This is a genomic window from Streptomyces sp. NPDC051286 (assembly GCF_044455345.1).
In the GTDB taxonomy this organism is placed as follows: Bacteria; Actinomycetota; Actinomycetes; order Streptomycetales; family Streptomycetaceae; genus Streptomyces.
Genome location: NZ_JBITER010000031.1, coordinates 1 through 56,853, shown reverse-complemented (window position 1 = coordinate 56,853; position 56,853 = coordinate 1). Strand labels below are relative to the sequence as shown.

At 69.5% G+C, this 56,853-nt stretch carries 48 protein-coding genes and 5 pseudogenes (1 of these 53 only partly in view); 36 read left to right on the top strand and 17 right to left on the bottom strand.

Features of this window, described 5'->3' with window-relative positions:
* Positions 1–28, bottom strand: partial view of a polyphosphate kinase 2 gene (gene ppk2, locus ACIBB8_RS26705; protein ID WP_398956238.1) — the 5' end (the start) only. It extends 794 nt beyond the left edge of the window; 28 of the gene's 822 nt are visible here — the first part of the coding sequence; the start codon lies at positions 26–28; its stop codon lies beyond the left edge, outside the window.
* 412 nt (positions 29–440) lie between these two features.
* Between ppk2 and ACIBB8_RS26700 the strand changes: the two genes are divergently transcribed.
* From ACIBB8_RS26700 to ACIBB8_RS26675, 6 genes and pseudogenes are all read left to right on the top strand, one after another.
* Positions 441–1,316 (top strand): universal stress protein, encoded by an 876-nt coding sequence (locus ACIBB8_RS26700; RefSeq protein ID WP_398956236.1) that lies wholly within the window; start codon positions 441–443, stop codon positions 1,314–1,316.
* A 258-nt stretch (positions 1,317–1,574) separates the two neighbouring features.
* Complete coding sequence (locus tag ACIBB8_RS26695; RefSeq protein ID WP_398956234.1) at positions 1,575–1,847, top strand: SHOCT domain-containing protein; 273 nt, start codon at positions 1,575–1,577, stop codon at positions 1,845–1,847.
* Between the two features lie 380 nt (positions 1,848–2,227).
* Positions 2,228–3,115, top strand: a complete 888-nt coding sequence (locus ACIBB8_RS26690; RefSeq protein ID WP_398956232.1) for an oxygenase MpaB family protein — start codon at positions 2,228–2,230, stop codon at positions 3,113–3,115.
* 27 nt (positions 3,116–3,142) lie between these two features.
* Positions 3,143–5,431, top strand: a complete 2,289-nt coding sequence (locus ACIBB8_RS26685) for a tetratricopeptide repeat protein (RefSeq protein ID WP_398956230.1) — start codon at positions 3,143–3,145, stop codon at positions 5,429–5,431.
* Between the two features lie 237 nt (positions 5,432–5,668).
* Complete coding sequence (locus tag ACIBB8_RS26680; RefSeq protein ID WP_398956228.1) at positions 5,669–7,213, top strand: phytoene desaturase family protein; 1,545 nt, start codon at positions 5,669–5,671, stop codon at positions 7,211–7,213.
* Positions 7,214–7,413: 200 nt separating this feature from the next.
* A pseudogene (locus ACIBB8_RS26675) lies at positions 7,414–7,728 on the top strand (lysine transporter LysE); the annotation flags it as partial.
* 61 nt (positions 7,729–7,789) lie between these two features.
* On the opposite strand, the gene ACIBB8_RS26670 reads toward ACIBB8_RS26675, so the two are convergent.
* Positions 7,790–9,640, bottom strand: coding sequence for a serine hydrolase (locus ACIBB8_RS26670; RefSeq protein ID WP_398956226.1), 1,851 nt, complete (start codon positions 9,638–9,640; stop codon positions 7,790–7,792).
* Between the two features lie 182 nt (positions 9,641–9,822).
* On the opposite strand from ACIBB8_RS26670, the gene ACIBB8_RS26665 reads away from it, so the two are divergent.
* The 3 genes from ACIBB8_RS26665 (at position 9,823) to ACIBB8_RS26655 (ending at position 13,648) form a co-directional block, all read left to right on the top strand.
* Positions 9,823–10,932, top strand: a complete 1,110-nt coding sequence (locus ACIBB8_RS26665; RefSeq protein ID WP_398956224.1) for an NAD(P)H-dependent flavin oxidoreductase — start codon at positions 9,823–9,825, stop codon at positions 10,930–10,932.
* Positions 10,929–12,479, top strand: coding sequence for an acyl-CoA synthetase (locus ACIBB8_RS26660; protein ID WP_398956222.1), 1,551 nt, complete (start codon positions 10,929–10,931; stop codon positions 12,477–12,479). The genes ACIBB8_RS26665 and ACIBB8_RS26660 overlap by 4 nt, the downstream gene beginning before the upstream one ends.
* Before the next feature lie 62 nt (positions 12,480–12,541).
* Positions 12,542–13,648, top strand: coding sequence for a calcium:proton antiporter (locus ACIBB8_RS26655; RefSeq protein WP_398956220.1), 1,107 nt, complete (start codon positions 12,542–12,544; stop codon positions 13,646–13,648).
* Positions 13,649–13,737: 89 nt separating this feature from the next.
* Here ACIBB8_RS26655 and ACIBB8_RS26650 read toward each other — a convergent pair whose 3' ends face one another.
* Both ACIBB8_RS26650 and ACIBB8_RS26645 read right to left on the bottom strand, forming a co-directional pair.
* Positions 13,738–14,073, bottom strand: a complete 336-nt coding sequence (locus ACIBB8_RS26650; protein WP_398956276.1) for a penicillin acylase family protein — start codon at positions 14,071–14,073, stop codon at positions 13,738–13,740.
* A pseudogene (locus ACIBB8_RS26645) lies at positions 13,967–14,981 on the bottom strand (penicillin acylase family protein); the annotation flags it as partial. The gene ACIBB8_RS26650 and the pseudogene ACIBB8_RS26645, both read right to left, overlap by 107 nt.
* Before the next feature lie 150 nt (positions 14,982–15,131).
* Between ACIBB8_RS26645 and ACIBB8_RS26640 the strand changes: the two are divergent.
* Both ACIBB8_RS26640 and ACIBB8_RS26635 read left to right on the top strand, forming a co-directional pair.
* Entirely contained in the window at positions 15,132–16,637 is a 1,506-nt protein-coding gene (locus ACIBB8_RS26640) for an acyl-CoA synthetase (protein ID WP_398956218.1), read from the top strand.
* 397 nt (positions 16,638–17,034) lie between these two features.
* A complete protein-coding gene (locus ACIBB8_RS26635; RefSeq protein ID WP_398956216.1) occupies positions 17,035–17,190 on the top strand; it encodes a hypothetical protein in 156 nt (51 codons plus the stop codon).
* Here ACIBB8_RS26635 and ACIBB8_RS26630 read toward each other — a convergent pair.
* Positions 17,177–18,805 (bottom strand): FAD-dependent oxidoreductase, encoded by a 1,629-nt coding sequence (locus ACIBB8_RS26630; protein ID WP_398956215.1) that lies wholly within the window; start codon positions 18,803–18,805, stop codon positions 17,177–17,179. The two genes, ACIBB8_RS26635 and ACIBB8_RS26630, sit on opposite strands and share 14 nt — an antisense overlap.
* A 268-nt stretch (positions 18,806–19,073) precedes the next feature.
* Between ACIBB8_RS26630 and ACIBB8_RS26625 the strand changes: the two genes are divergently transcribed.
* The 7 genes from ACIBB8_RS26625 (at position 19,074) to ACIBB8_RS26595 (ending at position 24,387) form a co-directional block, all read left to right on the top strand.
* Positions 19,074–20,192 (top strand): SchA/CurD-like domain-containing protein, encoded by a 1,119-nt coding sequence (locus tag ACIBB8_RS26625; RefSeq protein WP_398956213.1) that lies wholly within the window; start codon positions 19,074–19,076, stop codon positions 20,190–20,192.
* Positions 20,193–20,268: 76 nt separating this feature from the next.
* Positions 20,269–20,712: a cupin domain-containing protein gene (locus tag ACIBB8_RS26620; protein WP_398956211.1), complete on the top strand. Its 444-nt coding sequence runs from the start codon at positions 20,269–20,271 to the stop codon at positions 20,710–20,712.
* A complete protein-coding gene (locus ACIBB8_RS26615) occupies positions 20,709–21,977 on the top strand; it encodes a beta-ketoacyl-[acyl-carrier-protein] synthase family protein (RefSeq protein WP_398956209.1) in 1,269 nt (422 codons plus the stop codon). Before ACIBB8_RS26620 ends, ACIBB8_RS26615 begins: the two co-directional genes overlap by 4 nt.
* Positions 21,974–23,224 (top strand): beta-ketoacyl synthase N-terminal-like domain-containing protein, encoded by a 1,251-nt coding sequence (locus ACIBB8_RS26610; RefSeq protein WP_398956207.1) that lies wholly within the window; start codon positions 21,974–21,976, stop codon positions 23,222–23,224. Before ACIBB8_RS26615 ends, ACIBB8_RS26610 begins: the two co-directional genes overlap by 4 nt.
* Positions 23,225–23,239: 15 nt before the next feature.
* Positions 23,240–23,497 carry an acyl carrier protein gene (locus ACIBB8_RS26605; protein WP_358862486.1) on the top strand — a complete coding sequence of 86 codons (258 nt, stop codon included), beginning with the start codon at positions 23,240–23,242 and terminating at the stop codon, positions 23,495–23,497.
* A 1-nt stretch (position 23,498) separates the two neighbouring features.
* Positions 23,499–23,978, top strand: a complete 480-nt coding sequence (locus tag ACIBB8_RS26600; protein WP_398956204.1) for an SRPBCC family protein — start codon at positions 23,499–23,501, stop codon at positions 23,976–23,978.
* Positions 23,979–24,054: 76 nt separating this feature from the next.
* A complete protein-coding gene (locus ACIBB8_RS26595; RefSeq protein ID WP_398956202.1) occupies positions 24,055–24,387 on the top strand; it encodes a TcmI family type II polyketide cyclase in 333 nt (110 codons plus the stop codon).
* Between the two features lie 152 nt (positions 24,388–24,539).
* Here ACIBB8_RS26595 and ACIBB8_RS26590 read toward each other — a convergent pair whose 3' ends face one another.
* From ACIBB8_RS26590 to ACIBB8_RS26580, 3 genes are all read right to left on the bottom strand, one after another.
* Positions 24,540–25,595, bottom strand: a complete 1,056-nt coding sequence (locus ACIBB8_RS26590) for a methyltransferase (RefSeq protein ID WP_398956200.1) — start codon at positions 25,593–25,595, stop codon at positions 24,540–24,542.
* A 28-nt stretch (positions 25,596–25,623) separates the two neighbouring features.
* A complete protein-coding gene (locus tag ACIBB8_RS26585) occupies positions 25,624–26,670 on the bottom strand; it encodes a nitrous oxide reductase family maturation protein NosD (protein WP_398956198.1) in 1,047 nt (348 codons plus the stop codon).
* Positions 26,671–26,851: 181 nt separating this feature from the next.
* Positions 26,852–28,480: an acyl-CoA synthetase gene (locus ACIBB8_RS26580; RefSeq protein WP_398956196.1), complete on the bottom strand. Its 1,629-nt coding sequence runs from the start codon at positions 28,478–28,480 to the stop codon at positions 26,852–26,854.
* 168 nt (positions 28,481–28,648) lie between these two features.
* Here ACIBB8_RS26580 and ACIBB8_RS26575 point away from each other — a divergent pair, with 168 nt between their 5' ends.
* The 9 genes and pseudogenes from ACIBB8_RS26575 to ACIBB8_RS26535 all read left to right on the top strand — a co-directional run.
* Positions 28,649–29,449 carry a crotonase/enoyl-CoA hydratase family protein gene (locus tag ACIBB8_RS26575; protein WP_398956194.1) on the top strand — a complete coding sequence of 267 codons (801 nt, stop codon included), beginning with the start codon at positions 28,649–28,651 and terminating at the stop codon, positions 29,447–29,449.
* Positions 29,450–29,464: 15 nt separating this feature from the next.
* Positions 29,465–30,415, top strand: coding sequence for a Zn-ribbon domain-containing OB-fold protein (locus ACIBB8_RS26570; RefSeq protein ID WP_398956192.1), 951 nt, complete (start codon positions 29,465–29,467; stop codon positions 30,413–30,415).
* On the top strand, positions 30,416–31,468 hold the full coding sequence (locus ACIBB8_RS26565; RefSeq protein ID WP_398956190.1) for a thiolase domain-containing protein: 1,053 nt from the start codon (positions 30,416–30,418) through the stop codon (positions 31,466–31,468). It abuts the gene before it with no gap.
* Positions 31,461–32,627 (top strand): thiolase domain-containing protein, encoded by a 1,167-nt coding sequence (locus tag ACIBB8_RS26560; RefSeq protein WP_398956188.1) that lies wholly within the window; start codon positions 31,461–31,463, stop codon positions 32,625–32,627. The genes ACIBB8_RS26565 and ACIBB8_RS26560 overlap by 8 nt, the downstream gene beginning before the upstream one ends.
* 105 nt (positions 32,628–32,732) lie before the next feature.
* Positions 32,733–32,903: pseudogene (locus ACIBB8_RS26555) on the top strand (DUF397 domain-containing protein); the annotation flags it as partial.
* Between the two features lie 292 nt (positions 32,904–33,195).
* A complete protein-coding gene (locus ACIBB8_RS26550; protein ID WP_398956187.1) occupies positions 33,196–33,627 on the top strand; it encodes an ACT domain-containing protein in 432 nt (143 codons plus the stop codon).
* A gap of 23 nt (positions 33,628–33,650) precedes the next feature.
* Positions 33,651–34,151, top strand: coding sequence for a hypothetical protein (locus tag ACIBB8_RS26545; RefSeq protein ID WP_030928952.1), 501 nt, complete (start codon positions 33,651–33,653; stop codon positions 34,149–34,151).
* Positions 34,152–34,470: 319 nt separating this feature from the next.
* Positions 34,471–34,611, top strand: coding sequence for a glycoside hydrolase N-terminal domain-containing protein (locus ACIBB8_RS26540; RefSeq protein WP_398956183.1), 141 nt, complete (start codon positions 34,471–34,473; stop codon positions 34,609–34,611).
* Positions 34,608–34,718 (top strand): annotated as a pseudogene (locus tag ACIBB8_RS26535) (glycoside hydrolase family 95-like protein); the annotation flags it as partial. The gene ACIBB8_RS26540 and the pseudogene ACIBB8_RS26535, both read left to right, overlap by 4 nt.
* A gap of 108 nt (positions 34,719–34,826) precedes the next feature.
* Here the strand turns inward: ACIBB8_RS26535 and ACIBB8_RS26530 are convergent.
* Positions 34,827–37,040 (bottom strand): germacradienol/geosmin synthase, encoded by a 2,214-nt coding sequence (locus tag ACIBB8_RS26530; protein WP_398956181.1) that lies wholly within the window; start codon positions 37,038–37,040, stop codon positions 34,827–34,829.
* Between the two features lie 385 nt (positions 37,041–37,425).
* Between ACIBB8_RS26530 and ACIBB8_RS26525 the strand changes: the two genes are divergently transcribed.
* The gene (locus ACIBB8_RS26525; RefSeq protein WP_398956179.1) at positions 37,426–38,760 is read left to right on the top strand and encodes an N-acetylmuramoyl-L-alanine amidase; all 1,335 of its coding nucleotides are present in this window, start codon (positions 37,426–37,428) and stop codon (positions 38,758–38,760) included.
* Between the two features lie 172 nt (positions 38,761–38,932).
* Here the strand turns inward: ACIBB8_RS26525 and ACIBB8_RS26520 are convergent, their stop codons facing one another.
* Positions 38,933–40,069 carry an aminoglycoside phosphotransferase family protein gene (locus tag ACIBB8_RS26520; protein ID WP_398956177.1) on the bottom strand — a complete coding sequence of 379 codons (1,137 nt, stop codon included), beginning with the start codon at positions 40,067–40,069 and terminating at the stop codon, positions 38,933–38,935.
* Between the two features lie 231 nt (positions 40,070–40,300).
* Here ACIBB8_RS26520 and ACIBB8_RS26515 point away from each other — a divergent pair, with 231 nt between their 5' ends.
* Positions 40,301–41,797 (top strand): hypothetical protein, encoded by a 1,497-nt coding sequence (locus ACIBB8_RS26515; RefSeq protein ID WP_398956175.1) that lies wholly within the window; start codon positions 40,301–40,303, stop codon positions 41,795–41,797.
* A 137-nt stretch (positions 41,798–41,934) separates the two neighbouring features.
* On the opposite strand, the gene ACIBB8_RS26510 is transcribed toward ACIBB8_RS26515, so the two are convergent.
* Positions 41,935–43,365: a PP2C family protein-serine/threonine phosphatase gene (locus ACIBB8_RS26510; protein WP_398956273.1), complete on the bottom strand. Its 1,431-nt coding sequence runs from the start codon at positions 43,363–43,365 to the stop codon at positions 41,935–41,937.
* A gap of 903 nt (positions 43,366–44,268) precedes the next feature.
* Between ACIBB8_RS26510 and rpmG the strand changes: the two genes are divergently transcribed.
* The 5 genes from rpmG (at position 44,269) to ACIBB8_RS26485 (ending at position 46,716) form a co-directional block, all read left to right on the top strand.
* On the top strand, positions 44,269–44,433 hold the full coding sequence (gene rpmG / locus ACIBB8_RS26505) for a 50S ribosomal protein L33 (RefSeq protein WP_358861121.1): 165 nt from the start codon (positions 44,269–44,271) through the stop codon (positions 44,431–44,433).
* A gap of 59 nt (positions 44,434–44,492) precedes the next feature.
* The gene (locus ACIBB8_RS26500) at positions 44,493–44,753 is read left to right on the top strand and encodes a type B 50S ribosomal protein L31 (RefSeq protein ID WP_398956173.1); all 261 of its coding nucleotides are present in this window, start codon (positions 44,493–44,495) and stop codon (positions 44,751–44,753) included.
* A gap of 500 nt (positions 44,754–45,253) precedes the next feature.
* Positions 45,254–45,769, top strand: coding sequence for a DinB family protein (locus ACIBB8_RS26495; protein ID WP_398956171.1), 516 nt, complete (start codon positions 45,254–45,256; stop codon positions 45,767–45,769).
* 205 nt (positions 45,770–45,974) lie between these two features.
* Positions 45,975–46,103 (top strand): hypothetical protein, encoded by a 129-nt coding sequence (locus ACIBB8_RS26490; RefSeq protein ID WP_398956169.1) that lies wholly within the window; start codon positions 45,975–45,977, stop codon positions 46,101–46,103.
* Between the two features lie 307 nt (positions 46,104–46,410).
* A complete protein-coding gene (locus ACIBB8_RS26485) occupies positions 46,411–46,716 on the top strand; it encodes a twin-arginine translocation signal domain-containing protein (RefSeq protein ID WP_398956166.1) in 306 nt (101 codons plus the stop codon).
* Here ACIBB8_RS26485 and ACIBB8_RS26480 read toward each other — a convergent pair.
* The 3 genes from ACIBB8_RS26480 to ACIBB8_RS26470 form a co-directional block, all read right to left on the bottom strand.
* On the bottom strand, positions 46,616–47,026 hold the full coding sequence (locus ACIBB8_RS26480) for a CU044_2847 family protein (RefSeq protein WP_398956164.1): 411 nt from the start codon (positions 47,024–47,026) through the stop codon (positions 46,616–46,618). The genes ACIBB8_RS26485 and ACIBB8_RS26480 overlap by 101 nt on opposite strands.
* A gap of 351 nt (positions 47,027–47,377) precedes the next feature.
* The gene (locus ACIBB8_RS26475; RefSeq protein WP_398956162.1) at positions 47,378–48,010 is read right to left on the bottom strand and encodes a class I SAM-dependent methyltransferase; all 633 of its coding nucleotides are present in this window, start codon (positions 48,008–48,010) and stop codon (positions 47,378–47,380) included.
* Between the two features lie 165 nt (positions 48,011–48,175).
* Entirely contained in the window at positions 48,176–49,537 is a 1,362-nt protein-coding gene (locus ACIBB8_RS26470) for an FAD-dependent oxidoreductase (protein ID WP_398956160.1), read from the bottom strand.
* Positions 49,538–49,805: 268 nt separating this feature from the next.
* On the opposite strand from ACIBB8_RS26470, the gene ACIBB8_RS26465 reads away from it, so the two are divergent.
* Positions 49,806–50,312, top strand: coding sequence for a GNAT family N-acetyltransferase (locus ACIBB8_RS26465; RefSeq protein ID WP_398956159.1), 507 nt, complete (start codon positions 49,806–49,808; stop codon positions 50,310–50,312).
* Positions 50,313–50,431: 119 nt separating this feature from the next.
* On the opposite strand, the gene grpE is transcribed toward ACIBB8_RS26465, so the two are convergent.
* The 3 genes from grpE to ACIBB8_RS26450 form a co-directional block, all read right to left on the bottom strand.
* The gene (gene grpE, locus ACIBB8_RS26460; RefSeq protein WP_398956157.1) at positions 50,432–51,085 is read right to left on the bottom strand and encodes a nucleotide exchange factor GrpE; all 654 of its coding nucleotides are present in this window, start codon (positions 51,083–51,085) and stop codon (positions 50,432–50,434) included.
* Complete coding sequence (dnaK, locus tag ACIBB8_RS26455; RefSeq protein WP_398956155.1) at positions 51,085–52,938, bottom strand: molecular chaperone DnaK; 1,854 nt, start codon at positions 52,936–52,938, stop codon at positions 51,085–51,087. Before dnaK ends, grpE begins: the two co-directional genes overlap by 1 nt.
* Positions 52,939–53,203: 265 nt before the next feature.
* Entirely contained in the window at positions 53,204–55,297 is a 2,094-nt protein-coding gene (locus ACIBB8_RS26450; RefSeq protein WP_398956153.1) for a SpoIIE family protein phosphatase, read from the bottom strand.
* Positions 55,298–56,378: 1,081 nt separating this feature from the next.
* Here ACIBB8_RS26450 and ACIBB8_RS26445 point away from each other — a divergent pair.
* Positions 56,379–56,853 (top strand): annotated as a pseudogene (locus ACIBB8_RS26445) (hypothetical protein); the annotation flags it as partial.

The following is a 56,853-nucleotide window of genomic DNA, read 5'->3' as shown; positions in this document are numbered from 1 at the left end:
GCCCGCCCGAGTCCTTCTCGTCCGACATGGGATGACGTTACGGAGGAGACCGTGGTCGAAGTCAAGCGTCAGGGCCGCACGGGCCTCGCTGCGCAGATGCGGAACGACCCGATCGGTGAGCCAGGCCGGCGAGCGGATCGGTTTGAGCATCTCGTCGACCACTCCCGGCCGCGTGTTCCGGCCACGCATGGATCGCCTCCGCCGCGCGCGGACCGGGTTCCTCCCCGGCGCGCCCCGCCGGGTTCCGCATGCGCCCACGGAGGATCTGGGGTACTCATCGTCAAGGGAACCCGTGCCCGGGGCGTCTGCGTAGGTGCTCACCCCGTCGATCCCCTGCCGTCATCCCGCACGCCCTGGACCGGGGCACAGGGGTCACAGCAGTGCGGAAATGCGGCTTCCACATCGTCGTTCCGGCTTCTTACGAGACGGAGGCAGTCGTCATGGAGCCATGCGTCACCGTTGGCCTCGACGGGTCACCCGAGAGCCTGGCCGCTGCCCGTTGGGCCGCCGACGAAGCCGAGCGGCGCAAGCTCACGCTGCGCCTGCTGCACGCGTGGCCTCTGCTGGTGCCGGAACCGACCCGCATTCCCGCCGAGATGGATCAGAATTACTGGGCGAGGCGGATCGTGCGCAACACGCGAACGGAGCTCCAGGCACACCACCCGGGCCTCCCCGTCGTCGGCAGCCTGGTCGCCGACGACGCCGAGCACGCGCTTCTGCGAGCGGCATCGGAGTCCGAGATGATCGTGCTCGGTTCGCGGGGGCTGACGCCCCTCGAGAGCTATTTCCTCGGCGACATCAGCATGCCCGTCGTGGCACACGCCGAGCGGCCGGTGGTCCTCGTGCGAGCCAGTGCGGACAGAGACGGCTCACAGTCCACTCGAACTGCGACAGGCGGCGTGGTGGTGGCGCTCAAACTGCACGGGCCCTGCGACGACCTGCTTCAATTCGCCTTCGAGACCGCTGCTGCGCGAGGCATGCCTCTTCGGGTTGCCCACGGCCGAAGCCTGCCGGTGGACGCATACGTGCCCTGGGGCGTGGACCATGACGTGGCGGAAGGAATCGTTCAGGACGCACACAAGCTTCTCAGCCAGACCCTCCACCCCTGGCGTGACAGGTTCCCGCAGGTGGACGTCACCGACAGCACGGCACTTGTCAGCCCTGCCAAGGCTGTCGTACGGGCCGCCGAGGGTGCCGATCTGCTGGTCGTCGGCCGACGCCGGCACCGCCGCCCTCTGGCGGCACACCTCGGACCCGTGGCGCAGGCCGCCGTTCATCACGCGCGCTGTCCGGTCGCCGTCGTCCCCCACGACTGACGCGAGGAACCACACAGGGCCGACGCGTTGACACAACGGGCCGGCCACGTGGGTGAGCCGTCGATGTGCCGCTCTCTCCCGCGTGCCGAGGCACGTGAGGCCCACGCCTTGATCGTCTTGTCGTCAGCGACCGCCCCCGTACAGATCGGTACGGGCCGTTCAGCCCCCGGCAGGGCCCATATTTCCTCTCCTCAACGGTCCCGCGCCGCGCCACCCTGGAACTGTCGGCGGTCGGCCGTCAGAAAGAAGGTGATCGGCATGATGTGGTACGAGGGCCACTGGGGCTGGGGTGGATTGCTCTTCATGGCGGTGATCATGGTTGTCTTCTGGTCGCTGCTGATCGTCGGGGTCGTCGCCCTCATCAACTACCTCACCCGCACCCGCCGCAGCTACCAGCCCGGTCCGCGCCCCGGTGAGGCAGCATGGGGAAGCCGACGAGCCGAAGACCTGCTCGCAGAACGGTTCGCCCGCGGGGAAATCGACGAGGACGAGTACAAACGCCGCCTCACGGTGCTGCGTGAACAGCCGTGAACAGCGCCGCCGCACGGGTGCCACGGGCAGCACCGGACAGAGGGCCGTGACGGAGGCCAGTGGCAGGCGGGCGACGGCGTAGCCCCGGATCACGGAGCCGAGAGCGGACGGCAGAAGGCCGAGGAAGGTGGCGGAGAGCAGGGCGTCGGCGGGTGCGTGGGTGGCCGCTCGGATGGTCGCGGGCAGCAGCGGAAGGGCGAAGACGGTGCCGGTGACCATGGCGCAGGTGGCGACTGGGTCGAAAAGAGCGTCGGCGTCGGGGCAGCGCCGGGATGTGACCGAGCCGGAGCGGGGCCTGGAGCGTCAGCCCGGTCACCGCGCATCCTGTGGGTGCATACGCCCTACCTGCGTACGCGGCCGAGCAGGAGGTACGAGCAATCATGGTGGAAACCGACCCGGGGCTCTTCGGTCCTGAATCCGTCACCTGGCAGTTGCACGGCGACCCGATGATGTGGATCGCCGGGGTGCGTGCCCTCTACCTCCAGGCACTGCACCCGCGCGCCGTCCGCGGCGTCATGCAGAACTCCGATTTCCGCAAGGACGCCTGGGGGCGGCTGATGCGCACCGCAGGCTTCGTCGGCACCCTCACCTACGGCACCACCGAAGCCGCCGAGAAGGCGGGCGCCCGAGTCCGCCGGATCCACCGGCTGCTCAAGGCCACCGACCCGGCGACCGGCGAGACGTACGGCGTCGACGAACCGGACCTGCTGCTCTGGGTGCACTGCGCCGAGGTCGACTCCTACCTCCAGGTGCAGCTCCGCTCCGGCCAGAGGATCAGCGCCGTTCAGGCCGACCGTTACATCGACGAACACCGGACCAGCGCCCGCCTGGTGGGCCTCGACCCCGAGGGGGTACCCGCGACCACCGACCAGCTCGCCGCCTACTTCGACCGGGTGCGCCCCGAGCTCGCCGCAGGAGCCGAGGCGTTCGATGTCGACTCCTTCCTCCGCCGCCCGCCCGTCCCCACGCTGTTGGTACCGGCGCGCGAACTCCTCTGGCGGTGTGTCGCAGCACTTGCCTACCAGTCACTGCCCCCTTACGCCCATGAGCTCTACGGCAGGGCCGCGCCGTCCCCGCACACCGTCGACCGGCGGCTGCGCGCCGCCGGCACGGCCCTGCGCTGCATCCCTTCACGGCTGCGCTGGCAACTCCCGCCCCGCCACATTGTGAAGGCGATGGAACGACTGGGTCCCGGCAGCCGCCCCACCCCCTCCAAACTCCGTAGCCGGACAGCCATACTGGACGGGCCGGGGAGGGCGCAGCAGTAGGCGAGGCGACGGGGGCGACAGCACGCGATGGCGGACACCAGGCTGATCCAGAGCCGGTACCGGCTGCTCGATCTGATCGGGCGCGGAGGCATGGGCGAGGTGTGGCGCGCCCGCGACGAGTCGCTGGGCCGCCACGTGGCCGTCAAATGTCTCAAGCCTGTAGGGCCCCAGCACGACCAGTCGTTCACCCGGATCCTGCGCGAACGGTTCCGCCGAGAGGCACGGGTGGCCGCCGCCCTCCAGCACCGCGGTGTCACCGTCGTCCATGACTTCGGCGAGCACGAAGGCGTCCTCTACCTGGTGATGGAGCTCCTCGACGGCCGCAACCTCAGCCAGCTCCTGGAGGACAACAAGCAGCATCCGCTGCCGGTCCCGGACATCGTCGACATCGCCGAGCAGGTCGCCGACGCCCTCGGCTACACCCACCAGCAGGGCATCGTGCACCGCGACCTCAAACCTGCCAACATCATGCGGCTGGCCGACGGCACGGTGAAGATCTGCGACTTCGGCATCGCCCGGCTCGGCCACGACGTCGGCTTCACCTCCCGTCTGACCGGTACGGGCATCGCCATGGGCACCCCGCACTACATGTCGCCCGAGCAGATCAGCGGCGGCCAGGTCGACCACCGCAGCGACCTCTACTCGCTGGGCTGCGTCCTCTACGAGATCGCCACAGGGGTTCCGCCGTTCGACCTCGACGACGCCTGGGCCGTCCTCGTCGGACACCGCGACACCCAGCCGGAACCGCTCCGTACCCACCGCGCCGAACTCCCCGGCTTCTTCGACCGCGTCGTCCTGGAGCTGCTGGCGAAGACCCCGGAGGAGCGGCCCGCCGACGCGGGCGACCTGCGGCAGCGGATCGCCGTCGGACGCACCGGTGAACAGCAGCATCTTCCGTCGTCCGGACCCCCACGGCCGGCGGGGCGTGTCCGGCTCGCCCCGCCGGTCCCCGTCGTACGTCCGGGACAGCTGCCGCCCGACGGCGAACCCCGGCTGCCGTCCTGGACCCGGGGCATGACCACCGGACACAAGGCGTCCGGCGCCATGCAGCTCGGTCTCGCCCCGCCCGACCACTCCGCGGGCCTGACCGGCGAGTGGACCACCGGCGCCGACCTGAGGGCCCTGACCGGGGGGCTGCTGCCCGCCCGGCCCGAGCGGCCCACTCCCTCCCCGGAGCTGCTCTCCACCCTCGCCAACCGGCACAGCGCGGGTCTCAACCTGGGACGGCTCGGTCACTGGGAGGAGGCCGGTGAGGTGCACCGCGCGGTCGCCGCCGAACGCGAGCACGCCCTCGGCCCCGACCACCCCGACACCCTCTCCAGCCGGTACGAGGTGGGGTTCACCCTCAGCCGCACCGGGCGCGCCGCCGACGCGCTGCGTGAATTCGGGCGCGTCGCCGAGGGCCGCGAACGCATTCTCGGCCCCGACCACCCGGATACCCTCGCCGCCCGGCAGGAAATGGCATACGTCCTCGGCCAGCTCGGCCGCCACTTCGAGGCCCACCAGGTGTACGCAGTGGTGCTCGCCTCCCGGGAACGGACGATGGGCCCCGACCATCCCGATACCCTCCGCTGCCGCCACAACCTCGCGTTCAACCTCAGCAGGCTCGGGCGCCTGGAGGACTCGTACCGGATGGCCCGCGACGTGGCGCACGCCCGCGCCCGGTTGCTCGGTGCGAGCCACCCCGACACCCTGGTCACCCTCTATGAAGTCGCCTACACCCTGGGCCGGCTGGGGCGCTGGACGGATGCCCTGCAGACCTACCGGGAAGTCACTCAGGGCCGCGCGCGAACCCTTGGCGCCGACCACCCCGACACGCTTTCGGCCCGCTACGAGGTCGGCATCAGTCTCGGCAGACTCGGCCGCAGCGCGGAAGCCCTGAAGCTCTACCGTGCGCTCGTCGCCGACCGGACCCGGGTGAACGGCCCCGCCGACCCCGAGACGCTCCGGGCCCGCCACGGCCTCGGCGTCAATCTGGGGCGGCTGGCCCGCTGGGAGGAAGCCCTCACCGAAGCACGCGACGTGTGCGCGATCCGGGAACGGGTCCTGGGCCCCGACCACCCCGACACCCTCATCAGTCGCCGCGAGGTCGCCGTCGGCCTCGGCTGGCTCGGCCGCTGGGCCGAAGCCCTCACCGTCTACCGGACGGTTGCGGAGGCTCGCGAACGCGTTCTCGGAGCCGATCACCCCGACGCGCTCGCCAGCCGCAACGACGAGGCGCACTGCCTCGAACAGCTCGGCCGGGGCACCGAGGCGGTCGAGCTGTACCGCAGGGTCGCGGCGCTGCGCCAGCAGCGGGGCGTGCCCCCGCACTGACCGGGAAATCCCGGGCCACCGCCTCTAGGGCCTGTTCTGAGTTCCCCGCCTGCGCCCCGACGCCCGGCACGCACGCTCGCCGCACGGCCCCGCAGGACAGGTGGCTCCGCCACATGACCTGCGACACCGCACGCCGATCGCACGCACCGACCGCCGCTGCGCCCGCGCTTCGCGCGGGCGACGTGGAACTCAGAACAGGCCCTAGCCGACGGCGATCATCCTGTGTTACCAAGGGCCATGCCCGCACCCGACACCTATGACGCAGTGATCGTGGGCGGCGGCCACAACGGTCTGGTCGCCGCCGCCTACCTCGCCCGCGCCGGACAGTCCGTCCTGGTCCTCGAACGCCTGGGCACCACCGGGGGAGCGGCCGTCTCGACCCGTCCCTTCGACGGGATCGATGCACGGCTGTCGCGCTACTCCTATCTGGTGTCCCTGCTGCCACAGAAGATCGTCCGCGATCTCGGGCTGGACTTCGCCGTACGGAAGCGGACCGTCTCCTCGTACACCCCGACCGTCCGTGGCGGGCGAGCCACCGGACTGCTCGTCGGCGGGGACCGCACCCGCGAGTCCTTCGCCGCCCTCACCGGTGGGGAGCGCGAGTACGAGGCCTGGCAGCGCTTCTACGGCATGACGCAGCAGGTCGCCGAGAGGGTCTTCCCGACCCTCACCGAACCGCTGCCCACCCGGGATGCGCTCCGCGACCGGATCGGAGACGCGGACGCCTGGCGCATGCTCTTCGAGGAGCCGATCGGTGCGGCCGTCGAGCAGAACTTCACCGACGATCTCGTGCGCGGCGTCGTGCTCACCGACGCACTGATCGGTACCTTCGCCGACGCGCACGACCCGTCGCTGCTCCAGAACCGCTGCTTCCTCTACCACGTGATCGGCGGCGGTACGGGCGACTGGGACGTTCCCCTCGGCGGCATGGGCGCGCTCACCGACGCCCTCGCGCAGGCTGCCCGGACGGCGGGGGCCGAGATCCGGGTCCACCACGAGGCGACCCGGATCGAGACCGATGGAACACGGGCCGAGGTCACCGTCGGCTCACCCGAAGGCGAGCGGACGGTCGCCGCCCGCCGGGTCCTCGTGAACGCCTCACCGCAGGCCCTGGCCACACTTCTCGGCGACGAACCGCCGGCTCCTGCCGAGGGCGCTCAGCTGAAGGTGAACATGCTGCTGCGCCGACTGCCCCGGCTGCGCGACCGCTCCGTCGACCCTCGCCAGGCGTTCGCCGGAACGTTCCACATCGCGGAGGGGTACGGGCAGTTGGCCGATGCCTACCGGGACGCGGCTGCGGGCCGGCTGCCCACGGCACCGCCGTCGGAGATCTACTGCCACTCGCTGACCGACCCGTCGATCCTCGGCCACGACCTCGCCGCCCTGGGCTACCAGACCCTCACCCTCTTCGGTCTGCACACGCCCGCCCGGCTCTTCGCCGCGGACAACGAGGCGACGCGCGCCGCCCTCCTCAAGGCCACGCTCGCCGAACTCGACGCTCATCTCGACGAGCCGATCGCCGACTGTCTGGCCGTCGACGGCAACGGCGAACCGTGCATCGAGGCGAAGACCCCACTCGACCTCGAACGGGATCTGCGGCTGCCCGGCGGCCATATCTTCCACCGGGACCTCGCCTTTCCGTTCGCCACGGAGTCCACCGGCCGGTGGGGCGTCGAGACGGCGCACGCCAACATCCTGCTGTGCGGGGCGGGCGCGGTGCGCGGCGGTGGGGTCAGCGGGGTCCCCGGACACAACGCCGCGATGGCGGCGCTGGGCCGGTGACCCGTTCCCGTACCTACGGACCGAGGACGCCGCCCAGTGCGCCGAGTTCGCGCGGCAGCTCGTATGACGCGCCGCCCTCGTGCCCGTCATACGGGACGAACTCGGATCGTCGACCACGCCCGGGTGGTGCGTACGTAGGTGGGTTCGGTCATGGCCGAGGAGCGTAGTGGCTCGGTAGCGGTCCCACATCTGGGTCCGACCGGACCCCGCTCAGTCCCGCGCGCGCCTATCTGGGGCTGACCGGGATGACCCTGCTGAACCCCACCACCGTCGTCTACTTCACGGCGCTGGTGCTGGGCAGCCGGGCGACCGCCGCCGCCCCGGACCGGCTGGAACAGTCTGTGTTCGTCCTCGCAGCCTTCGCCGCATCCGCCGGCTGGCAGTTGCTGCTGGCCTGCGGGGGAGTGCTGCTCGGTCGCGTACTCACCGGCGGCCGGGGGCGGCTCGTCACCGCCCTGGCGTCCTCCGCGCTGATCACCGCGCTCGCCGTCCATCTGCTCGTACCGGCATCCTGACGCGCAACCAACCCGTCGGACCAGCGGCTGCCGGCCGGTCCGAACCGGCCGGCAGCCGTTCTCAGTCCGCGGACACCGTCCACCCGTTCGCCTCGATGCGCCCGGCGTCGCCCGACCTGCCGTCGTGGAAGACGGTCCGGCCGTCGTCCTCGACCCGGATGCCGTCCACGTACACCCCGCGCCCGACGTACAGCCGATCGGTGCTGTACCGCCACCGCAGCCGCACCTCCTTGCCCCGCCAGGCGGCCAGGTCCGCGTCGAGACGGTGCCAGACCCGGCCCGACCAGCCGGAGACGGAGCCCCCCGGATGCGGTTCCGGCTCCGCCCGGTGGGATCCGGACGCCGTCGGTACGGTGGTGAAGGGCACCGGCTGCCAGGTCGTTCCGGCGTCCGACGAGGCCTCCAGGAAGAGGAAGTCGGAGCCCGGTTCGGTGTCCCACCACACCGCGCAGCTCAGCGCGGCACGCGCGGACGCCGGACGCAGAGCGGGCAGCGTGAGCGTGGCGGAGGCGGCGCTCGCCATGCCCGAGAACCAGGCGGTACGGCCCCGGGCGGGGCGCACCGCCACCGCCCGCGCCATCTGGTTCGCGGTGGCGACCCGAGGTGCGCTTCCGGAGCGCCATGTACGCACCGGATGAACGGAGTTGCCGAGCACGATCAGGAACGAGTCGGTCGTCGGATCGAGGACCAGGCTCGTCCCGGTGAAGCCGGTATGGCCCGCTGTGCTCGGGGTGGCCATCGCCCCCATGTACCAGTGCTGGTAGAGCTCGAAGCCGAGCCCGTGCTCATCTCCGGGGAACGCGGTATTGAAGTCGGTGAACAGGAGATCCACCGACTCCTCGGAGAGGATCCTCGCGCGTCCGTAGACGCCGCCGTTGAGCAGCGTACGGGCGAGGACCGCGAGGTCCCAGGCGCAGGAGAACACTCCGGCGTGGCCCGCCACCCCGTCCAGGCTGTACGCGTTCTCGTCGTGCACCTCGCCCCAGACCAGCCCGCGGTCCAGGCCGGACCAGGGCAGCCGGGCGTCCTCGGTGGCCGCGATCTTCGGCTTCCAGGCGGCGGGCGGGTTGTAACGAGTGCGGTGCATCCCGAGCGGCGCGGTGATCTCCTCGCGGAGCAGCACATCCTGGGTGCGTCCGGTGATCTTCTCCAGGACCAGCTGCAGCGAGATGAGATTGAGGTCGGAGTAGAGATACACCGTGCCAGGCGGATTGGCCGGTACCTCGTTCCACAGCAGCCGCAGCTTCCCCTCCCGGGTCGGCTCCTTGTAGAGCGGGATCCAGGCACGGAATCCCGAGGTGTGCGTGAGCAGCTGACGGATCGTGACGTCCTGCTTGCCGCCTCCCGCGAAGTCGGGCAGATACGAGGCGACCTTCGCCTCCAGTTCCAGTGCCCCGCGCTCGATCTGCTGCACGGCCAGGATCGAAGTGAACAGCTTCGACACCGACGCCAGGTCGAAGACCGTGTCCTCGGCCATCGCGATCTGCTGGTCCGCCGGGAACTCCACCCCGGTGTCGGTCTTCTCGTCGTAGGCCGCGTACCGCACCGCCTTGCCGATCGGCCGGTGCAGCGCCACCGTGCCACCGCGCCCGGCGAGCAGCACCGCGCCTGCGTACCACGGGTGTTTGGGGGATGCGGAGAGGAACTGTTCCGCCTCTGCGACCAGTTGGTCCAGCGGTCCCTGCAGCAGTCCGGCGCGGGCGGCGGAACCGCGCCGCAGCGTCGGGCGCCCGTCGGCAGCCGCATCCGCAGCGTCCACGGCGCTTGCTCCCGACGTTCCCGCCCCCGATTCCATGGCTGATGCCGTCTCCGCGAAGGGAATCGGTGCCAGGGCAAGCGCTCCGCCCAGTGCGAGCATCCCACCGCTCAGCCTGCGTCGGCTGATCCCTCTGCCGGTCGCGTCCTCGGTCATCCGGAACCCCTTCCTACCGGTTGAAAGTAACTTTCTTCATTCAGTCCTACGGTGAAACTTCCTGCCGCCGCAGAGATTACTGTCACCCCTGCCGTCCCGGAGGCCCCCGGTGCCACAAAGAATCTGACACTGCATCAGAAAATCTCTTCCTTCGGATGTCCGACTGCGGCATCCTGCCGCTCATGGAGACGGAGCTGAGCAAGAAACTGGGAGTGGCGCACGCCATCTTCGGCTTCACGCCCTTCCCGGCGGTGGCCGCGGCGATCACCCGGGCCGGCGGATTCGGCGTACTCGGCGCGGTCCGCTACACGGCCCCCGACGACTTGGCACGTGACCTCGACTGGATGCAGGAGCACACCGACGGCAAGCCGTACGGCCTCGACGTCGTCATGCCCGCGAAGAAGGTGGAACGGGTGACGGAGGCCGATGTGGAGGCGATGATCCCGGCCGGACACCGCCAGTTCGTCCAGGACACCCTCGCCAAGTACGGCGTCCCCGAACTCGCCGAGGGCGAGGCATCCGGCTGGCGCATCACCGGGTGGATGGAGGAGGTCGCCCGCAACCAGCTCGACGTCGCCTTCGACTACCCCATCAGGCTCCTCGCCAACGCCCTCGGCTCGCCCCCCGCGGACGTCGTGCAACGTGCCCACGACCGGAACGTCCTCGTGGCCGCCCTCGCCGGAAGCGCCACACACGCCCGGCACCACGCCGACGCGGGCATCGACATCGTCGTCGCACAGGGATACGAAGCGGGCGGTCACACCGGAGAGATCGCCTCCATGGTCCTCGTCCCCGACGTCGTCGACGCCGTGGGACCTCTTCCCGTCCTCGCCGCCGGAGGCATCGGCAGCGGACAGCAGATTGCTGCCGGGCTCGCACTCGGCGCCCAGGGTGTCTGGCTCGGCTCGCTCTGGCTGACCACCGAGGAGGCCGACCTCCACTCCCGCGCACTGACCCGCAAGCTCCTTGCCGCGGGCTCCGGCGACACCGTCCGTTCGCGCGCCCTCACCGGCAAACCCGCACGCCAGCTCCGTACCGAATGGACCGATGCCTGGGACGACCCGTCCGGCCCCGGCCCCTTGCCCATGCCGCTCCAGGGACTGCTGGTCGCCGAGGCCGTCTCCCGTATCCAGAAGTACGAGACCGGCGCACTGCTGGGCACCCCCGTCGGCCAGATCGTCGGAAGGATGAACACCGAACGCAGCGTGCAGGCCGTCTTCGACGACCTGACCCGCGGCTTCGAACGCGCCGTGGACCGGATCAACCGCATCGCCGGACGGAGCGCCGCATGAACGAGCCGCCCAACGGCTTCTGGGCCCAGGCCACCGACGACCCCGACCGTACGATCCTCGTCGCCCCCGACGGCGAGACCTGGACCGCGGGCCGGCTGCACGCCGCGGCCAACCGCCTGGTCCACGGGCTGCGCGCGGCCGGGCTCCGGCAGGGCGACGCGTTCGCCGTGGTCCTCCCCAACGGCGTCGAATTCTTCACCGCGTACCTCGCCGCCTCCCAGGCAGGGTTCTATCTCGTCCCCGTCAACCACCACCTCGTCGGCACCGAGATCGCCTGGATCGTCTCCGACTCCGGCGCAAAGGTGCTGATCGCGCACGAGCGGTTCACCGACGCGGCGACCTCCGCCGCCGACGAGGCGGAACTGCCCGTGAGCCACCGCTACGCCGTCGGCGCGGTCGACGGCTTCCGCCCCTACGCGGAACTGCTCGCCGGGCAGTCCGACGCGCCGCCCGAGGACCGTAGCCTCGGCTGGGTCATGAACTACACCTCGGGCACCACAGGACGCCCGCGCGGCATTCGCCGCCCGCTCTCCGGCAAGCTCCCCGAGGAGAGCCATCTCGGCGGGTTCCTCGGCATCTTCGGCATCAGGCCGTTCGACGACAACGTTCATCTGGTCTGCTCACCGCTCTACCACACCGCCGTGCTCCAGTTCGCGGGCGCCGCCCTCCACATCGGGCACCGCCTCGTCCTGATGGACAAGTGGGCGCCGCAGGAGATGCTGCGGGTCATCGACGCGCACCGCTGCACCCACACGCACATGGTTCCCACCCAGTTCCGCCGCCTCCTCGCCCTGCCCGACGAGGTGAAGGAGCGGTACGACGTCACCTCGATGCGGCATGCCATTCATGGCGCGGCCCCCTGCCCCGACCACGTCAAACGCGCCATGATCGACTGGTGGGGCCGGTGCGTCGAGGAGTACTACGCGGCCAGCGAGGGAGGCGGCGCGTTCGCGACCGCCGAGGACTGGCTGAAGAAGCCCGGCACGGTCGGGAAGGCCTGGCCGATCAGTGAACTCGCCGTATTCGACGATGACGGCAACCGCCTCCCGCCGGGCGAGCTTGGCACCGTCTACATGAAGATGAGCACCGGCGGCTTCAGCTACCACAAGGACCGGACCAAGACGGAGAAGAGCCGCATCGGGGACTTCTTCACCGTCGGCGATCTGGGCGTCCTCGACGAGGACGGCTATCTCTTCCTCCGCGACCGCAAGATCGACATGATCATCTCGGGAGGGGTGAACATCTACCCCGCCGAGATCGAGGCCGCGCTCCTCAGCCACCCCGCGGTCGCCGATGCCGCCGTCTTCGGTATCCCGCACGCCGACTGGGGCGAGGAGGTCAAGGCGGTCGTCGAACCGGCCGAAGGACACCCCCCGGGCGACGGGCTGGCCGCCGAGATCCTCACCCACTGCGCCGAGCGGCTGGCCGGGTACAAACGCCCCAAGAGTGTCGACTTCATCGCCGCGATGCCGCGCGACCCCAACGGCAAGCTGTACAAGCGGCGACTGCGCGACCCGTACTGGGAGGGACACCACAGGGCCCTCTGAACGTCGGTGGCCCCGCACCGTCCGCCGAGCGAGCCCCGGCCACCTCTGGCAGCGTGTGGCTCATGAACACGAGCGCGACGGTCCGGTCCCTGGCTACCCAGTGGACGGTGGTCGTGCCGATCGTCGCGGCGGTAGCGCTGGTGCTGAGCTGGGGGCGGGTGCTTCCGGCCTTCGCCGTCGGTGTCGTCGCGCTCTGTCTCGCGGGCGCCGTGCTCGCCGCTGTCCACCATGCCGAGGTGATCGCCCACCGGGTCGGCGAACCGTTCGGCTCGCTCGTCCTGGCTGTCGCCGTGACCGTCATCGAGGTGGCCCTGATCGTCACCCTGATGGCGGACGGCGGCCCGAAGACGTCCGCGCTCGCCCGCGACACCGTCTTCGCCGCCGTGATGATCACCTGCAACGGCATCGTCGGGCTGTCCCTGCTGGTGGGCGCGGTCCGTTCACGGGTCGCCGTCTTCAATGCCGAAGGTTCCGGCGCCGCCCTCGCCACCGTCGCGACCCTCGCCACCCTCAGTCTGGTGCTGCCGACCTTCACCATCGGCAGACCGGGCCCCGAGTTCTCCACCGCGCAGCTCATCTTCGCCGCCGTCGCGTCCCTCTGCCTGTACGGGCTGTTCGTCGCCGTACAGACCGTCCGGCACCGCGATTACTTCCTGCCGCTCACCCAGGACGGCCGGCTCAAGGAGGAAGACCAGCACGCGGCGCTGCCCGGCCGGGGCGCCACCGCGCTCAGCGTCGCCATGCTGCTGATCGCGCTGGTCGCCGTCGTCGGCGACGCCAAGTCCGTCTCGCCGACGATCGAGTCCGGCGTGGAGGCCGCCGGGCTGCCGCAGGCGGTCGTCGGTGTCATCATCGCCCTGCTGGTGCTGCTGCCCGAGACCCTTGCCGCGGTCCGGGCCGCCCACCGCGAACGCGTGCAGACCAGCCTCAACCTCGCCCTTGGGTCGGCCATGGCCAGCATCGGGCTGACCATCCCGGCCATCGCCCTGGCCTCCATCTGGCTGCCCGGACCGCTCCAGCTCGGACTCAGCGCCACCCATATGGTGCTGCTCGCGCTGACCGTGGTGGTCGGCACGCTGACCGTCGTACCGGGACGGGCCACGTTGCTCCAGGGCGGCGTCCACCTGGCGATCTTCGCAGCGTTCGTCGTCCTCGCGATCAGCCCCTGACCGCACGCAAGGGCCGGCCCCTGATCGTCGGCAGGGATGGGCCCTGACCGCCCGGAAACGGTCAGGGGCCGAATTGCCTCCGGAGCGTGCTACCGGTGCTCGCGCACCCGTACCACCCGCAGCGCCGGGGAGCGCGCGATGTCCTTCTCGCAGAACCGGGATGTCACCCAGCGCTCGCTCGAGTAGAGCTCAGTCTGGTCGCTGTAGTGCGGTGAGTTGGGGTTCGAGGACTGGGAGTACGTGAGCAGGGTGCGGGCCACCGGGCACGAGGAGCCGTCCCAGCCGACTGCCTGGATGTAGCTGGAGCCGGCCGAGACCTCCGTCGCTCCGGCTTGCCGTCCACCAGATACACGGTCGGATCGGCCGGATCGAGGGTCAGCTGATGCAGATTGAGGGTGACACCCGTGGCGACGGTGTGGCTCCAGGCGATGTTCGCGTTGTGCCCGATCGACACGGTCGCCGAGCCGAGCAGCGAACCGCCCGCCACGTTCAGCTCCCCGGGGATGGTCTGCTGCGACTGCCAGAACCGCCGCCCGCCCTGCCACGGGTAGTGCGGATTGCCGAGCAATAGCCCTCGCCCGTTCGCCGTCGTACTGCCCCGGAACGCGACCGCGTTGGAGCCCATGTCGGCGTTCTGCGTGGACAGTAGCCGCTGCGCCGCCTTCGCCGCCTCACCTGGCGGAACACCGGGCGACGCCGGTGTGCCCGTGGGCGGATGCGCCGCCGTGATGCCGTCGGTCCCCCGGCCCTGACCGCCCAGCACGGAGAGCGCGAAGGCGCGGGTCGCGACATCCAGCATCGTCACCGGCCGCACCCAGTCGGCGCCCCGGCAGGCCGGATCGCTGATCCGGTTCTGTTTCAGCCAGGCCTTGTAGCCGGCCGCCCAGCCGCGCTCCAGCTCCTTCACGTCATGGCTCAGACCGGCCGGGGCGGGCACTGCCAGCAGTTTCTCCACGGTGCCGCTGTCCTGAACCCCACGGAAGTAGAGATCGCTGGAGAGATTGTTCGTCGCGGAGGACAGTGAACCGTCCGGAGCCGCGTCCGGACCGAAGTACCGCGACCGCTCGCCGCGCAGCGTCACGAAGCCGTCGGCGAGCGTGCACACCTGGTCGGCGGCCTGCGCCCAGCCGTTGCCGAACCCGAGAGCCGCGTAGTCCTTCGCCACGATGTGCGGGATGCCGTACTCGGTGTAGCGGATCACGGCGGACAGCCCGCCGCCCGACGGATGCCGGGTGTGCGAGGCGCCGGCCATGGCCGGAGGCAGGGACGCCGAGACGGTGAACAGTGCGAGACCGGACACCGCGAGGAGTCTCAGACGGTTACGGAGGGACAAGGGTCCTCTCAACTGTGCGGGTGAGAAAGGCGGTTGCTCGGATGCGCCGAGACACCAAGCGCAACTCAGCCAGCACGTCCGCAGCCCTGTCAACAACTCGGCAGTAACAGAACCCTTGACCACCCGGTCCCGGCCGCCCAGGATCACGCCATGACAGGTGTTCGCAGCTCCACAGTCGATGGCGTCGTGACCCGCAGCGCACGGCGCACCCCCGAGCGCACCGCCGTGCGGTACGCCGACCGGTCCTGGACCTACCGGACGCTGGACACGGCGGTCAGCACAGCGGCGGCCGTCCTCCTCGCCGACCACGGCCTGCACCCCGGCGACCGGGTCGCCTCCTACGCACACAACTCCGACGCGTACCTGATCGCGTACCTCGCCTGCGCCCGCGCCGGGCTGGTCCACGTGCCGGTCAACCAGAACCTCACCGGCGACGACCTGACCTACATCCTGCAGCAGTCGGGCAGCGCCCTCGTCCTCACCGACCCGGCACTCAGCGACCGCCTCCCGGCCGGATTCGCCGTACGGCCGCTGCGCGACGCACCGGACTCCCTGCTCGGCGCGCTCGCCACCCCGCGCCCCTTCACCCCAGAGCGCGAACCCGCGGCCGGTGACCTCGTGCAACTGCTGTACACCTCGGGTACCACCGCGCTCCCCAAGGGCGCGATGATGACGCACGGCGCCCTCGTCCACGAATACATCAGTGCGATCACCGCCCTCGATCTGCGCCCCACCGACCGGCCCGCCCACTCGCTGCCGCTCTACCACTCCGCGCAGATGCATGTGTTCCTGCTGCCCTACCTCGCGGTCGGGGCGGAGAACACCATCCTCGACGCGCCTGAAGCGGGCCGGATATTCGACCTCGTCGAGGCCGGGCAGGCGGACAGCCTGTTCGCCCCGCCCACCGTCTGGATCGGGCTCGCCAACCACCCGGAGTTCGCGGCCCGCGAGCTCGGCGGGCTGCGCAAGGCGTACTACGGCGCGTCGATCATGCCGGTCCCGGTGCTGGAACGGCTCCGCGAGCGGTTGCCCGCGCTGGCCTTCTACAACTGCTTCGGACAGAGCGAGATCGGCCCGCTCGCCACCGTTCTCGGGCCGGATGAGCACGAGGGCCGGATGGACTCCTGCGGCCGGCCGGTGCTCTTTGTCGAAGCACGGGTTGTCGACGAGCACGGCAAGGAGGTCCCCGACGGCACGGCGGGCGAAGTCGTCTACCGGTCACCGCAACTGTGCGAGGGCTACTGGAACAAGCCCGAGGAGACCGCCGAGGCATTCCGCGACGGCTGGTTCCACTCCGGCGACCTCGCCGTCCGTGACCCGGAGGGCTTCTTCACGGTCGTCGACCGGGTGAAGGACGTCATCAACTCCGGCGGTGTCCTGGTCGCCTCCCGCCAGGTCGAGGACGCCCTCTACACCCACCCCGCCGTCGCCGAGACAGCCGTCGTGGGGCTGCCCGACGAACGCTGGATCGAGGCCGTCACCGCCGTCGTCGTCCTACGGGAGGACGCCACCGAGCAGCAACTTCTCGACCATGTACGGGAACGGCTCGCGCACTTCAAGGCCCCGAAGAAGATCCTCTTCGTGGACGAGCTCCCCCGCAACGCGAGCGGAAAGGTCCTCAAGCGCGAGCTCAGGGACCGGTTTGCGCAGCCGTGACCCCTGTGGGCCTTTCTTTCGGATCATGCCGGGCTGATCCGAAGGAAGGGCTCTCATCGATGATCGCGCCGCAGCCGACGTCGAGCACGGACCCCGCCAGGGCCGTGAGAGACGGTGACCGGTCCGGCGGGGCGCCGGACGAATCGACGCCACGGACCGGTTCGTTGAGACCGGGGAAGGGGCGACGCTTCGTGTGCATCCCCTCCGGCCCGCCGGTTGCGCGCGGACCGGTGACGCCGCCTCGTGGCGGACCGCGGCACCGGCCGGGCTTCCCACCCGGGAGCCGTCCCCTACGCCGTGACGAACCGTGGTTCGCGGAGGGCCGGGACGCGCTGGAGCCCGTCTGGGTGGGGCGGCGTTCCCCGACAGCCACCTCGCGCAGGACCAGTTTGCCTGGATGGCCCAGCAGATTCCCGACTGCCGCCTGGCCACCATCGACGCCGGACCTCTCGTCCACACGGCCCGGCCGGCAGAGTTCCATGCGGCCCTGCGGTCGTTCGGGATGGACCGAGACATCGACGAACCGTTGGCCGACGGCGTCAGCTCCGGCTGAGCAGGGAGGACAGTACCTCGTACAACGTCGCCTCCGGATCGGTGACGGAACCTTCCGAGCGCCAGGCCACGAAGGCGTCGGGGCGCACCAGCACCGCACCCTCGGCGCTCGTACCGTGCGCCTGTGCCCAGTCCGCCCCGTTCTCCGGCTCCAGGTCGGAGCCGGCGCCGATACCGAGCGCGTCGAGCCGCACCGAGAGCCGGGCGGCCACGCGCGCCGCCGCCCGGCGCCACGCCACATCCGCGCCGTCGCTCAGCAACACGAACGACCGCTCGTACAGGTCCAGTGTCGACTTGCGCTCGCCTGCCCGACGGACCCACAGGTGTGGTGCCCGGGAGCCGGGGTCACCGTTCAGCCGCAGCCCTTGCGGCACCACCGGCTGTTCGGCGTCCACACCCAGCACGGCGCCACGGACATAGCGGTATCCCAGCGCCACGGGAAGCAGGCCGCCCTTCTTCCCGCCGCCCACACCGGGAGCCGGGGCATATCCGGGGTGGCTGTGCTCCGCGGAACGGGACGAAGCCCGCTCGCTCGTTGCCCGCGCCACGGGCAGCCGCTCCGCCTCGTACGTGTCCAGCAGCCCCGGACCGGCCTCGCCGCGCAGCACGGCGGCGAGCTTCCAGGCGAGGTTGTGCGCGTCCTGGATACCGGTGTTGGAGCCGAACGCCCCGGTCGGCGACATCTCATGGGCGGAGTCCCCGGCGAGGAAGACTCTGTCCCGGCCGTACCGTTCGGCGACCCGCTCCGCGGCGTGCCACGGGGCCTTCCCGGTGATCTCCACGTCGATGTCCGGGGCACCGGTCGCCCGACGGATGTGCTCCGCGCACCGCTCGTCCGTGAAGTCCTCCAGCGTCTCGCCTCGTTCGGGATGCCACGGCGCGTGGAACACCCACTCCTTCGTGTTGTCCACCGGCAACAGAGCACCGTCCGCCGCGGGGTTGGTCAGGTAGCACACGATGAAACGCCGGTCGCCCAGCACGTCGGCGAGCTTCCGCGAGCGGAAGGTGATGCTCACGTTGTGGAACAGGTCGCCGGGTCCCGACTGACCGATCCGCAGCTGCTCCCGGATGCGGCTGCGCGGACCGTCGGCCGCGATCAGGTAGTCCGCACGGACGCTGATGTGCTCACCGGTCTCCCGGTTCTTCAGTGCGGCGTCCACCCCTGATCCATCCGGGTCGAACGTCATCATTTCGGTGGAGAACCGGATATCGCCGCCCTGCTCACGGGCCTGCGCCAGCAGTACCGGCTCCAGATCGTTCTGACTGCACAGGCACCAGCCGCTCGGGCTGAACCGCGCCAGTCCGCCGCCCGGGTCGATCTCCCTGAACAGCCACTCCTGGTCGTCGCCGGTCAGCGAACCCGCCTGCAGAATCCCGTGATTCTCCGCGAGCACCGAAGCAGCCTCCCGGATCAGCTGTTCGGCTCCCGCCGTGCGGAACACCTCCATGGTCCGTACGTTGTTGCCGCGGCCACGCGGGTGTGTGGAGGTGGCCGCGTGTTTCTCGACCAGCAGATGCTCGATGCCCAGCCGGCCGAGGAAAAGTGAGGCGGACAGGCCCACGAGGGAGCCGCCCACGATGAGGACGGGTACACGGAGGTCGACGTTCTCGTTCATCAGTTGCTCCAGCTCCGACGCTGTACAGATGCATTGTTCTTGCCCCTGCGGGAGCCGTTCGGACGGCCCCCGGAGGGCTGCTCACCTGAACGGTTCATAAATCTCGCGTCGACCGGACCAGCGTTTCACGATCGGTCACGGAGACGCAGCCCGCGGCGCGGGGGCAAACGGTACGCATCCGCCGGGAGATTTCCCGCTCCGATTCCATTCGACAACCGACGGCCCGCCATTCACGTGGACGCCACGCCGTCTCGAAGGAGAACGACACATGACCACCCTTTCGGAACGGATCTCGCAGTCCGCCTTCGACGGCTCCAGGCTGCGGGTCGTTCTGCTGCTGGATCTGCACGACGGAGCCCAGAACCAATTCCTTGAGGCGTACGAGCACCTGCGCAATCAGGTGGCATCCGTACCCGGGCACATCAGCGACCAGCTGTGCCAGTCGATCGAGAACCCCTCGCAGTGGCTCATCACCAGCGAATGGGAGAGCGCACCGCCCTTCCTCGCCTGGGTCAACAGCGAGGAGCACGTCCAGACGGTCCAGCCCCTGCACAGCTGCGTACGCGACACCCGGTCGCTGCGCTTCTCCGTGCTGCGGGAGACCGGGAGGGCCTTCGAGAGCACCCCCGATGCAGCCAAGGGCAACCTGCAGTCCGCCCCCCGGCTGGGCGACGGCGTGGTCCGCCACGCCCTCACCTTCACCGTGAAGCCCGGCAGTGAGGACGTCGTCGCGAAGATCCTCGCCGACTACGACTCCCCGCAGGCCCGGGTCGACGAGCACACGCGGTTGCGCCGTACTTCGCTCTTCATGCACGGAAACCGGGTCGTCCGGGCTGTCGAGGTCGAGGGGGACCTCCTTGCGGCGCTGCGCCATGTGTCCCGTCAGCCCGAGGTCAGGGCCGTCGAGGAGGCCATCAACCCGTACCTGGAGCAGGACCGGGACCTCAGCGACGAGAACTCCGCCCGGGTGTTCTTCACCCGGGCGGCTCTGCCCACGGTCCACCACGTCACCGCCGGCCGGCACAACGCCGCGGACATCCGCCGGTACGCGCTGTTCTACCAGGCCAAGGAGGGGTGCGGGATGGCGCTCGCCCGGCTGCTCGCCAGCAACGACGAGGAGGCGGCCGAGGACCGGAACAGCACGATCGACAGCAGCACCATCTTCCAGCGCGACGACATCGTCGTGCGGCTCCTCGAAATGGTCGGCCCGCTGGACGCGCAGCCCGCCCAGGCTCTGGGCATCGACGACCCCGCCAAGGTGGTCCGGCTCGGACGGCTCCTCGACGGCGGCGTCAACGCCGCGCCGACCAACGACCAGGAGATCGCGCGCTTCCTCAAGAAGTCCGAAATGACTCTGATCACCGATCGTCGGGCCGCGGATTCCTGAACCGCGCGTCAGCACCCTGGGGGGTTCTCGCTCAACCCGTCAACACCACGCGCACTGCGCCAGGAGGAAAGCAGTCATGACCACGCATCGGCCACGCATCGTGGACCTCAGTGAGACCCAGCCCAACCGCAGGCGCGGAGGCGACCTGCGCGCCATGCTCACGCCGACCGCGGTGGGTGCAACCAGCGGCTTCATGGGGCTGGCCATCGTGCAGCCCGGCGACCGCATCGGCGAACACTACCACCCGTACTCGGAGGAGTTCGTGTACGTCGTGAACGGTCTCCTGGAGGTGGACCTGGACGGGGAACCGCATGCCCTGCGGCCCGACCAGGGCCTGCTGATCCCTCCGCATGTACGTCATCGGTTCCGAAACGTGGGAGATGTGGAAGCGCGCATGGTCTTCCACCTCGGTCCGCTCGCCCCGCGTCCGGAGCTCGGTCACGTCGACACCGAGCACACCGAGACCACCGAGACCGCCGGCCGGGCCGCGCCGCCAGAACGAACCGAGGCGGCTTCATGACCCGGCGCGTGGCGGTCACCGGAGTCGGTGTCGTCGCCCCGGGCGGAATCGGCGCCCCGGCCTTCTGGGACCTCCTCGCCAACGGACGCACCGCGACGCGCGGCATCACCCTGTTCGACCCGGTGGGATTCCGCTCCCGGATCGCCGCCGAGTGCGACTTCGACCCCGCGGCCCACGGCCTCGACGAGGACGAGATCGCCCGCTCGGACCGGTACATCCAGTTCGCGCTCGTGGCCGCCAGGGAAGCCCTCGGCGACGCGGGCCTCGACCCGGAGAAGGTGGACCCCTGGCGCATCGGGGTGTCCCTCGGCACCGCCGTCGGCGGCACCACCCGGCTGGAGCACGACTACGTCGCCGTCAGTGGCAGCGGCGCCCGCTGGGACGTCGACCACCGCCCGGCCGGCCGCCATCTGGAGCGGGCCTTCTCACCCAGTTCCCTCGCCTCGGCGGTCGCCGAGCAAGTCGGCGCGCACGGCCCGGTGCAGACCGTCTCGACGGGCTGCACCTCCGGCCTCGACGCGATCGGGTACGCGTTCCACTCCATCGAGGAGGGCCGGGTCGACGTCTGCATCGCAGGGGCGTCCGACTCGCCGATCACCCCGATCACGGTGGCCTGCTTCGACGCGATCAAGGCGACCTCCGCGAACAACGACGACCCGGAGCACGCCTCCCGGCCGTTCGACGCACACCGGGACGGCTTCGTCATGGGCGAGGGCGGAGCCGTACTCGTCCTGGAGGAACTGGAACATGCCCGCGCCCGCGGTGCCACCGTGTACTGCGAGATCGCCGGCTATGCCACCTTCGGCAACGCCTATCACATGACCGGGCTGACCCCCGAGGGACTGGAGATGGCCGAGGCCATCAACCGGGCCCTCGGTCATGCCCGGATAGACAGTTCACAGATCGACTACGTCAACGCGCACGGATCCGGCACCAAGCAGAACGACCGCCACGAGACGGCCGCAGTGAAGAGGGCCCTGGGCACGCACGCCTACGAGGTGCCCATGAGCTCCATCAAGTCCATGGTCGGTCACTCGCTCGGCGCCATCGGCGCCATCGAGATCGCCGCCTGCGTACTGTCCCTGGTCAACCAGACGGTGCCGCCGACAGCGAACTACGAAACCCCGGACCCGGAGTGTGACCTCGACTACGTGCCGCGTGACGCACGGCCCCGGAAGCTGCGCAGCGTCCTGTCGGTCGGCAGCGGATTCGGGGGTTTCCAATCCGCCGTTGCCCTGACCAGAACAGGTGGGAGGACATCATGAGCACCCGAAAGGCCAGGCGCACCGTCGTCACCGGCATCGGTGTCGTGGCACCCAACGGCACGACCACGGAGTCGTTCTGGAAGAGGACGCAGGAAGGGACGAGCGTCCTCGACCACGTCACCCGCGAGGGCTGCGAGCATCTGCCGCTGCGGGTCGCAGGCGAGATCAGGGGCTTCGACCCGGTGGACCTGATCGAGGAACGCTACCTCGTGCAGACCGACCGGTTCACGCATTTCGCGATGGCCGCAGCGGATCTCGCCCTCGACGACGCCCGGATCGGCCGGGCCGACTACGAGGGCGACCCGTTCGCCGTGGGAGTGGTGACCGCCGCCGGCTCCGGTGGCGGCGAGTTCGGCCAGCGCGAACTGCAGCGGCTGTGGGGGCAGGGGTCCAATTACGTAGGCCCCTACCAGTCCATCGCCTGGTTCTACGCGGCCAGCACCGGCCAGATCTCCATCCGGGGCGGATTCAAGGGGCCGTGCGCCGTCGTGGCCAGCGACGAAGCGGGCGGCCTGGACGCATTGGCGCATGCCGCCCGGTCCATCCGCGGCGGCGCCGACGCAGTGGTCGTCGGCGCCGCCGAGGCACCTCTGGCCCCGTACTCGGTCGTCTGCCAGCTCGGGTACGAGGACCTCAGTGTCTGCGAGGACCCTGAGCGGGCCTATCGCCCCTTCACCTCGGACGCGTGCGGCTTCGTACCCGCCGAGGGCGGCGCCATGCTCGTGGTCGAGGAGGAGGCCGCGGCGAACCGCCGCGGGGCCCGGATCAGGGCCGAACTGGCGGGCTACTCCGCGACGTTCACCGGGGCGTCCCGATGGGAGGAGTCCCGGGAGGGGCTCGCCCGGGCGATCAGCGGCGCGCTGCGGGAGGCCGGCTGTGCGCCGGAGGAGATCGACGTGGTCTTCGCCGACGCCCTCGGCGTACCGTCCGCCGACCGCGCCGAAGCACTGGCCATCGCCGACGCGCTCGGCGTGCACGGCAAGCGGGTACCGGTGACGGCGCCCAAGACCGGGATCGGCCGGGCCTATTGCGGGGCGCCGGTGCTGGACGCGGCAGCCGCCGTACTGGCCATGGAATTCGGGCTCATACCTCCCACCCCGAACGTCGTCGACGTGTGTCACGAACTCGATGTCGTCACCGGCCGGGCGCGCCCCGCCGAACTGCGGACGGCGCTCGTGCTGAGCCGCGGCCTCATGGGTTCGAACGCGGCCATCGTGCTGCGGCGCCCCACCGCTATCCACGCGTGAGAAGGAGAAGTCGTCATGAACGGTCCACTGACCTACCAGGAGCTGGCTGCGCTGATGAAGAAGGGCGCGGGAGTCAGCGTCGACCCGCAGGAGATGGAGAGCCGGCCCGCGTCCGGCTTCGACGAGTACGGCCTGGACTCGCTCGGCCTCCTCGGCATCGTGGGCGTGCTGGAGAACCGGCACGGCAGGCCGCTCCCGGCCGACGCCGACCGGTGCAAGACGCCCCGTGAATTCCTCGACCTCGTCAACCACACCCTCATGACAGGAGCCTGAAGTGTCCGGACACACCGAGAACGAGATCACCATCGCCGCCCCTCTCGACCTGGTCTGGGACGTGACGAACGATCTGGAGAACTGGCCGCGGCTGTTCAGTGAGTACGCGGCGGTCGAGGTGATCGAACGGGACGGCGAGAGGACGAGGTTCCGTCTCACCATGCACCCCGACGAGAACGGCAAGGTGTGGAGCTGGGTCTCGGAGCGCACGACCGACCGCGCCGGGCGCAAGGTCGTCGCGCGCCGCGTCGAGCCGGGCCCGTTCGAGCACATGAACATCCGCTGGGAGTACTCGGAGGTCCCCGGTGGCACGAAGCTGCACTGGACGCAGGACTTCGCGATGCGGTCCGACGCGCCCGTCGACGACGCGTGGATGACCGACAACATCAACCGGAACTCGCGCGTCCAGATGGAACTCATCCGGGACAAGATCGAGCAGCGCGACCGCGAGCGCCGTACCGCCCCGGTCAACGCCCGCTGACCCCCCGCCCGCCCGCGTCCGGCCACCCCGCCGCCCCGGCGGGGTACCGGCCGGGTATCAGAAAGGCATCCCACCCATGCACCACGCTCTGATCGTCGCCCGGATGGCGCCGGAGTCGGCGCCGGACATCGCCGAACTGTTCGCCGCCTCCGACCGCAGCGAACTGCCGCACCTCGTCGGAGTCAACCAGCGCAAGCTGTTCCAGTTCGGCGACGTCTATCTGCACCTGATCGAGTCCGACCGTCCACCGGGCCCGGAGATCGCCAAGGTGCACCAGCACCCGGAGTTCCAGGACCTCAGCCAGAAGCTCACCGCCTTCATCAGTCCGTACGACCCGCAGACCTGGCGTGGTCCGAAGGACGCGATGGCCCACGAGTTCTACCGGTGGGAGCGCGACTCCAGCGCCTGAGAGCCTGTCGGGCGACCTCTGATCGGGCGGACGCGGCGTGGCCGCGTCCGCCCTTCGATCGAAGGGCACCCGACAGGCTCTGACACACACGACGGTCGCCCCGGGTCCGGCTGAAGAGCCGGACCCGGGGCGACTGCGTGAGGCGAAACGGTTCAGCTGGGCACGACGCACTCGAACGCGTGCAGATATCCGTTCACCGGACTGATGTCGCCGACGATCAGACCCGCTTCCTCCATCCGTTTGAGCAGGCTCTCCTTGGTGTGCTTCGCACCGCCGACATTGAGAAGCAGCAGCAGGTCCATGGCGGTGGTGAACCGCATCGACGGGGTGTCGTCGACCAGGTTCTCGATGATCACGACCCGGGCACCCGGGCGGGCCGACGCCATGACATTGCGCAGCGTCCTGCGCGTGCTCTCGTCGTCCCATTCCAGGATGTTCTTGATGATGTAGAGATCCGCCTCGACCGGGATCGCCTCGCGGCAGTCTCCGGCGACGATGCTCGTCCGTCCGGCGAGCGCTCCGCCGTCCCGCAGCCGGGCATCGGCGCGCGCGACCACGCCCGGCAGATCCATCAGCGTGCCGCGGACCTTCGGGTGCTTCTCCAGCAGGCTGGCGAGCACGTGCCCCTGACCGCCGCCGATGTCGGCGACCTCGGACACCCCTGCGAGGTCGAGGAGTTCGGCGACATCCAGCGCGGACTGCATGCTGGACGTGGTCATGGCCTGGTTGAAGATGTGCGCCGACTCGTGCGCGTCGTCGTGGAGGTAGTCGAAGAACTCCTTCCCGAACACGTCGGGGAAGACGCTCGTGCCGGAGCGCACCGCGTCGTCCAGCCGCGGCCAGACCTCCCAGGTCCAGGGCTCGGTGCACCACAGGGAGATGTACCGCAGGCTGTTCGGGTCGTCTTCGCGCAGCAGTCGGGACATGTCGGTGTGGACAAAGCTTCCGTCGGCGGTCTCGGCGAAGATTCCGTAGCAGGACAGAGCGCGCAGCAGCCGGCGAAGTGGCGCCGGCTCGGCGTTCACCTCCGCCGCGAGCTCGGCTGCGGTGGCCGGCGTCTCACCGAGCGCGTCGGCGACGCCCAGCCGGGCCGCGGCGCGCACGGCCGCGGCGCAGGCCGCGCCGAAGGCGATCTCGCGCAGCCGCATTCCCGGCTGCGGGGTGTGCAGGGGAGTGGTGGGGATGGGAGTGGTGCTCGCGGTGGTCATACCGTCTCGCTTCTTCTCGTGCGGCGGGTCACGGTCGGCACATGCCGGCCGGTGCGGACGTCGCGCATGTGTTGCCGACGAAGGTGTTGCTCGGTCCGGCTTCCTGGTTGGCCAGGTCCGCGGGCCGGTTGCCCAGCACCACATTGCGGCTGATGGTGTTGCCGGTGCTGTGGGCGCCCACGAAGCTCTTGAACAGCACGAGGCCGCCGGAGAGCGGGGTGGCGCCCACGTTGTTCCGGATCGTGTTGTCGCGCACCTTGGTGTCCACGGTGCCGGTGAGGACGATGCCGGAGCCCTGAATGGCGGGCAGCCGGGGGGTCTTCGGGCAGAACTTGTTGTTGTCGGTCATCCGGTTGTTGTGGATGGTCATCGCCCCGGCCTGCGGCTTGTTTTCGTCGCCGACGACGAACATGCCGCTGCAGTTGCCGGTGGAGGTGTTGTCCCGGATGGTGAGGTTGCGGACGCGGCGGGCGGTGATGCCGATCCGGTTGTCCTTCAGCGTGTTGCCGCGGAGCTGCGTCCCGTGGGTGTCGGTGGCTCCGCCCTCCTCGGCCACGGTGTTCGCGACGAAGATACCGGCGTCGCCGTTGCCGTGGGCGGTGTTGCTCCGGAGCTCGGAGCGGGTCGACCTCTCCTGGGCGATGCCCCAGACACCGTTGGTATCGGAGGTCACCTCCCGGACCTTCAGACCGTCGGTCCAGGACGCCCAGATGCCGGTCTTCTTGAATCCGGAGACGGTGAGGGAGCGGATGCTCACACCGTCGACGGTGTGAGCGGACGTGCCCAGCACGCAGATGCCGTTGCCGGCTTTCGCGCAGGCGTTGCCGGCCTTGGTCCCGGTCGCGCTCGGCTTGATGACGGTCCGGGCCCCGGTGCCGCGCAGGGTCAGACCCTGCTTCTTGATCAGGACGCTCTCGTGGTAGGTGCCGGGCTGGACGACGATGGTGTCACCCGTCCGGGCGGCGTCCACGGCGGCCTGGATCGACTGGCCCGGCTGGACCGTGCGCACGGCCGGGGTGGCGGCGGAGACGGACGGTTCGGCGCAGGCCACCGCGGTGGCCGAGACGACTGCCATGCACACGAGGCTGGTGATGTGTCGTTTCCTCATGAGCCGAAGCTATGGGCGATCGGCGACCATTGCCACGCAGGGTGAGCGGACGAGCGTATCCCGTGCCCGAATGGCTTACGACCGGACGGCCGCGTCGCACGTCCGGGGGTTGCTCGCGGGCTGAGGCAATCGGGTGACTCGGCGCGTCTCAGCCTTGAGCCCCGCTGCCGGGTGCCACGACAGAGCGGGCCCACCGGTAGTCGGCCTTGCCACTCGGTGAGCGCTGGATCTGCGGAGCGATCACCAGCTGGCGGGGGATCTTGTATCCGGCGAGACGGGTGCGGCAGTGCGCCTGGACGTCGTCGAGCGTGGGATCGGCCGCGCCTTCCCGCAGCTGCACGACCGCTGCCACGCGATTGCCCCACCGTGCGTCGGGCACCCCCGCCACCAGTGCGTCGTACACGTCCGGATGGGATTTGAGCGCCTGCTCGACCTCCTCCGGGTACACCTTCTCGCCGCCGGTGTTGATGCACTGGGAGCCGCGTCCGAGGACGGTGACGATGCCGTCCGCGTCGACGGTCGCCATGTCACCGAGCAGCACCCACCGCTCCTCGCCCTTGCGGAAGAACGTCTCCGCGGTCTTCCTCGGGTCGTTGTAGTAGCCGAGCGGCACATGCCCCCGTTGGGCGATCCGCCCCGGCTCGCCCGGAGCCACGGGTTCGCGCGTCGATGGATCGACCACCGCGGTACGGGAGTTGACCTGGAGGCGGAATCCGTTCTGCGGACCGGAGTCGGCCGTCGCCGTGCCGTTGAAGCCGGACTCGGACGAGCCGAAGTTGTTCAGCATCATCACGGTGGGCACCAGTGACTGGAACTCCGCGCGCACCGAGTCCGACATGATCGCGCCCGAGCTGGATACGGAGAACATGGACGAACAGTCGGTGCCCTTCAGTGGTCCCTTCAGTGCGTCGATCAGCGGCCGCAGCATCGCGTCGCCGACCAGCGACACGCTGGTGACCTTCTCCTTCTCGATCGTCCGGAGCACCTCCTCGGGGACGAACTTGCGGTGGATGACCACCCGCTGCCCGAAGTTGAACCCGATGAACGCGGTGAGCGTCGAGGTGCCGTGCATCAGCGGCGGAGTGGGGAAGAACGTGATGCCGTCACCACCCGCGGCCACCCGCTCGGCCAGTTCCTGCGGCGCCTTCACCGGCTCTCCGGTCGGGGCGCCGCCGCCGAGGCCGGAGAAGAAGAGGTCCTCCTGGCGCCACATCACACCCTTGGGCATGCCCGTGGTCCCACCGGTGTAGATGATGAACTGGTCGTCGGCCGAGCGCGGGGCGAAACCGCGCCGGGGATTCCCGGCCGCCTCGGCGTCGGTGAACGCCACGGCATCCGGACCGGGCACGCCCCCCACCGGCGTGCCCACCCGTACGAGGTGGCGGAGCTTGCGGGCCTTCGGCGCGGCGGCCGCGACCCGCTCGTCGAACTCGGCGTCGAAGACCAGAGCCGCCAGATCGGCATCACGGTAGATGTATATCAACTCCTCTTCCACGTAACGGTAGTTGACATTGACCGGTACCAGGCGCGCCTTGAGGCAGGCCAGTACCGTCTGCAGGTACTCGATGCCGTTGTACAGGTGGAGGCCGAGGTGCTCTCCCGGCGTGAGGCCCGCGTCGATCAGATGGTGGGCGATCCGGTTGGCGGCGGTGTCCAGCTCCGCGTAGGTGAGCCGGCGCTCCGCACCCGTACCGGGGTGGTCGAGGTACACGAGCGCCTCGCGATCCGGGACCGCGTCGACGACCGACTCGAACAGGTCGGCAAGGTTGTACTCCACCGTTCCTCCTGACCCCAGGGCGCTGAGTGGCTCGGCGGTCATTAGAGCGCCGACCGGCACAACTGGGAAGAGGTGCCGTAGAAGAAATCTGACTGACTGTCAGGAAACTATTGAACTGAGCCCCGGCCTCCTGCAACCTGTTCTGGATCTGGAGACGGGAGGCAGGCAATGGGTGGTACGGAACACCTCACCGTGCAGCGCGAAGGCGCCACACTGGTGCTCACCCTGAACAGGCCGGAGGCGAAGAACGCGCTGTCGCTGCCGATGCTGGTCGGGCTGTACGACGGCTGGCTGGCCGCCGACGAGGACGACGGCATCCGATCCGTCGTCCTCACCGGCGCGGGCGGTTCCTTCTGCGCCGGCATGGACCTCAAGGCGCTGGCGGGCAAAGGGATGGAGGGCGAGCAGTACCGGGACCGGATGGCGGCCGACCCCGATCTGCACTGGAAGGCGATGCTGCGCCACCACCGCCCCCGCAAACCGGTCATCGCCGCAGTCGAGGGATACTGCGTGGCCGGCGGCACCGAGATCCTGCAGGGCACGGACATCCGTATCGCCGGCGCGAGCGCCACCTTCGGACTCTTCGAGGTCAAGCGCGGACTGTTCCCCATCGGAGGCTCGACGGTCCGGCTGCCGCGTCAGATCCCCCGCACCCACGCCCTCGAAATGCTGCTCACCGGACGCCCGTACAGCGCTGACGAAGCCGCCCGTATCGGGCTCATCGGCCGAGTCGTCCCCGACGGCACCGCACTGGAGCAGGCCCTCGACGTCGCCGAGCGGATCAATGCCTGCGGCCCGCTCGCCGTCGAAGCCGTCAAAGCCTCCGTGTACGAGACCGCCGAGATGACCGAGACAGAGGGCCTCGCCGCCGAACTGAAGCGCGGCCGACCGGTCTTCACCACCGCCGACGCCAAGGAAGGCGCCCGCGCCTTCGCCGAGAAACGCCCGCCCGTTTACCGGCGCGCCTGAGCCAAGGAGACAACCGTGCCCGACGTCCTCAGCGCACCGCTGGTGGTCGAGTTCCCCTTCACCCGCTCCCTCGGCCCCGTCCAGAGTGCCTTCCTCACCGGACTACGCGAGCGGACCGTCCTCGGCGTGCGGACCCCCGACGGAAGAGTCCTCGTCCCCCCTGTCGAGTACGACGCCGTCACCGCCGAAGAACTCAGCGAACTGACCGAGGTCGCCGCCACAGGCACCGTCACCACCTGGGCCTGGAACCCCGCCCCGCGCCGCGACCAACCCCTGGCAACCCCGTTCGCCTGGGTGCTGGTCAAGCTGGACGGGGCCGACACCGCACTGCTCCACGTCCTCGACGCACCGGGACCCGGAGCAGTGCACACCGGCATGCGTGTCCGCATCCGCTGGTCCTCGGAGCGTACCGGTGCCATCACGGACATCGCCTGCTTCGAACCGTACGAGGGCGAGTTCGGCCAACCGTCCCCGCACAGCGGTGAGTTCGCGGACCCTGTCACCGGAATCGTCACCCCGGCCCGCCTCGACTACACGTACACCCCCGGCCGCGCCCAGAACGCGTACCTCAACGCCCTCGCCGAACAACGCATCGTCGGCGAGCGCTGCCCGTCCTGCCGCAAGGTGTATGTCCCGCCCCGCGGCGCCTGCCCCACCTGCGGCGTCGCCACCGCCGAACAGGTCGAGGTCGGCCCGCGCGGCACCGTCACCACCTACTGCATCGTCAACATCAAGGCTGCGCACACGGCGAATCTCGACATCGAAGTGCCGTATGTCTACGCCCACATCGCACTCGATGGCGCCGACCTCGCCCTGCACGGACGGATCGGCGGCATCCCGTACGACCAGGTGCGCATGGGGCTGCGGGTCGAACCCGTCTGGACCGGGGAGGGCCGCCACCCCGACCACTACCGGCCCACCGGAGAGCCGGACGCCGACTACGACGTGTACAAGGAGCTGCTGTAGATGCGAGACGTTGCGATCGTCGCCTTCGCGCAGACGGATCATCTGCGGCGCACCGACGAACTCTCCGAAGTCGACCTGCTGATGCCGGTCCTCCACCAGGTCCTCGACGCCACCGGTCTGAAGGCGAGCGACATCGGGTTCACCTGCTCGGGATCCAGCGACTACCTCGCCGGCCGAGCCTTCTCCTTCACCATGGCGCTCGACGGCGTCGGCGCCCACCCGCCGATCTCCGAGTCCCATGTGGAGATGGACGGCGCCTGGGCGCTGTACGAGGCATGGGTGAAACTCCAGACCGGCGAGGCCGACACCGCCCTCGTCTACGCATACGGGAAGTCCTCTCCCGGCAAGGTCCGCGACGTCCTCACCCGCCAGCTCGATCCGTATTACGTCGGCCCGCTCTGGCCCGACTCCGTCGCCCTCGCCGCGCTCCAGGCCCAGGCACTGATCGACGCGGGCCACACCGACGAGGCCGCCCTCGCCGCGATCGCCCACCGCAGCCGCACCGCTGCCGCGGACAACCCGCACGCACAGCTTTCGGGTTCGGTCCCAGCCGGTGACTACCTCGTACAGCCGCTCCGCACCGGGGACTGCCCGCCGGTCGGCGACGGCGCCGCCGCCGTGATCCTCGCCGCCGGTGACACCGCACGCGCCGTGTGCACCCGACCCGCCTGGATCCGTGGCATCGACCATCGCATCGAGGCCCACAGTCTCGGGGTGCGCGACTTGACCGACTCGCCGTCGACCCGCCTCGCCGCCGAACGTGCGGGGGCCTTCGAAGGACCGGTGGACACCGTGGAGCTGCATGCCCCGTTCACGTCGCAGGAGGTCGTGCTGCGCAGGGCGCTCGGACTCGACGCCGGGGTCAGCGTCAACCCGTCCGGAGGAGCGCTCGCGGCCAATCCCGTCATGGCTGCCGGGCTGATCCGGCTCGGCGAGGCCGCGGCCCGCATCCAGCGCGGTGAGTCGGACCGGGCGCTCGCTCACGCCACCTCCGGGCCCTGCCTGCAACAGAATCTGGTCGCCGTCCTTGAAGGGGAGGCCGCTCATGCCTAAGGAGCCCGTGGCCGTCGTCGGCATCGGCCAGACCAAGCATGTCGCCGCCCGCCGGGATGTCTCCATTGCCGGCCTGGTCCGCGAGGCCGCCGTCCGCGCGCTGCAGGACGCCGCACTGACCTGGGCAGACATCGACGCAGTCGTGATCGGGAAGGCGCCGGACTTCTTCGAGGGCCTGATGATGCCGGAGCTCTATCTGGCCGACGCCCTCGGCGCGGTCGGCAAACCGATGCTGCGGGTGCACACCGCGGGCTCGGTCGGCGGCTCCACCGCACTTGTCGCCGCGAATCTGGTCTCCGCACGTGTGCATCGCACTGTCCTCACCCTGGCCTTCGAGAAGCAGTCCGAGTCCAACGCCATGTGGGGCCTGTCACTGCCCATCCCGTTCCAGCAACCCCTGCTCGCGGGCGCGGGCGGCTTCTTCGCCCCGCACGTGCGCGCGTACATGCGCCGCACGGGAGCGCCCGACACAGTCGGCTCGCTCGTCGCGTACAAGGACCGGCGCAACGCGCTCAAGAACCCGTACGCACACATCCACGACCCGGACATCACTCTGGAGAAGGTCCAGGCGGCACCGATGCTCTGGGATCCGATCCGCTACTCCGAGACGTGCCCGTCCTCGGACGGCGCGTGCGCGATGATCCTCACCGACCGGGCCGGCGCGGACCGTTCGCCGCGTCCGGCCGCCTGGGTGCACGGCGGGGCGATGCGCAGCGAACCGACCCTCTTCGCGGGCAAGGACTTCGTGTCACCGCAAGCGGGGAAGGACTGCGCCGCCGATGTGTACCGCCAGGCCGGGATCGCCGACCCGCGCAGGGAGATCGACGCCGTGGAGATGTACGTCCCGTTCTCCTGGTACGAGCCGATGTGGCTGGAGAACCTCGGTTTCGCCGACGAGGGGGAGGGCTGGAAGCTCACCGAGTCCGGCGTCACCGAACTCGACGGCGATCTGCCGGTGAACCCCTCGGGCGGAGTGCTCTCCACCAACCCCATCGGTGCCTCTGGCATGATCCGCTTCGCCGAGGCCGCCCTGCAGGTACGCGGACAGGCGGGCGAGCACCAGGTGCCGGACGCGCGCACGGCGCTCGGCCACGCCTACGGCGGTGGGGCACAGTTCTTCTCCATGTGGCTGGTCGGGGCCGAACCACCCACTGGCTGACCCGGCTGCCGTCCCGGACCGGCCGAACGACCCTTGGCCGCGGCCTGTCCGGGACCGCCGACGGTGGCCAGGCTTCGGCCGGGACGACGAGCGGGAGGAGCCGACGTGGCGGAGAGCACCACCACTCAGCAGCCCTCTGCCGACTGGGACAAGCCGGACCTCGGTCTCAGCAACGCGAACTGGCAGCCGGGCACTCAGGGGGCCGGGGATGTCCAGATCGCCTTCGTCGAGGGATTCATCGCGATGCGCAACGCCGGCAGGCCCGGCAACCCTTCTGGAATGGCCGGACGGCGGCGCCCCCTCGCCTCCCATCACCCGGCCGGAGGTATGCCGCGGCGGAATGCCCTGCCCGCTGCCCTGGCCCGCGCCGCGATCGGCTTCCTCGCCGGACCGGACCTGGCCGCACTGCGCGCCTGACACGCCCCACGGCGGGTCCGTTGCTTCGTCAAGGAACACCTCCGGCAGGATAGGTCCACACCGTCCTGCGGCAACCGCGCCCGAGTGGCCCGCCACCACGAGCGGCACCGCATCCTGCCTTCGCAGGGCGTGCCGCAGTAGCGTGGTGATCATGACTGGCGAGCGTGATCTTCGAACCCTGCTGAGCGGCCTGCGGCCGGAGCTGAATCCCGGCCGGTACGTCTTCACCACGGTGCCCGGCGCCGCAGTCCCCGCCGGAGTCACTCCCGCGGTGACGGTCGCCGAGCCCGAAGGGCTGACTCTCGTGATTCCGGAATCGGAGGCCCTCGCCGCGGGGCTTGCGTACGACTATGTGGCGGCCTGGATCACCCTTCGCGTCCACTCCGCCCTGGACGCAGTCGGACTCACCGCCGCCGTGGCGCTGGCCCTCACGGACGCGGACGTCAGCTGCAATGTGGTGGCGGGCTACCACCACGACCACCTCTTCGTCCCGCATGGGCGTGGCGCCGAGGCGGTGAGTGTGCTGCGGGCCCTTGCCGCGGAGTCCGACGGGAGGGTCTCCGGGCCCGGCTCCGCAAGGTGAGCCGGGACACGTAACATGTCTGCATGTCCTTCCTCCGCCGCCGTAGCGCTGCCACACCCGCGGGCCCGGATTTCGACGTCCTGGCCATGGACCCGGGCGACTGGCCCGGAAATCTCGGCGCCGGTCTGCTGCCCGCCCCCGACGGGAGCTGTCAGGGCGTCTTCCTGCGGTACGACCTGTTCGGCGGCCGCGGACCGGCGATGATCATCGGCAATCTCCCGGAGGGCTCGCCCGCCCGCGAGACCGAGGAGGGCCAGGTCCCCTTCGAGGTCGCGCAGCTGCTGCTCGCGCTGGAGAACGACGAGCCGGTCGAGGTGACCGGCACCGATGACATGCCGGTGATGCAGGGTGACAACCTGCTGATCGTCCGGCGCGTCAAGCTCTCCGAGACCCGGATCTCCTGTGTCCAGTTCGACCGCAGCGACGGGGTGCTCGTCACCATCGCCAGCTGGGACCGGCCGATCACCGATGATCTGTACACCCTCCTGAAGCCGCTGCCGGCTGAGCTGTTCCAACAGGGCTGAAACGTCCCTGCTCTCCGACCCCGGCATCCCGCAAGGGCCGTCCGTACCGATCGGGCGGCCGCGGGGTCACTTCTGTCCAAGTGTTCGCAGCCTCGGTCCAAGAGGCTGCTTTGTCATGCACCTTGGCTGGATAGTCATCGGACCTTTAGCGGCATGCGGCACGACACCTGGGATCACGCGTCGCGCGACCGTCACGACAGCTACTGGCGCAACGGGCGCCCTGGCGCTGGGAATTCCTGCCTTTACTGGAACGGCTGCCGCCGCCAATACCTCCGATGAATCGCGAGTATCGCAGGAGCTGAACGGAATCAGGACACTGGTGGACCCGGTGCTCCGGTACCGCGCCCCGGCTGCGGGCTGGGAGCGTGAATCACTGCCCACCGGCGGCGGAGCGCTCGGCGCGAGCGGCCACGGCACGCCCACCACCGAACGGCTCACCCTCAACGAGAAGACGCTCTGAACCGGCGGCTCCGGCTCCCCGCCTTCCCGGACGGCTGGCTGGAAGGATCAGTCCGCGGACTGCGCGCCCGGGGAGGCCTCACCGTAGACATCGAATGGTTTGCGGGGCAGGCCCGCCGTGTGGTGATCACGGCGAGCCGCAGCCGTGAAGTGACCGTCCGCAGCTCACTGTTCGCGAGCGGAAAAGAAGGTCTTCAAGGCCCGTGCAGGCAGCCGCTACACGCTGGTCGCCGAGGGCTGAGCGAACAGTGCGGTCACCCGCGCCGCCGAGATGCCGAGCCCTGTGGGACCACCGAGGTGCCACGGGGCGCCGGTACCGCGCCGCAGATCCTCCTCGCGGTAGCGCCGGCAGCCCCGGTGCCAGATCAGGATGCCCGCGATCCAGTGTTTGAGCTCCTGGACATAGCCCGCCAGGATCTCCCTCGCCTCGGCATCGAGCCCGAAGTCGTCGTACAGGAGCGGGAGTTCCTGCTCGGCGACATGGAGGAACTGGCGGAGCCGGGAGTTCATCAGGTCGTGCACGATCGCCATCCCGGTCGGATAGTCGACCCCGAAGAAGTTCTGCACGACCAGGACGCCGTTGTGCACCTCACCTTCGTACTCGATCTCCTTCTGGTACGAGAAGAGGTCGTTGAGCAGGCACGCGTAGTCGGCGGCGGCGTTCTCGAGGGAGCGCATCGGACCGCTGCGGTAGATCTCTTCGGGCACCTTCCTGCCGTGACCGAGCCGGGACAGACTCATCGTGAGATCCGAACCGAACGTCAGCCGCCGCATCTCGATGTAGTCCACCGGATCCGGGATCCGGTTCTGCGCCTGATTGGCCAGTTCCCACAGCCAGCTCGCCGTCATCGACTCGATGGCCGTACGGAACGCGCGTCGTGCGCTGTCGTCCATCGGGGCCGAGGTCCGCTCCCAGAGATCGGCGAGACCGCGCTCCAGCGCGTTCACGGGTTCGGGCACCGCGGAACCGTCCAGTGGCATGAACAGCGACAGCCGCTCGTTGGCCAGCCGCGCCCCGGCCAGGTCACGGGGCCTCCCGTGCACCACAGGGAACCAGTCGTCGCCGTACGTCCCCCAGGCCAGCCACTGCGAGGAGAGGTCCAGCTCGTCGGGCGTCGCGTCCGGATGCAGACCCGCCGCGCACAGCGGCAGATCGATCGCCACGAGCCGCTCCTCGTCCCAGATGTGCGAGCCCGGCACGCCCGGCTGTGCCTCCAGGATCCCCATCCGGCGTGACCACTCGACGATCCGGACCCGGGCCCCGTCCAGATGCGGACTGAGCGTCGTGCCGAACGGCAGGTCGAAGTCGGGCAGCAGCGACGGACCGACCCGCTGGTACGGCACATGGGTGTGGCCGCGCAGCCGGGCTGACTCCGAACGCGGAGTGAACCGGATCGACGCTGCGGACATACCGAAACCGAGGACGGCCTCGCCGGCCCCGCCGTTGTTCATGTAGCGGCTGGAACGCATGTGCCACTCATGGCCGCCGGACTGCCAGTCCTGCAACCCCTTGACATAGGCGAGCACCGCGGCGGTCTCCGCCGGATCGAGCCCCTTCTCCTCGCACAGCGGCCCGAGTTCGGTGAGCGCGGTGTTCTCGAATTGCTGGAGCCGCGAGGTCAGCAGGTCGTTGACCGAGTCGGCTGCCTCCTGTGTGGAGCAGCCCAGGAACGTCTCCAGTACCAGCACACCGTTGCTGTTCTCGCCCTCGTCCTCGACCTCCCGCTGGTACGAGAAGAGGTCGTTGCGCAGATGCACTCCGTCGGAGAAGGCATCCCGCAGCACCCGCAGTGCCCGCTCGTCGGCCACCGACTCGGGCACCTCTGCGCCCGCCGCGTACTCCACCAGACCCGCAGACCATGGGGCTCCGCCCACCTTGCGACGCATCTCGATGTATTCGACGGGATTGGCGATGCGCCCCTCGTTGATATTGGCGAGCTCCCACAACGACTCGTAGAGCAGATTCTTTGTCGCCTCCGCGAACCGGGCCCGCCAGGCGTCGGACATCCCCGGCACCGTCCTCGCCCACAGGTCGGCCAGCCCTGCCTCGACCGGATTCGTCGGTTCCGGCGTCGGCGCCCCTCGCTCCATCGGCATGAAGGCGGGCAGCCGGTCCAGATATTTCTTTCCGCCTTCCCGGTCCGGGTTGCGCTTGAAAAGCTCCAGGAAGTGGTCGTCGAAGAAGAACACCCACACGTACCAGTCGGTGACCAGCGACAGGGCCTCCGCCGAGCAGTCGGGATGCGTGTACGCGCAGAGGAGCGCGTAGTCATGGGAGTCGAGGTCCTTCTCCTCCCAGATGCCGGACCCCTCCAGCATCCCTATGCTGCGCGCCCAGGTCCTGGTGTGCTGTCGGGCCTCCTCGGCATGGGAGTTGAGCCGCGCCGGATACGGAACATAGAAGTCCGGCAGGGTGAAGGGCTGAGCCATGTGCGTCCGGCCTTTCCGGGAGTCACCGCGCGGGGTCGCGCGCACCTGTCGTGTCCGCGCGAGCACTACCCCTGCGCCGTCCGGGGCACGCGCATCCGGAATTAGTCACACAAAAGGTGCGTCCTGACGGGTGGCGTCGACGCATTCCGGCGCCCGGCCACTGCTCCGTAAAACCCAGGTAACGGCCCACCGTCAGAAACCCGTTGCCTCTTTCCCGTCGCAGGTCAGAGGCTCTGCCAGAGGTCTGCTCCAGTGGCTCAACCAGCCATACTCCTTGCGCTCTTGACGCGCCATCACCTCAGGTCACAGAGTGTGCGCCCATAGCGGAACAGTGAGATCGGACCACGTACGACATTCCATGCGCACAGCTCCAAGAAGGGTTGTCATGACGTCCAAGCAGAGGACCAGACTCACGCTCGCCCTGACCACTGTCGGCGCCCTGAGTCTCGCGCTGCTCACACCCGCGGCGCAGGCCGGCGCGGACGAGGTGCGGCCCGAGTGTCCGCGCGGCCTCGACTGCGACTGGGTCCCGGCGGCCTACCAGCAGACCGGCGATCCGGCCGACAAGGAGACGTACGGCAACTACGACACCGCGGACCGGCCACACAGCAACAAGATCAAATTCATTGTTCTGCATGACACCGAGGAGGACTTCGACACCACCCTGAGGATCTTCCAGAACCCGCTGAAGCAGACCTCCGCCCACTACGTGGTGCGCTCGGGCGACGGTCATGTCGCCCAGATGGTCAAGAACAAGGACGTCGCCTGGCAGGCGGGCAACTGGTACGTCAACACCCACTCCATCGGCATCGAGCAGGAGGGGGTCGCCGTCGAGGGCGCCACGTGGTACACCCCCGAGATGTACAACTCGACGGCGAAGCTGGTGCGTTACCTCGCCGACAAGTACGATATCCCGCTCGACCGGCAGCACATCATCGGCCACGACGGCGTGCCGCCCACCAGCGCGGCCGGTACCAGGAAGATGCACTGGGACCCGGGTCCCTACTGGGACTGGAACCGCTTCATGGCACTGCTCGGCAAGCCGACGACCGTGCCGAGCGCCCCGAAGAGCAGTCCGCTCGTCACCGTCAGCCCCCGGTTCAAGGCCAACCAGCAGGCCTTCCGCGACTGCGAGAAGGGCGTTGACCTGCCGGTCCAGGGCAGCAGTGCCGTCCCGCTCCACACCGAACCCTCCACCGACGCACCGCTCTTCTCCGACCCCGGACTGCACACCGACGGCTCGCCCGGCACGAACTGTGCGGCCGACTGGGGCAGCAAGATCAGCGCGACCCACCAGGCGGTCGTCGCGGACCATGCGCCCGGATGGACGGCGATCTGGTGGTACGGCAAGAAGGCCTGGTTCCAGACCCCGGCGCACACCCGGACCACCGTCCCGACCGCCGGCTACGTCGTACGCCCGAAGGAGGGCCGGACCGAGGTGCCGGTGTACGGGGTGGCCTACCCGGAGAAGTCCGAGTACCCCGCGGACTTCGCGGACAAGCGAGTCGGGACGGCGCTGCCGTACACGATCAAGGCCGGGCAGTCGTACCCCGGCGGCGGCGAGGCACCGACCGGCTTCTTCTACGCCCCGACGATCGATGCGTCGTACCCGCTGGACCACTCGTACTTCCAGGGCCAGGGGAAGTATGTGACGGTGCAGATCGGGCACCGGGTGGCTTTCGTGAAGGCGTCCGACGTGGACATCGTGCGGGTCCGATGACGGCCGACGGGTGGGGCGAGCCCCGCGGTGCTCGCCCCACCTGCGCCTTCCCAGGAGCCCTCGGCCCGTTCAGCCTGTGAGGACGGACCGGGTTCCGGGGCGGCGCCCGCATGCCGCGGGCCCGGTGTGTCGGCACCGGACCCGCGGCAGGTATCTTCCGGAGAGCGCAGCGTCAGCGAGTGCCGACCGCGGCACGCACCGCCCGTCGGGCCATCGCGCAGTCGTCATGCAGCCGGCGCAGCAGCAGCCGCTGCTCCTCGCCCGACGACAGCGCACCCGGCCGGTCCTGAACCCTGCCCGTGGGCACGCCCTCCCGCATGGCCCGCTGCACCGCCGTCTCGTACGTACGGATCTCCCGTGTCAGTACGAGCATCAGGTTCACCAGGAACGCATCCCGCGCCGCAGGCCCTGCCGCCTGCGCCAGCTGACTGATCTGCCGCCGCGCCACCGGCGCGTCACCCAGCACCGTCCACAGTGTTGCCAGGTCGTACCCCGGCAGATACCAGCCCGCGTGCTCCCAGTCCACCAGCACCGGACCCGTGGGCGACAGCAGGATGTTGGAGAGCAGGGCGTCGCCGTGGCAGAACTGCCCCATGCCCTGGCGGCTGCCGGCATGTGCCAGACCGTGCAGCAGCTTCTGCAGGTCACCCAGATCACGGTCGGTGAGGAGCCCCAGCTCGTGGTACCGAGCGATGCGGGAAACGTAGTCAATCGGGGCGTCGAAGAGCCCAGCGGGCGGTCGCCACGCGTTGACCCGGCTGATCGCGCCGAGCGCGGCCCGCACATCGGCACGGGGCGGAGCCTCCGACGGGTGCCTCGTCAGCGCCGCCACCCGCCCCGGCATTCGCTCGATGACCAGGGTGCAGTTCTCGGGATCCGCCGCGATGAGCCGCGGTGCCCGGACCGGCGGGCGGTGCCGGACGAACGCCCGGTATGCCGCTATCTCGTGGCGGAACCGCTCGGACCATGCCGGGGAGTGGTCCAGCAAACACTTGGCGACCGCCGTCGTGCGCCCGGTTGTGCCGACGACGAGCACCGAACGCCCGCTGCGCCGCAGAACCTGGACCGGATTGAACTCCGGGCAGATCCGGTGCACGGAGGCGATCGCCATCCTCAGCTGTGCACCCTGCGGGCCGGACAGGTCCAGCCGCCCGCTGAGCGGGCCGGCACCCGGTCCGGCCGGCCGCCGGGGCCGGACCGTTCCGGGAGCCGACGGTGCGGTGCGGGGGGCGAGGTACGGTCCGCCGCCCGCCCCCAGGGGACGCAGCGGCCGGGGCGGGGCGGACACGGAGGACGATGCTGTGTACATGGGCGAGACAGATCCCTTCGTGCGCCGACAAGTTGCGTGCGCCGCCCCGGCCGGCGGCCGTTCGGCACCCTGGGGAGTACCTAGGGCTGCCGGACGGGGTGGCGCATTCCTAACTGACACCGGACCGCGGGTTGCGGACCATCTGGCGGACCCTGGCGAACCCTGGCGAATAGTCGCAACGCATCTGCCAGGGGGCTACTGTCAACACAGCCGAGAACCTGGGGGCTTGACGTGACCGGAGAACCCAACACCCGCCTGTCTGACCTGTTCGGCCTTGCCGGCTGGTCCAAGGGCGAACTCGCGAGAATGGTGAACCGGCAGGCGGCGGCCATGGGCCATCCGCAGCTGGCCACCGACACCTCGCGGGTGAGGCGTTGGATCGACATGGGGGAGTCCCCACGCGATCCCGTGCCCAAAGTGCTGGCTGCCCTGTTCACCGAGCGGCTCGGTCGTGTCGTGACCATCGAGGACCTCGGGTTCGGCCGGCACGGGCGTGTGGGGAAGCGGCGAGAGGTCGGGACGCAGGACAATCCCGACGGACTGCCGTGGGCGCCCGAACGGACGGCAGCGGTCCTCACCGAATTCACGGGAATGGACCTCATGCTCAACCGACGCGGCTTGGTGAGTGCGGGCGCCGCGCTCGCCGCAGGATCGACCATCACCGGCCCCATGCACAACTGGCTGCACACCGAACCCGTTCCGGCGGCTGACGCTCCACGGATCGGTGATCCCCTCTACGCGGACCAGGCCGGTTTCGACCGGTACGAGGCCGCCCCCATCGGATCGGAGGAGATCGAGGCACTGGAGCGGTCCGTCGAGGTGTTCCGCGCCTGGGACGCCTCCCGGGGCGGAGGACTGCAGCGCAAGGCTGTCGTGGGCCAGCTCAACGAGGTGGGGGGCATGCTCGCCTACCGCCACCCCGACCATCTGCAGCGCCGCCTCTGGGGCGTCGCCGCCAACCTCGCCGTTCTCGCGGGGTGGATGTCCCACGACATCGGTCTGGAACCCACCGCCCAGAAGTACTTCGTCATCGCGGCCCACGCGGCGCGCGAGGGAGGTGACCGTCCACGCGCGGGCGAGGCACTCTCCCGGGCAGCCCGTCAGATGGTCCACTTGGGCCGTCCCGACGACGCCCTGGATCTGATGAAGCTGGCCAAATCCGGCTCAGGAGACACGGTGCTGCCACGCACCCAGGCGATGCTGCACACCATCGAGGCGTGGGCTCAGGCATCCATGGGCCGGGGCCAGGCCATGCGCCGTACGCTCGGCAGGGCCGAGGAGCTCTTCGTGTCCGACAAGGGTGATGTGCCGCCGCCCAGTTGGATGCAGATGTTCGACGAAGCGGATCTGCACGGCATGCAGGCCCTGGCGTTCCGCACGCTCGCCGAGCACGAACCCGCGGCGGCGCTCATCGCCCAGCGTCATGCCAAGCAGGCTCTGGAGCTGCGCGTCAATGGGCGCCAGCGCTCCAAGATCTTCGACTACATCTCGCTCGCCTCGGCGTGCTTCATCGCCGACGACCCGGAGCAGGCCGACCGTTACGCACGGCTCGCCCTGGTGACGATGGGGGAGACCTCCTCGCACCGGACCTGGGACCGGCTGCGCGAAATGTACCGGCTCACCGGTCAGTTCGCGGGATACGCAAAGATCCGGGACCTGCGCGAGGAGATCGAGTTCGCCATGCCGCCGAGCTCGGTCATCAAGCGGCCCAGGCGTTCGGAGATCTGATCGGCCGACGCCGCAAAGAAGAGGAGCGCCGACAACCCACTGCCCGAGCACCGCACGCGTAGAGGTCTCGTCCGACTGCGTTCCTGTGCCGTGCCGTGATTCGCTCTGCTCTCGTGCTCCTGCGGCCTACCGGGCGCTCACGCCCCGATACGGGCGACCAGCACGCATGCGTCGTCCAGGCGCTCGGTCCCACCGAACTCCTCGACGACGGTACGTACGCACTCCTGTGCTGTACGGGCCTCGGCGAAGCGCGGTGCGAGATCGAGCAGTGCCTCCGGGCCCGCACCCTGGTCACTGCGGCGGGTCAGTCCGTCGGTGTGCAGAACCAGCACATCACCGGGCAGCAGGTGCACTTCGTCCTGGTCATATGCGACCCCGGACGCGGCCCCGAGCAGGACCCCGTCCGGCGGGGGCAGCGGGCGTCCCGCTCCGTTGCGGAAGAGCAGTGGCGCGGGGTGGCCGGCCTGCGACCAGGCGAGAGTGCCGGTCGCCGGGTCGAAACGGCAGCACACCGCGCTGCCGAGAGCGGGCTGGGCCGACGATTGGAGTAACTGGTTGAGATGGCCCATCAGAGCGCCCGGCTCGATGCCGGCGACGGCCATGCCGCGCAGTGCGCCCAGCAGCATCGCCATGGCCGTGGTGGCGGGGATGCCATGACCGGTCAGATCGCCGACCGTGAGGAGCGTCCTGCCGTCGGGCAGCTCCAGCGCGTCGTACCAGTCGCCGCCGATCAAGGCGCTGGAATCCGACGGCAGATAGTGCGCCGCGACATCCAGTGCGCCGGGTCCCTGGTGCGGGAGGCGCAGCGAGCCGCGCCACGGGGGCAGCACCGTCTCCTGCAACTCGACTGCCATCCGTCGTTCGGTCTGCGCGATGTGCTGCTGACGCCGGATCGATTCACGGGTCCGGCTCACCACGCGCTGGCTGCGGCGTAGTTCGCTCACATCGCGCAGGACCCCCCACATGGAGGCGGTGCAGCCGTCTGGGTCGAGGACGGGCTCGCCCATCATGTGCAGCGTGCGCATCCGGCCGTCGGCACGCAGAATGCGGAACTCGCCGTCTATCGTCTTCCCGTCGACCAGGCAGGCCGTCACCAGAGAGGTGAGCAACGCCTGATCCTCGGGAAACAACACGGACGGAAGCTCGTCCAGCGACAGCGGTCCCGCCTGTGGGGACCGGCCGAAGATCTGGAAGAGCTCCTCCGACCAGCTGACCTCGTCGGTCAGCAGATTCCACTCGGCGCTGCCCACACGGCTGAGCAGTGAACCGGGCCGCGGCTCGTCGAACGGTCTCTCCTGGGCGGGCTCCGCCTCCTCGGCGAGCTGATCCGCGTCTCCCGGCGGCAGACCTTCCTTCAGTTGTCCCAGATGCGTACCGAGATCATCGAGGTGATGGACCGCCAGTTCGCAGAGCGCACGCTGCCAGCGCAGCTGCGGATCGTCCTCGTCGATCAGGACGGCATCGCGCCGCACCGCGTCCACGTCTCCGCGCAGTCGAAGGGTCCGGTCGATCAGCACGTCGACGGCACCGCGTTCGGGCGGCTGTGGGGCGGGACGGTGGGGCGGCATCTCGTACTCCGATACAGGCACGGCACAACCAGGTCTGAGAGGTGACCGATGACGACTGTGGCACAGGCCGAGGAGGCCCGTAAGTGATTTGGCAACACTTGATGCGTTGTTGCATCTGGCATATGTCATAGGCCGCTCGGGCTGCTGGTTCTTCGAACGACCTTGCTGGTGGCGGGTGTTGGAGCTAGAGGGTGTGCGACGCCGCCTGCGCCGGAGTGAGCCGCTCCCGCGGGCCGCGCCGTACTCGATCAGGGCATGTGCGAGAGCCCCCCCGTGGACGCGCAGGGGTTCCGGTGGCCGTGGCCTGCTCGATCTCGGTGAGCAGGCCGGCGAGGGACGTGCCGACGGGATCGGGGGTGTCCTCCCGTACGTTCATCATCTGAAGCGCCAGCGGACCCGTCCCGCCCGCGTCCCGGTACCAGTCGGCCGCGGCGCGGACCACGCCTCAGTCCCGCACCGCGCGGGCGACCCCGGCGTCCAGGCGGGGCCCACATCGGCATGTCGATCGGCTCCCATGCGTTCACCTCCGGCAGCCGCGCCTCATTGCGCCAGTCGGGACCGGCGGTAGCAGGAGCCGCTCGCTGACGGACGCCCTGTGGAAGCCGAGCCGCTCGGCGGCGCTTGCGACGGTGGCCACGGTCTCCGGGCCCGCGTGCAGGCCGAAGGCGGGGAGGCCGATGCCTGGGCGAGGGGGCGCACAGTGGATCTCCTGGGGTTCCTCGGGGGTCTGCGGGATTGCGGTTCCGGACGTTCAAGGCCGGCGACGCACCTGATCCTCATCACTGCGCGCCGGTGTCCGGGGCGGGAATGCCACCGGACCCACCCGCGTTACAGCACCAGATCGAAAACGACACCCATTCCCAGAAGCCCGGAATGGGGTCGCTGAAGCGACCGGAGGTGCCCATGGCACGCAGTGAAGCCCGCCCCGTCGTCACTCTGAGGTCGACGGCCGGTACCGGAGAGACCTATGTGACCCGCAAGAGCCGCCGCAACAACCCCGACCGGCTGGTGCTGCGCAAGTACGACCCTGCCGCAGGAAAGCACGTCCTCTTCCGCGAGGAACGCTGACCCGTCGGGCCCGACCGGCAGTAGCAGGCCCTCCCCACAGCAGCAAGAAAGGAACGCGCATGAAGCCCCGCATCCACCCCGTCTCCCGTCCGGTCGTCTTCCGCGACCGCGCCGCAGGGGTCGCCTTTCTGACCCGCTCGACAGCCGACTCCGACCGGCGTGTGGAGTGGGAGGACGGCGCCAGCTACCCGGTCATCGATGTGGAGACATCGTCGGCGAGCCACCCCTTCTACACCGGCACCCATCGGGTGCTGGACCCGGCGGGCCGGATCGAGCGGTTCTGGCGCCGCTACGGGACCGCGGCGCCCGTCGTGCGCTGAGGCCCGTGTGTCGCGTCACAGTGGGCGGTGCGGATTCGAGGGAACGGAATCCGATGGTTTACCGTTCACCTATACGTGGATGACGCGCACAGCGCCCACCCTCTGGCAGCCCCGGCTGGATTCCCCCGATCCGGCCGGGGCTTCTTTCTGCTCGCCCGCCCCCCACCTCCGTGACGCGCGCCCCGGCACCACCGCGACCGGCAACGCACCTGCCATCAGCACCACCGCGACCACGACTGTGGCGCCCGGCCTGAGCCGTACCGTCAACGCCGTGACCGCAGCATCCCGCCGCGGCCCGGTCCCTGTCGGATGTGACCAGGTCGATGGGTGGCCGCGCTGCGCCGTACCCTCCTCGATCCGGCCGGGACCCGTCAGCCGGCGGCGCGTGGTACGACCGTGGCGACATGTGTTCCCAGAAGCAGGCGGAACAGGTTGCGCACGGCACTGACAGGTGATGAAAGGCCTGGCAGTATCCGGGGGCCGACGGGCATGATCAGGCGATGACATGGACAGCGCCAGACGCAACACGCACGCCCGGATCCCTCGTCGCCGGTGAGCGGGAGATGCTCACGGGATATCTCGCATGGTTCCGCAGCACCCTGCTGCAGAAGTGCGCCGGTCTGACCGGCGAGCAGCTCGCCGAACAGACTGTACCGCCGTCCAACCTCACCCTTCTCGGGCTGCTCCGCCATATGGCGAAGGTCGAACGCACCTGGTTCCGGGAGCGTTTCGCCGGCCAGTCGCTTGACCCGATGTACGACCCCGCCAGGGGCAAGGACGCGGACTTCGAGGACCTGGACCCGGCCTGCGCCGCCGACGACTACGCGCGCCTGGTCGAGGAGTGCCGACTCGCGGACGCCGCCATCGCCGACGCATCGCTCGACGACACTTTTGTCCACGGCGGCGAGGTCTTCTCGCTGCGCCTCGTGCACATCCACATGATCGGGGAGTACGCGCGCCACATCGGCCACGCCGACCTGGTGCGGGAGCGGCTGGACGGGGTGACGGGGGCCTGAGGCGGCGTCGCAGGGCCGCCGCCGGCTCACCGTCCGCGGCACGGACCCGGCCGCTCGCCTTCTCGGCCCGCACCACCGAGTCCACCGCCCCGCACCTGTGTAGCGCTTCGAGCGTCTCCAACGGCCGGTCGTGCGGCGCCGCCCGGCGTGACGGAGGCCGTCCCCACCTGCCGTCGGCAGGGCTGGAGTTGTCGCGGTGAGGAGCATGGTGTTGCCCGCCCTGATGTCGGCGAGGCCGCCTCCGGCGGGCTGGGTGCCCGCGCCGGTGCGCGGCAGCCAGGGCAAGCAGCGCGGCGCCGCCGACCGCGCCGGCTCCACCGCGCAGGGTGCGTAGTCCGGCAGGGGCGATTCTCATGGACGGATCCTCTGTATGACGCGTAGGTGAACCGGGCGGCCGCTGCAGGACAGGGTTGCGCGTCACGAGACCGACGAGACGGCGTGAGGGTCGTACGGCGCTGTCGGTGGCCCGGCGGATCACCGGCGGAGTAGCCTTCGCGGAGTGCGCGGAGTCCACCAACCGTGAGTCCGGCACTCGAAGTTGCTCAAACGGCCGTGCCGCCTCCGCACCCGGGAACCTCGGCGGACACCGCTGACTGTGACGGTACTGGCGACGCCCGAACTCGCCAGCACTGGAGGTTCCCTTGGCCGCGCAATCTCTGTCCCGGAGGCATCTGCTCGGCTTCGGCGGCGCCGGAGCGGCCGCTCTGGCGCTGGGGACGGGGCTTTCGAATCGGTTGGCGCTGATGCGCCATCGTCGACCTCGGCGTTCCGGTCGTACCGCCCGTGGCCAGGTCGACGACCCGGACAGCGCGATGGCCCTATGTGATCACGGCACCTGGCTCGTGGTCATGGCGTGGGCTCCGTCGAAGGGAGCGGGGCGCCAGGGTCTGGCGTGCCGGTGGTCGCGGGTGCGGGGCCGGAACCGGACGGCGTTCTCTGCCACGTGAGCGAAACCGTGAAGTTGGCCTGGGCCGACGTACTGGAGATCACCACATCGGCCTCGGCGGACAGGGACAGCCCGAATTCGACGCTCATCTCGTCCGGCGCGTGGACCATGCCGCGGAAGCCGTCGACGAATTCCTGCGCGACCGGCCGGATCCCGGCCAGCATCTCGCCCAGTGACCGCGAGGCGCGTGCCACGACCTGGCCCGGGCGTGCCACCTTGACCAGGCCGTCTCCGGTCTGCTCGATCTGGACCTTCACGATGTCCGCCGACCCGTCTGCCGCGCCGACCGGCAGCTCCACGAAATACGCCATGTCTTCCACCGTCCCGGGGCGCCCCGGCCCCTGTCTGCGTGTTCCTCTGCCCCGTTCACCCTTGAACGATCCGTCCACCGCTGGGCGATGAGAAGGTACTGCACCGCGACCGGAGCCGAGGGCAGAACGGGGAGGCGCCCACGACGTCAGAGGCGACAGGGCCACAGGGTGAGGCTGTCCCGCGCGACGCGCACTTCGACCCATGCGCCGCCACATCCTCCGGAGCGCCGCGCCAGAGCGCCACCGCCGTTCCCACGGCCGAGTGGACGCGCACCCTCATCGGCCCCGCCGACCCCGAACCACCGCCTCCACGCGGATGAGTGTCTCGCATCCGTCGGTCATCCCCGTGCGTCAGATACGCACGCAGTGCAGAAAAAGGTGCGGCTCGGGTACCGCCTGAGGGTGGGACGGGGTGAACACACTGTTCTGCTCCCACTGGACCGCCAGACCCGCCCCGGTTACCACCGAGGTGAACTCATCGGCGCCGAAGCTGGTCACGTGCACCTTCTGGCCCATGAATACGGCGCCGACATCCTCCACGTCCAGCGGCACCGTCGCAACGACCAGGTGCCCTCCGCGCCTCAGCGACCGCCCGAGCCGCTGCAGCAGCCGTGACTGTTCGTCCCGCGACATCTGCAGGAGCGAGAAGTACACACAGACAGCGTCGAAACTCCCGTCCTCCAGCGCCAGTTCACGGATGTCAGCACACTGGAAGGCCGCCCTGGGTACCTGCCGGGCAGCAAGGTTCACCATCACTGGCGAGACATCGACCCCCAACACGTCATGACCGGCGTCGGCCAGGCTCTGTGCGGTCGGCCGGCCGGTTCCGCTGCCTACGTCCAGGACCCGGCTGTGCGGGGCGAGTAGGGTCAGCAGGCGTTGCAGCGAGGCGCGGTGCGCTGCCGAGCCGGCGAAGGCTCGCTCGTAGTCGGCGCCGAGAGCGTCGAAGACTGTCGCGGCCGTGGGGCGGAGCTCGTCATCCATCGAGGCGTTTCCTCCAAGGGCGGGCGAACGGTTTCCCGGAATCGTTGCACCGTTCACGACAACCTTCAACGCCCCCAGGCCGGCCCGCCCGCACGGCACTCTGCGCAAGGTGACGCGTCACCGGTGGTACCCGCCGAAGGGACCACCGGTGACACAGTCGTGCGGTCAGGCGCCGGACGCGTCCAGCATGGCGCCGCGCTCCACGACCTTGATGCGCTCACGGCCCTGTTCCGCACCGAGAGCCTGCTCGTGTGCGTCCAGGCGGTGCCAGCCGTCACGCGTGGTGTAACGAACACCGCGCGCCTGGAGGAAGGCGACGACCGCGTCCGGATCAGGCTGCGCCGGGGCCGGCAGCAGGCCCGCGGCCCGGTCCTCCAGCAGACAGGCGACCGTTTCGTTGGCGTCGCCCTTGGTGTGGCCGATCAGTCCGATCGGTCCCCGCTTGATCCACCCGGTGACGTACACCGAGGGCATCGGCTCCGCGCCCTCGACAACCCGTCCGGCGACATGAGGGACCGTGCCGGAGGCGGGGTCGAACGGAAGCTTCGGCAGTTCATCCGAGTAGTACCCGACCGCCCGGTAGACGCTCTGGACATCCCAGTCGGTGAACCGCCCCGTCCCGCGGACGTTGCCGGTGCCGTCCAGTTCCGTCCGCTCCGTACGCAGGCCGACCACGCTGCCGTCGTCCCCGAGAACCTCGACCGGGGACTCGAAGAAGTGCAGGAACAGCTTGTGAGGCCGGTTGCCCACGTCCCGGATGGCCCAGTTCTCCAGGGTGGAAGCGACCATGTTCGCCTGCTTGTTCCCCCGCCGGGTCTCGATCGAGCCCGCGTCGTACTCGATGTCCTCGGGGTTGACGATGACCTCGATGTTGGGGGAGTGGTCCAGCTCCCGCAGCTCCATCGGGGAGAACTTGGCCTGCGCCGGACCGCGCCGCCCGAAGACGTGCACCTCCAGTGCCTTGTTCGCCTTGAGGCCTTCGTGCACGTTCGCCGGGATCTCTGTGGGCAGCAGCTCGTCCGCGGTCTTGGCGAGCATGCGTGCCACGTCCAGGGCCACATTGCCCACACCGAGAACGGCGACCTTCTCGGCCGTCAGCGGCCAGGTTCGCGGGACCTCGGGGTGCCCGTCGTACCAGGAGACGAAGTCGGCCGCACCGTAGGAGCCGTCGAGGTCGATGCCCGGTATGTCGAGGGGGCGGTCCGCTTCGGCGCCGGTGGAGAAGATCACCGCATCGTAGAAGGAGCGCAGTTCGTCGAGGCCGATGTCATGGGGGTAGTCGACGTTGCCGAACAGCCGCAGCTGCGGCTTGTCCAGCACCTGATGCAGCGCGGTGACGATGCCCTTGATCCGGGGGTGGTCAGGGGCCACTCCGTAACGGATCAGGCCGAAGGGGGCGGGCATGCGCTCGAACAGGTCGATCGATACACCCGGGTCCAGTGCGCACTCGGACTTCAGCAGCGCATCGGCTGCGTAGATACCGGCGGGGCCGGCTCCGACAATGGCGACGCGGACAGGGCGTGTCATGGGGCTGTTGTTCCTTCGTTCCATGGGGCGGTTGAACGCGGGCGGAGAGCAGTGGAAGTAAGGCTTGGCTTAGTACTCTCCACCGCACACGCTATGTCCTGCCTCCACCGGCCCTCCGACCGGGGGGTCATCCGTGAGGTGACAGCCCCGCTTGCCCGCCTCCGCTCCGCAGAGCCCGACGTGCAACGCAGTTTTGCCCTCCGTCCGGTCGTCCAGCAGGATGAGTGGGAGTGGATCACACCGGAGCGAAGGGGGAGCGCGTGGCTGGGTGAAGCTCGAACTCGATCTGACGACGTGCCCTGTGCAACGCTTCGAACCGTATCTGGAGGCATGCCGCGGAGCCGGTATCCGATTGACCACGCTGGCAGCGTTGGGCGACACCCCGGATCATCGCCGTGTGCTCTATGAGCTGAACAAGGAGTGTTCCGCCGACATCCCGGGCAGGGGCGAGTTCTATACGTTCGACGAATATGTCCGGCAGCGGATCGAGGTCCCGTCCTTTGATCCACGCGGCATTGTGATCGCTCTCGACGGCGACTCATGGATTGGGATGGCCGCGGCGTCGAAACACGGCGACTTCGTCTTCAACGAGATGACTGGTGTGAGAGCCGGTTATCGCGGCCGTGGCATTTCCGTCGCGATGAAGGCGTTCGGTCTGAGCTTCGCGGAGCTGTGTGGTGTGACCAAGGTCCGCACTTTCCATCACCCCGCGAACGCGAATGCCATCGCCATGAACCGGACGATGGGCTATGTCGACGCGGAGTGGGAGCTGTGACCGGGGCCGGACGGCTCGGCATCCGGTGAGTGTTCCTTTCCGTCGACAGCGGCAACTGTCGGCTCGCCGCCGGTAGGGCAGTCACGTTCTGCTGCGCGGCCGCTTGCGCCCGCCGTTGGTCAGTGGGGCTGGGGTGGGCCGAGGGCCGGCCGCTCGGCTACGGCCACCTGTGCCGCGCGCATCAGGTGTGTGCCGACCCGGTAGCCGGGACGCAGCACCTCGCTGCAGGTCGCGCTGGTGGTGCCGGAGACGGTGGTGGAGGTGAGGGCTTCGTGTATGCGGGGGTCGAACGCTTCGCCTGCCTCGCCAACACTGTGGAGGCCCAGCGCGGCGAGGTGGGACTCCAGAATCCGGGCGACTTGGTGGAAGCCCCCGGTGACGCAGCCCTGGGCCCGGGCCTGGTCTATGGCGTCCAGGACGGGCAGCAGCCCGGCCAGGACATTGGCGACGGCCGCTTCCCGGATCGCGAGGCGGTCCCGCCGCACACGTTTGCGGTAGTTGTCGTACTCCGCCTTGACCCGCTGCAGGTCCGCCGTGCGCTCGGCCAGATCCGCCTCCAGTTGCCGGATGCGGTTCTCGGGGCCGGACGGACTGTGGGCGGCGCGGCTGTCCGCAGCCGGTGGGGCGGTCGTCGCTGCCCGGTGCGTCGACGGTGTGGCCTCCTGGCCTTCGGGTCGGCGAGGCCGGAGAGTGACGGGATCGGTGCTCCTGCGGTCGTGGATGACCACGAGGGGTGGGAGATCCGGGCGCGGGGGCTGGGCCGACTGCTTCATCACGCGCCTCCCTTCGCTGTGTCATCGTCCACGATCTCCGCGTCCACGACATCCTCCTCGCCGCCCTGTCCGGCGCCGGCAGCAGGACCGGGGGGCTGATCCGTCTGGGCCTGGGAGTAGAGGGCAGTGCCGATCTTCTGAGCAGCGGTGGCTGCTCGTTCCACGGCGGAGCGAAGGGCGGCGGTGTCGTCTCCTTTGAGTTTCTCCTTGACGTCGGCCAAGGCGTTCTCGACGTCCGTCCTGACATCCGTGGGGATCTTGTCAGCCTCCTCGGCCAGGAGCTTCTCGGTGGTGTAGAGGAGGTGCTCGGCGCTGTTACGCGTGTCGGCGGCCTCCTTGCGGCGGCGGTCCTCCTCCGCGTGGGCCTCGGCATCGCGCATCATCCGCTCGATGTCGTCCTTGGGCAGCGCGGAACCACCGGTGATGGTCATCTTCTGTTCCCTGCCGGTGCCGAGGTCCTTGGCGGCGACGTGCATGATGCCGTTGGCATCGATGTCGAAGGTGACCTCGATCTGCGGGAGGCCGCGCGGGGCCGGGGGCAGACCGGTCAGGTCGAACACGCCGAGCTTCTTGTTGTAGGCCGCGATCTCGCGTTCGCCCTGATAGGCCTGGATCTGGACGGACGGCTGGTTGTCCTCGGCCGTGGTGAAGATCTCCGAGCGTTTGGTCGGGATCGTGGTGTTGCGCTCGATCAGTTTGGTCATGATGCCGCCCTTGGTCTCGATACCCAGGGACAGCGGGGTGACGTCCAGCAGCAGGACATCCTTGACCTCGCCCTTCAGGACACCGGCTTGCAGTGCTGCGCCGATCGCGACGACCTCGTCCGGGTTCACACCCTTGTGCGGGTCCTTGCCCGTCAGTTCCTCCACGAGGCCCGTGACGGCGGGCATCCGGGTGGAGCCGCCGACCAGAATGACGTGGTCGATGTCGGAGACCTTGATTCCCGCGTCCTTCACGGCCTGGTGGAACGGGTTCTTGCAGCGCTCCAGGAGGTCCGCTGTGAGCTGCTGGAACTGGGCACGCGTGAGCTTCTCGTCGAGGTGCAGCGGGCCTTCGGTGGAGGCGCTGATGTAGGGAAGATTGATGGTCGTCTCGGTGGCCGCGGACAGTTCGATCTTCGCTTTCTCCGAAGCCTCGCGCAGCCTTTGAACGGCCATTTTGTCCTTGGCCAGGTCGACCCCGTAGCTGTTCTTGAACTGTTTCACCAGGTGGTCGACGATCCTCTGGTCCCAGTCGTCGCCGCCCAGGTGGGTGTCGCCGTTGGTGGACTTCACCTCGACGATGCCCTCGCCGATGTCCAGAAGGGACACGTCGAACGTGCCACCGCCGAGGTCGAAGACGAGGATCGTCTGGTCGTTCTCCTTGTCCAGGCCGTACGCCAGGGCCGCAGCGGTCGGTTCGTTCACGATCCGCAGTACCGTCAGACCGGCGATCTCCCCGGCCTCCTTCGTGGCGGTGCGCTGCGAGTCGTTGAAGTACGCGGGCACGGTGACCACGGCATCGCTCACGTCCTCACCCAGATAGGCCTCCGCATCGCGCTTGAGCTTCTGCAGGACCCGCGCGGAGATCTCCTGCGCGGTGTAGCGCTTCCCGTCGACGCCGCCGGAGTCCGGGAATCGCCAGGCTGCTTCACCCATGTGCCGCTTCACCGACCGGGCGGTGCGCTCCACGTTGGTCACCGCCTGCCTCTTGGCGACCTCGCCGACCAGCACGTTGCCGCCCTTGGCGAATGCCACAACGGACGGAGTTGTCCGGGCGCCCTCGGCGTTCGGGATCACAACCGGTTCGCCGCCCTCCAGAACGCTGACGACCGAGTTCGTCGTGCCGAGGTCGATACCGATCGAGCGTGCCATGATTCCGCTCCCTTTCCATGCTCCCCCTCTGGGCAGGTGCAAGGGCTGCTCCGCGGCCTGGGCCGCGGCGTCCGGGCCCGGCGAATCACAGTCGGCAACCGCACCGGCCGGTCTCGGCCCCGAACCGTTCCTTTCACCCTCAGATTCCGGGATACGTCGGCTGCCAACCGCTGTCAACGCGTCCCTGCACAGAAGTTTCAAGGCAACGCCACCCGCCCGTGAGCGGGGGGACCGGACGGGATCGTCGGGACGCCGCGCCGTGGCTTCACGGCTCGTGCCCGGACTGCAGATGCCGGGTCCGGGCGATGAGCAGGGCTACGTCGTCGTGGTCGTCCTGGTGGCGCAGTGCGCCCAGCAGGAAGTCGCAGGTTTCTTCCAGAGGGCGGCGGGGGGTGCTGAGCAGGTCGGTGAGCGCCTGGAGGCGGACGTCGATGTCCTCGTCGCGGGTCTCGACCAGCCCGTCGGTGTAGAAAACCAGTTCGTCGCTGATACCCAGGTGGAACTCGACCGTCTCGAAGGGGACGCCGCCGACACCCAGAGGGGCTCCGGTGGGCAGGTCCAGCAATTGCGGCAGGTGACCCGGCCGGGTCAGCACGGGAGGCAGATGGCCGGCGGTTGCCATGCGGCAGCGCAGGAGGTGCGGGTCGTAGACGGCGAAGACGCAGGTGGCCATGGCGCTGTCCAGGCCCACGGCGATGTCGTCGAGTTGAGTGAGGACAGCGTCGGGTTCCAGCCCGAGTGCGGCCAGGGTGCGGGCGGCGATGCGCAGCTGGCCCATGGTCGCGGCCGCGTTGATGCCGCTGCCCATCACATCGCCGACCACCAGCGCGGTCTGCTCACCGCGCAGCGGGATGACGTCGAACCAGTCCCCGCCGGCCTCGTCGGCCGCCGCAGCGGGCTGGTACCGGTAGGCGATCTCCAGCCCGGGCCTGGGGGCGGGCTGGGACGGCAGCAGGTGGCGTTGCAGGGTGAGCACGGCGCGGCGTTGACGCTGATACCAGCGGGCGTTGTCGATGGATACCGCCGCGCGGGCGGCGAGTTCGACAGCGAGCACTTGGTCGTCGTGGTCGAAGGGCTGCTGGTTGCGAGCGCGTTTGAGGTCCAGGACGCCGAGGACCTCACCACGGGCGATCAGCGGCACCGCCAGATAGGAGTGCAGGCCCGCCTCATTCAGCAGGGTGGCGGCGTGCGCGTCGCGGGCGATACGGGCAAAGTCGCTCTCCCTCACACGGGACACCAGGACGGGGCGGGCGGATCTCGCGCACTGGGTGACCAGCCGGGTGGCGTCGTAACTCGCCAGCTCGCCGACCGGGTCGGCGGCCCGGACTGCCGGTGTGGGGTAGGCGGTTTTCACCGCCAGCGCACGAAACGACGCCGTGTCGGCGGCGACGTGGGGCTGCGTGCCCCCCAGCACGGAGTCGAGGACGTCGACGGCGACTATGTCGGCGAACTCCGGCACGACTATGTCCGCCAGCTCCCGGGCGGTGACCTCAAGGTCGAAGGAGGTGCCGATCCGCGCGGACGCGTCGGCGATCAGCGCCAGGCGCCGCCGAGTCCGGACGGCGGCGGCAGCCGCCCGTAGCTGCTCGGTGACGTCCACGACCGAGGTGGCCAGGCCGATCACCTGCCCGGACGCGTCCTCCAGCCGGTAGAACGACACACGCCAGGCGTGCTCCGTGTCAGGGTCGGCCGCGGTGCGGCCGGTGGTGAACTGGTTCAGCCGAGGGACGCCGTCCGCCAGCACGCGCCGCATCGCCGATTCGGTGGCATCGGCGTCCAGGAACGACAGCACCTCGCCGACGCGCCGGCCCAGGTGCTGCTCGGCGGGCAGGCCGTTGATGCGTTCCAGCGCCGGGTTGACCAGCACGTACCGCAGGTCGGAGTCCATGACCGCAAGGCCCATCGGGGATTGCGACACCAATCGCACACACAAGGCCAGATCTCGCTCCACGCGTTGCAGCGTGGCGTGGTCGGAAGCCATGCCCAGCGCGTAGAGACGGCCGTGCTCGTCCTCAAGACGCATGTTGCGGAATTCGGCCAGCCGGGTGCTGCCGTCCTTGTGGCGCACCGGGAATACCCCGGCCCAAGCCCCGCAGCCCGCCATGACCTGCGCGAACAGGGACATCACCCGCTCCCGATGACGTTCCTCGACGAGCAGGTACATCGCGCTGCGGCCCAGTGCCTCCCTGGCCGTGTAGCCGAACAATTCCTCGGCCTGCGGGCTCCACAGAGCGATCCGGCCCTCGGCGTTCAGGACCACCGCAGCCACGCCCAGCACATCGAGCAGTCCGCCCGGCGCGGCCGAAGGATCAGCCGCCCCCGGGTCTGCGTTGCCCAGCAGGCCGTCGGCCTCAGTCACGGCCGGACCCTCCTTCCCCTCAGAGGCCCACATCGCCCGCGCGAACCGCCTTGCCGCCGTGGCTTCCGTGCATACCTTCCAATGTGTCCATCGTCCCCCCACCGGCCGACAGCGGCAGATCCGAGCCCGGATTCTGGGCCGTTTCCCGTCCCGGGTGTTGCCGGCGGACGCGAGGGGACAGCCGACAGCCGCCAGGTATCAATGAGGAGTGCAACAGCCGCAGCGATGATTGTCTATCGCCGCCAACAGCTCCCGAGCTGCCGTCCTCACCCCATGGACATCGTCCTCAGCCAGCAGCTCCGCCGTTCTTTGCCCAATTCTGACGGCCTCCTCAGCTGCCTTCCTCACCCCCACCTGCAGCGTTGGCGTGTTCGAGCACTGTCTGCAGCGACTCGACCACGCCGGCCCGGCAGGTCACGGTCTTGGTGACCGCGATCTCCCGAACGTCGACGGCCCTGACACCATCGGCGTGGTATCAGGGCCGTCCGCGGGTCCGGCGTGGGGCACCGGATTACTGCAGTTATTTAGCACCTGGTCGCAGAGGGGATGTAAGGGACACGCGCACTCGAAGCGACGTGACCTCTTGCGGGCGATGGATCTGCCAGGTGTCTGGCCGATGGCCCGGCTGAGCTGTGCCGTCAGGTCGGGTCAGTGGCTGATTCACTCGACGGCCCGGACCCTGGTGGCGACCGCAGGCCTGCGTGACATGTCGACGCCCTCTTGGTCCGCGAGAAGGGATGCGGTGGGTCGCTGTGGCGGCCGGGGTGGTGGGCGGATGGTGATGAGAGCTGTTCAGGGGTGGTGGGGGAGGGGGATGTGGGTGTGCCGGATCCGGTGTCCATGCTGCCGAGAGGGTGATCGGGCGTCATCAAGTCGCCCAGAAGGCCTAATCGTGTACCAAATAGGCTTATTTTCACACGTATTGACGGTGTGTCATGTGCTAGTCCGTGTGTGGTGCGGGTCGTTCGTACACCCGGTCGGCCCCCTGTTGATACGTCCGATATGACAGCTAAAGGCGCCATAAGTACGTTCGTTGCAGGCCGGTTGCCCGGCTGCCCCTCAGAGACAAGGGAGAAGTGACATGACCACGCGTACTGTCGCTGTGACCGCTGCCGTAGTAGGCGCAGCGGTTCTGGCTACGACTGGCATTACGTATGCCTCGGCTACCGGCTCGGCTCCGGCTGCTGCGTCCGTTCAGCAGGCTGCTCCGCTTAGTGGTGACGGCGGGAACGGCAACGGGAACGGGAACGGGAACGGGAACGGGAACGGGTTCGGCAACGGGAACGGCAACGGGAACGGGTTCGGCAACGGGAACGGGAACGGGAACGGGTTCGGGAACGGCAACGGGAACGGGTTCGGTAACGGGAACGGGAACGGGTTCGGGAAGGGGAACGGGTTCGGGAAGGGGAACGGGAACGGGGGAGGCGGTTACGGCGGTTACGGCGGTAACGAGCGTGGCGGCAAGGAGCGCCGCCACCACCGGGAGGGCCGGATCTTCATCAACGAGCGGTCGTACTCCGCCCGTGGCGAGGACGGCTGCATCACGGTGGTGAGCG

Coding starts and splice junctions, on each gene's coding strand:
- ACIBB8_RS26700 (WP_398956236.1), top strand. CDS start 441: ATGGAGCCATGCGTCACCGTTGGCCTCGACGGGTCACCCGAGAGCCTG.
- ACIBB8_RS26695 (WP_398956234.1), top strand. CDS start 1,575: ATGATGTGGTACGAGGGCCACTGGGGCTGGGGTGGATTGCTCTTCATG.
- ACIBB8_RS26690 (WP_398956232.1), top strand. CDS start 2,228: ATGGTGGAAACCGACCCGGGGCTCTTCGGTCCTGAATCCGTCACCTGG.
- ACIBB8_RS26685 (WP_398956230.1), top strand. CDS start 3,143: ATGGCGGACACCAGGCTGATCCAGAGCCGGTACCGGCTGCTCGATCTG.
- ACIBB8_RS26680 (WP_398956228.1), top strand. CDS start 5,669: ATGCCCGCACCCGACACCTATGACGCAGTGATCGTGGGCGGCGGCCAC.
- ACIBB8_RS26670 (WP_398956226.1), bottom strand. CDS start 9,640: ATGACCGAGGACGCGACCGGCAGAGGGATCAGCCGACGCAGGCTGAGC.
- ACIBB8_RS26665 (WP_398956224.1), top strand. CDS start 9,823: ATGGAGACGGAGCTGAGCAAGAAACTGGGAGTGGCGCACGCCATCTTC.
- ACIBB8_RS26660 (WP_398956222.1), top strand. CDS start 10,929: ATGAACGAGCCGCCCAACGGCTTCTGGGCCCAGGCCACCGACGACCCC.
- ACIBB8_RS26655 (WP_398956220.1), top strand. CDS start 12,542: ATGAACACGAGCGCGACGGTCCGGTCCCTGGCTACCCAGTGGACGGTG.
- ACIBB8_RS26640 (WP_398956218.1), top strand. CDS start 15,132: ATGACAGGTGTTCGCAGCTCCACAGTCGATGGCGTCGTGACCCGCAGC.
- ACIBB8_RS26635 (WP_398956216.1), top strand. CDS start 17,035: ATGGCCCAGCAGATTCCCGACTGCCGCCTGGCCACCATCGACGCCGGA.
- ACIBB8_RS26630 (WP_398956215.1), bottom strand. CDS start 18,805: ATGAACGAGAACGTCGACCTCCGTGTACCCGTCCTCATCGTGGGCGGC.
- ACIBB8_RS26625 (WP_398956213.1), top strand. CDS start 19,074: ATGACCACCCTTTCGGAACGGATCTCGCAGTCCGCCTTCGACGGCTCC.
- ACIBB8_RS26620 (WP_398956211.1), top strand. CDS start 20,269: ATGACCACGCATCGGCCACGCATCGTGGACCTCAGTGAGACCCAGCCC.
- ACIBB8_RS26615 (WP_398956209.1), top strand. CDS start 20,709: ATGACCCGGCGCGTGGCGGTCACCGGAGTCGGTGTCGTCGCCCCGGGC.
- ACIBB8_RS26610 (WP_398956207.1), top strand. CDS start 21,974: ATGAGCACCCGAAAGGCCAGGCGCACCGTCGTCACCGGCATCGGTGTC.
- ACIBB8_RS26605 (WP_358862486.1), top strand. CDS start 23,240: ATGAACGGTCCACTGACCTACCAGGAGCTGGCTGCGCTGATGAAGAAG.
- ACIBB8_RS26595 (WP_398956202.1), top strand. CDS start 24,055: ATGCACCACGCTCTGATCGTCGCCCGGATGGCGCCGGAGTCGGCGCCG.
- ACIBB8_RS26590 (WP_398956200.1), bottom strand. CDS start 25,595: ATGACCACCGCGAGCACCACTCCCATCCCCACCACTCCCCTGCACACC.
- ACIBB8_RS26585 (WP_398956198.1), bottom strand. CDS start 26,670: ATGGCAGTCGTCTCGGCCACCGCGGTGGCCTGCGCCGAACCGTCCGTC.
- ACIBB8_RS26575 (WP_398956194.1), top strand. CDS start 28,649: ATGGGTGGTACGGAACACCTCACCGTGCAGCGCGAAGGCGCCACACTG.
- ACIBB8_RS26565 (WP_398956190.1), top strand. CDS start 30,416: ATGCGAGACGTTGCGATCGTCGCCTTCGCGCAGACGGATCATCTGCGG.
- ACIBB8_RS26560 (WP_398956188.1), top strand. CDS start 31,461: ATGCCTAAGGAGCCCGTGGCCGTCGTCGGCATCGGCCAGACCAAGCAT.
- ACIBB8_RS26550 (WP_398956187.1), top strand. CDS start 33,196: ATGACTGGCGAGCGTGATCTTCGAACCCTGCTGAGCGGCCTGCGGCCG.
- ACIBB8_RS26545 (WP_030928952.1), top strand. CDS start 33,651: ATGTCCTTCCTCCGCCGCCGTAGCGCTGCCACACCCGCGGGCCCGGAT.
- ACIBB8_RS26530 (WP_398956181.1), bottom strand. CDS start 37,040: ATGGCTCAGCCCTTCACCCTGCCGGACTTCTATGTTCCGTATCCGGCG.
- ACIBB8_RS26525 (WP_398956179.1), top strand. CDS start 37,426: ATGACGTCCAAGCAGAGGACCAGACTCACGCTCGCCCTGACCACTGTC.
- ACIBB8_RS26520 (WP_398956177.1), bottom strand. CDS start 40,069: ATGTACACAGCATCGTCCTCCGTGTCCGCCCCGCCCCGGCCGCTGCGT.
- ACIBB8_RS26510 (WP_398956273.1), bottom strand. CDS start 43,365: ATGCCGCCCCACCGTCCCGCCCCACAGCCGCCCGAACGCGGTGCCGTC.
- rpmG (WP_358861121.1), top strand. CDS start 44,269: ATGGCACGCAGTGAAGCCCGCCCCGTCGTCACTCTGAGGTCGACGGCC.
- ACIBB8_RS26500 (WP_398956173.1), top strand. CDS start 44,493: ATGAAGCCCCGCATCCACCCCGTCTCCCGTCCGGTCGTCTTCCGCGAC.
- ACIBB8_RS26495 (WP_398956171.1), top strand. CDS start 45,254: ATGACATGGACAGCGCCAGACGCAACACGCACGCCCGGATCCCTCGTC.
- ACIBB8_RS26490 (WP_398956169.1), top strand. CDS start 45,975: ATGGTGTTGCCCGCCCTGATGTCGGCGAGGCCGCCTCCGGCGGGCTGG.
- ACIBB8_RS26480 (WP_398956164.1), bottom strand. CDS start 47,026: ATGGCGTATTTCGTGGAGCTGCCGGTCGGCGCGGCAGACGGGTCGGCG.
- ACIBB8_RS26475 (WP_398956162.1), bottom strand. CDS start 48,010: ATGGATGACGAGCTCCGCCCCACGGCCGCGACAGTCTTCGACGCTCTC.
- ACIBB8_RS26470 (WP_398956160.1), bottom strand. CDS start 49,537: ATGACACGCCCTGTCCGCGTCGCCATTGTCGGAGCCGGCCCCGCCGGT.
- grpE (WP_398956157.1), bottom strand. CDS start 51,085: ATGAAGCAGTCGGCCCAGCCCCCGCGCCCGGATCTCCCACCCCTCGTG.
- dnaK (WP_398956155.1), bottom strand. CDS start 52,938: ATGGCACGCTCGATCGGTATCGACCTCGGCACGACGAACTCGGTCGTC.